Here is a 53,100-nt window from a genome sequence, read left to right as displayed (position 1 = left end):
GACAGAACGCGTGAAAGAACGAACGATAGCACGACATGGTAGCAAACGGGTACAGCCCCCGCGTCCGCCGAACTCACCAGTCGAGCGGTCATGAACGAGGTGCGCCACCGATGGGACTGAGAGAGGACGTCGAACGGTTCCGCGAAATCGGCGAAGACCGGCGCGAGGACCTCAAGGAGTTCATCAGCTACGGTGACCTCGGGGGGTCCGGGCCGAACAGCATCAAGATACCCATCAAAGTCGTCGACCTGCCGAAGTTCGAGTACGACCAACTCGACAAGGGCGGTGTCGGACAGGGACAGGGCGGGACGCCCGACGTGGGCCAACCCGTCGGCCAGCCCCAACCCGCCGACGGCGACGGCGACGAGGACGGCGACCCGGGCGAGGAGGGAGCCGACCACGAGTACTACGAGATGGACCCCGAGGAGTTCGCGCAGGAACTCGACGAGGAACTCGGCCTGGACCTCGAACCGAAGGGGAAGGAGGTGATCGAGGAGATAGAGGGCGACTTCACCGACATCACGCGGACCGGGCCGCACAGCACCCTCGACTTCGAACACCTGTTCAAGGAGGGGTTGAAGCGCAAACTGGCGATGGACTTCGACGACGACTTCGTCCGCGAGGCGATGAAAGTCGCCGGCGAGGACGAGCAGTCCGTCTACCAGTGGTGCCGCGACAAGAACATCCTCGTCTCGCTGGCGTGGATAGAGGACGAGTGGACGGACATCCCCGACGAGGAACGCGGGACGTGGTCCTCCTTCGAGGAGATGGAGGAGAACGTCGAGCGCTCGACGACGCTCCAGCGAATCCAGCGCGACGGCCTGCGCGACATCCCGTTCCGCCGCGACGACGAGCGCTACCGTCACCCCGAGATAATCGAGGAGAAGGAGAAGAACGTCGTCGTGGTGAACATCCGCGACGTGTCGGGGTCGATGCGCGAGAAGAAGCGGGAACTGGTCGAGCGGACGTTCACGCCGCTGGACTGGTACCTCACGGGCAAGTACGACAACGCCGAGTTCGTCTACATCGCCCACGACGCCGACGCCTGGCAGGTCGAACGCGACGAGTTCTTCGGCATCCGTTCGGGCGGTGGCACCCGTATCTCCAGCGCGTACGAACTCGCGAAGGAGGTACTCGAAGAGCAGTACCCCTGGTCCGAGTGGAATCGCTACGTGTTCGCCGCCGGCGACTCGGAGAACTCCTCGAACGACACGACGGAGAACGTCGTCCCCCTGATGCGCGAGATTCCGGCGAACCTCCACGCGTACGTGGAGACGCAACCCGGCGGGACGGCCATCAACGCGACGCACGCAGAGGAAGTCGAACGGTCGCTCGAAGACCAGGGCAACGTCGTCGTCGCGTACGTCTCCTCGCCGGAAGACGTGATAGACGCCATCTACGACATCCTCAGCACGGAGGCAGGAGAATGAGACGCTTCAGACACACCGCACAGAAAGTCGCCGGAGAACTGGAGGAACCCGTCCGCGAGGCGGGCAACCTCGCCCGCAAACTCGGGTTGGAACCGTACCCGGTGAACTACTGGGTGGTCGACTACGACGAGATGAACCAGCTCATCGCCTACGGCGGGTTCCAGCGACGGTACCCGCACTGGCGGTGGGGGATGACGTACGACCGCCAGCAGAAGCAGGACCAGTTCGGCATGGGCAAGGCGTTCGAGATCGTCAACAACGACAACCCCTCGCACGCCTTCCTGCAGGAGTCGAACTCGTTGGCCGACCAGAAGGCGGTCATCACCCACGTCGAGGCGCACGCCGACTTCTTCAGCAACAACGAGTGGTTCGGCATGTTCGCCGGCGACACGGACTTAGACGCCGCGGCGATGCTCGAACGGCACGGCGAGTCCATCCAGAAGTACATGGACGACCCGGACATCGACCGCGAGGAGGTCGAACGCTTCATCGACGCCGTCCTCTGCATCGAGGACAACATCGACCAGCACCGCACCATCACCGACGCGGCGACCGGTCGCGAACGCGTCCAACCCGAGGACCTGCGGAAGCGACTGGACGACATGAACATCTCCGACGACGTCCGCAATCAGGTGTTCGACGAGGAGTGGTTGGACGAACTCGCCGAGGCCGAGGCCGAGGCGGCGAAACTGGACGCCCCCCGCCGCGACGTGCTGGCGTTCGTCCAGGCGCACGGCATGCGCTACGACGAGGAGAAGGGCAAGGCCGTCGAGATGGAGTCCTGGCAACGGGACGTCCTCGACATCCTCCGGACCGAGTCGTACTACTTCGCCGCCCAGAAGATGACGAAGGTGATGAACGAGGGGTGGGCCGCCTACTGGGAGTCGCTCATGATGGGCGAGGAACGGTTCGCGGGCACCGACGAGTTCGTCACCTACGCCGACCACCAGTCGCGCGTCCTCGGGTCGCCCGGCCTGAACCCCTACAAACTCGGCAAGGAACTGTGGGAGTACATCGAGAACACGACCAACCGACGGGAAGTCGCGGACAAACTGCTCCGCGTGAAGGGCGTCTCGTGGCGCAACTTCCACGACGTCGTCGACTTCGAGACGGTGCAGCAACTCCTGAAGCCCGACCCGGCGATAGACCGGATTCGGTCGGACACGGTGGACGAACTCGCGTCCCTGCCGGCGGACGACCCGCGCGTCGACTGGGAGGTACTCGACAGAGTGCTGTCCGGCGACGACGAGGGAGACGCGGACGCGGACGTGGACGTCGACGCCTACCCGTGGAAACTGCTCACCTACGAGGGACTCGCCGAGCGACACTTCTCGCTGGTGAAGCCGCAGAACCGCGGCTTCCTCGGCCGCATCCGCCGGTCGGAACTCGAACGCCTCTCGCGGTACATGTTCGACGACGAGGTGTACGACACCGTCGAACAGGCCGTCGCCGACGTGGACCGGACGGCCGGGTGGGACCGGATGCGCGAGATTCGGGAGAGCCACAACGACGTGACGTTCATCGACGCGTTCCTCACGCAGGAGTTCGTCGAGAGCAACCACTACTTCACGTACGAGTTCACGCAGGCGACGGGCGAGTACCGCGTCGCCTCCGTCGACTACGAGGACGTGAAGAAGAAACTCCTGCTGCAGTTCACGAACTTCGGCAAACCCACCATCGTCGTCTTCGACGGCAACTACGCCAACCGCGGCGAGTTGCTCCTCGGTCACCAGTACAACGGCATCATGCTCGACATCGCGCAGGCGCGCGGCGTCCTCGAACGCCTGTACGACCTGTGGGGCCGGCCGGTGAACCTCGCGACGATCGTCAAGGAGTACGACGAACACGACGTCGAAGTCGCGCGTCGGCGCAACCGCGAACCGACGCCGACGGAGACGGGCAAGCGTATCCGCTACGACGGCGAGGCGTTCGAGACGTACGAGTTGGACGAGGAGATAGCCGACCGCATCCGCGCGACGGACGTGGACTACGACACCAAGCCGGAGGAGTGGTTGTCGTGACACCTCGTTCTCGCTCCGCGTAACTTCACACTTTTCAGATACTATAGAATACAGACACATTGATGTATCTCCGGCGGTAAGCCAGAGGTATGTCCAGGGGAGGGGCCGGGTCGGTGGGAGTGACCCGAAACAGGAGCGAAGACAGACTCGAGGAGTCGGAGATTCACGACGTCCTCAGAAACGACAGACGCCGTCTCGTCCTCGAACGACTGCGGTCGTCCGAGGGGAGCGAAGCCGTCAGCGACCTGGCCGAGTACATCGGGAGCGTCGAGTCCGGCGAGACGCCGCCGCCGCGGAACGTCCGCCAGAGCGTCTACGTCTCCCTTCACCAGACGCACCTGCCGAAACTCGACGAACTCGGCATCGTCACCTACGACAGCGACGAGAAGACCGTCGCCCTCGCGGACGCCGCCCACGAGGTGGCCGTCTACATGGAAGTCGTCCCGAAGTACGGCATCTCGTGGGCCGAGTACTACCTCGGACTCGGACTGTTGGGACTGCTCTCGCTGGTCGGGTCCGGCATCGGCGTGCCCACGCTGTCGGTGGTCGACCCGACGTTCCTCGGCGCCGCGTTCCTGCTTCTCGTCGTCGCCTCCGCGACGTATCAGATAGTCGACCAGCGGAGTTCGCTCCTCCACCGCCTCCGCTCGCGGGGGGGCCGACGGACCGAACGTCGACGCCCCCGGCGACGACTGACCGGTCGGAACGTCCCGTCCGTTCAATAGCGCGCCGTCCGTACTCGGAGCGATGACCGAGACGGCACTCGTCTGGTTCCGCCGTGACCTCCGGGTTCGCGACAACCCGGTGCTCGCGGCGGCGACCGACGCCGACGCCGACGTGCGGCAGTTCGCGGTCGAATCGCTCGCCAAACTCGGCGGGGCGGCGGCCGAGGAGACGGCTCGCGCGTCCGCGGACGACGAGAACCCGTGGGTCCGCGCGGAGGCCGTCGTCGCACTCGACCGACTGGACCGGTGCGCGCACGCCGACCGAATCGCCGACGCACTCGGAGACGACCACCACGCGGTCCGCCGGAACGCGGCCATCTCGACGTTCAAACGCCGCGGCGAGGACGCGCTCTCGGACCTGCTGGAACTGACCGACGACCCCAGCGAACGGGTCCGCGAGTGGGCCGCCCACCTGCTCGGTGGAATCGACGCCGACCGGGCACACGCCGAACTCGAACGACTCGCCGCCGAAGACGAGAGCAGCATCGTCCGCGAGACTGCGGTCCGCGCTCGCGACGTGGACGCCGGGAGCTTCCGCCGACAGTTCAGCGGCGCGCTGGACGAGAGCGACCGGACGCTCCCGGGCGAAGACGACCTGAACCGAACGCCCGACCTCTGACAATGACCGACGACAGCACGAGAGCCGACGACAGCACGACACCCGACAGCACGACACCCGACGGCATCGAGGCGGCGACCGAAGACCGCCGGCCGCCCGAGACGCCGGAGACGGGCGGCGGAGACGACTCGCTCGAAGACCGCGTCGAAGTCGCCCTGCGGACCGTCAGAGACCCCGACGCGGACGTGACCGTGTTCGAGGCCGGACTGGTCGAGTCCATCGCCGTCGAGGACGACGCCGTGACCGTCGGCGCGGCGGTGGCCGAGTTCGACGACGCGAACGCGAAGGGCGTGATGCGCGCCATGATGCGGGCCGTCCGCGACGTGCCGGGCGCGAGAGCGTCCACGTCGAACCCGTCGCCCCGTCCGCTGAGGACCGGACGACAGGCGTCCACGGCTTCGACACCGTCGTCGCCGTCGCGAGTGCGAAGGGGGGCGTCGGCAAGTCGACCGTCGCGACCGGACTCGCCTGCGGACTGGCGGCCGACCGGTCGACGGGCCTGTTCGACGCCGACATCCACGGCCCGAACGTCCCGACGCTGTTGGACGTTGACGGCCCCGTCCGCTCCGCCGACGACGGCAGTCCCCTCCCGGTCGTCGCGTCGGGCGACGACGCCGACCTGGACGTGATGAGCGTCGGCCTGATGGAGTCCGGCGCGCCCCTCGCGTGGCGCGGGGCGATGGCGCACGACGCGCTGACGGAACTGTACGAGGACACCGCGTGGAACGCCGACGACACGCTGGTGGTGGACCTCCCGCCGGGCACCGGCGACGTGGTGCTGACGACGTTGCAGGAGGTGCCGGTGGACGGCGTCGTCGTCGTCACCACGCCGTTCCCGGCGAGTCTGGAGGACACCGCCCGCAGCGTCGAACTGTTCCGCGACAACGACGTCCCCGTCCTCGGCGTGGTCGTCAACATGGGGTCGTTCGCCTGCCCCTCCTGCGGCGACAGCCACGACCTGTTCCCCGACGGGTCGCCGACGGAGACGCTGTCGGCGCCGCTTCTGGCCGACCTCCCGTTCACGCCCGCTCTACAGGAGACGCCGGTTCCGGGCGCACCGCACGAGTCCATGCGCGAACTCGCCGACGCAGTCGGGACGGCGGCGGCGACGGCGTGGGCCGTCGACGCGCCGGACGACGCGCTGGACATCCGGGGCGACCCGCCGGAGCGACGGCGAGAACGCGTCGCCGACCACCTCGCGACGCTCCAGTCCGGTGCGACGTTCTCCCTCGTCAGCGACCGGGACCCCTCGCCCATCAGGGAGTACCTCGCGGCCCTCCTCGACTGCGAACCGGACGCGTTCGAGGACCTCTCGGTCGAACGCCGGACGCCGGACGACTGGGTGCTTTCCGTCACCATCCCGTCGGACCCCGCGCGGGAGTGACCGCTCGCCGCCGAGATACCGGCCGTTCGACCCCGCCACTCGGCGCTATTCGACCGGCACGGAAAAGAGAACAAAACGAGCAAAGACCATTTTGACGACCGGTCAGTCGACCGTCACTGCTCGGGTGACGGCTCCTCCCCCTCGGCGCCGGGGGTTCGGTGCCCGACTGCTCGGCGGCCGCACTCTCCGCCTCCGCGGTGCCCCCGTGGTCGACAGCGAGGTCCACGCCGGACTGCGCCGCGTCCACCTCGAACGACGAGACCACGACCATCAGTCGCTCGGCCTGCGAGGCGAGTTCGTCGGTTCCGTCGGAGACTTCGCTCAGCGAGGCGGTCTGCTCTTCGGCGGCCGCGGCGACGGACTCCGCCCGCCGAGCGGTGTCGTCGCTGATCTCGGTCACGCGGTCCATCATCGAGGCCACCTCCTCGGTCGAGGAGGCCTGATCGTCGGTCGTCCGACTTATCTCGTCGACGCCCTCGCTCGTCGCGCGGGCGTTCTCCACGATGGTGTCGAGGGGCGTCGCGGGGCGTTCTCGACGGCCGCGACGCCGTCGTCGACCGCCTCCTGCGTCTCGCGCATCTCCTCGACGGTCGCCGCGGAGGTGGACTGGACCTCGCCGATGGTCTGTTCTATCTCCTCGGCCGACTCCTTGGTCTCGCCCGCGAGTTGCTTGACCTCGTCGGCGACGACGGCGAAGCCCTCGCCCGCCTCGCCGGCGCGGGCGGCCTCGATGTTGGCGTTCAGCGCGAGGATGTTCGTCTGGTCGGCGATGTCGGTGATGAGTTCGACGATGTCGCCGATCTCCTCCATGCGCGATTCGAGCGCTTCGATCTGTCGCGCCGTCCGTTCGGTCTTCGACTCCACGTCTTCGATGGTGTCGATGGCGTCCGCCGTCGCGGTGTGGCCGACCTCGCTCGCGTCGAGGGTGTGCTCCGCCGTGCGTTCGAGTTCGCTCGCGGAGGACGCCACCTCCTCGATGGTCGCCGAGAGGTTGCTCGTCTCGCCGGTGGTCTGTTCGAGGGTCTCTTGCTGCTCTTGGGCACCTTCGGCCATCACCTGCGTGGAGTCGCTGACCTCTCTGCTCGCGCGCTCTATCTCCTGCGCACTCGCGGTCACCTCCTCGCTGGCGGCGGCGACGGTCTCGGCGAACTCCGACACCTCGGCGACGGTCGCTTCGAGTTCGGCCATCATCTCGTTGAACGACTGCGCCATGGCGGTCATCGCCTCGTTGTCGGCGTCTTCGTCCATGCGGCCCGTGAGGTCGCCCTCGGCGGCCGCGGCCATCGTCTCGCCGAACGCCTCGGCCTTCGTCTCCAGTTCGACGATGAGGGTCTCCAAGTCCTCGTGGGTCTGTCCCATCGCCTCGCCGAACGAACCGGGAACGTCCTCGTCGAGAACCGGGTCGTCGAAGTCCTTCGACGCGACGGCCTCCGCCTGCCCCGCGACGGTCGTCAGGTACGACTGCATCTCCGCGAACGAGTCGTAGAGCCGCCCCATCTCGTCGATTCGGCTCGTGGACGGGACGTCGCCGTCGACCTCTCCGGCCGCGATTTCGTCGGCGTTCTGCGCGACTGCGGCCAGCGAGGTGGCGGTCCCGCGACCGATGGTCAGGCCGACGAGGAACAGCGCACCGATGGCGAAGGCGAGCAACAGCACGATGTTCTCCGTCACCTGCGACTGGAGGGCGAAGGCCCGTTCGGTGGGGACGTGGTAGGTGAGGACCCAGTCGGTCCCCGTGACGGGCGCGTAGGCCATCGCGTACTGGCCGGGTTCCATCCCGGTCCGCGCGCCGACCTGCGTGTATCCGCGCTGGCCAGTCAACGCGGCGTCGATGGCCGTGACCGTCTCGTCGCCGGACGCGACGTACGGTTCGAGAAGCGAGTTCTGGCGATTGTCGAGGAGTATCGTGCCGTCGGCGGAGACGACCTTCGCGTCGCCCGTCGCGATGGGCGAACTGAACTGCTGGGACCGCGCCTCCAGCGACGCGGTCAGGACGACGAAGCCGTCCTTTCCGGTGACGGGGGCGACGAACGCGATGACCGGGCCGGACCCCGCGTCGTACGGGGCCGAGACGGTGGCTCCGCTCGACTGCGCGAGCGACGACGCCCGACCCGTCCACGGCGCGTCCAGTCCGTCGAGGGACGCACCGCTCGCACCGTCGGTCGTGCTGGCGACGACCGACCCGGACTCGGCGTCGACGTAGTGCAACGAGCGAACGTCGTTCGGGAGTTCGATGAGTTTCTGTTCGAGCCAGCGTTCGTGGGCGCTGGCCGAGGTGCTCTCGGGCCTGTCCGCCAGCGACGACGCGAGGAACGCGACGGTGGACTCCTTCGAGGCCGTCCAGTCGGCGACTGCGTCCGCCTCCGACTCGGCGATGCCGCGTATCTCCTCTCGCGTCTGCTGTTCGACGACGCCCTTCGTGTCGAAGTGGATGAACGCGCCCACCCCGCTCATCACGAGGATGATGACGAGGAGGACGACGCCGAACTTCGCCGCGTATCGCCGGCGAATCACGTCCGGCAGGAGGCGTTCCAGACCGCTCGCCACCCACGCCAGCGGGTTCCTCATCGGTCACCCCCCGACTCGAAGAACTGCTTTTGCAGCAGTTCCAACCGTTCGACGTTCCCCTCGGTGACGTGTTCGACGAGGTAGGAACTCAGCGGTTCGAGGGCTTCGGTCAGGTCGACGTCGCCGGACGCGCCCCGGTAGTTCAGACTCCGTCCCGACTCGACCAGCAGTTTGACCGCGTCGAAGTCGCCGACCGAGACGGTGTGCCCCTCGCCCTCCGATACCGAGCGAACCGTGTCGGCTATCGCCGGCGCGGTCGCCTCGCCCGCCATCTCGGCCGCGGCGGCCATCAGGAAGAGCGCGTCGTAGGCGTTGACCGAGAACGGTGCCAACGGCGCGATGTCGGACAACCGCCGCGAGAGGTTGAAGTGGCCGTCGGTCCGCGTCGAGGAGAGCGACGCGCTGTAGAATCCGTCGTAGTACGACGGGGTGTCCGTGCCGAGCAGTCCGGCCGAGAACACCCACGGTGCCTCGTAGTCGGACGCGCCGTACGCGTCGAGCACATCCTTCTCCTGCCCGGGGACGCTGACGAAGGCCACCGCGTCGGGCGAGTCCGTGAAGACCTCCGCTATCTTCGCGTCGAACGAGGACGCGGACGGGTCGTACCGCGCGTCCGCGACTACTTCCGCGTCGACGTTCGACGCGATGGCGTCGGCCAGGTCGGCCCCGAAGTCGTTGTCGAGCGCGAGAATCGAGATGGTGTCCGCGCCGACGTACTGCGACGAGTCGATTATCTTCGCCATCGCGACCGACTGGAGCAGGTCGCTCGGGACGGTCCGGCCGAAGTACTTCCGACCGCCGCTCCGACCGGCGTCCGTCAGTCGCGGGTTCGTGCTGCCGGGACTGACCTCCACGACGCCGTCCTCGGCGGCCTTCGGCGCGAGTGCGAGGGAGATGGTGCTCACGAGGGCCCCGACGAACCCGACGACGCCCTCGTCGACGAGGCTCTCGTACGCTTCGAGCGAGGCGTCCACGTCGGCTTCGCTGTCCTTCGCGACCAGTTCGACCGGCCGGCCGAGAACCCCGCCGGCGTCGTTGATGTCGGCGACCGCCTGCTCGGCGGCCCGTTGCCCGTGGACGCCGACTCCTTCGAGTGCGCCCGACGTCGGCAGGAGCGTCCCGAACCGGACCGGTTCGCTCTCCCGGCCGCCGAACGCCCCCGTACACCCCGGGAGCGCTCCCAGTGCGACGGTTCCCCCGGCGGTCCGGAGTACCCTTCGTCTACTGTATGAATCCTGCATATGCCCTGACCCTCGCTGGGGGATATAACGGTGGCCCGCAAATTATCAACTTCAATATCCAACTGACGTGCGTACAGAGCGAAACACGTTCGACCCGATGAATCGAATTATCGCACGAGATTGAACAAGATATGTAGCAAGTCGATAAATTTTCAAAAATAAGTCAGTATACTTCTCCTAACGTGAAGAAAACACGACACGATACATTGACAGTTTATCGAAGGGCGGACGAAAGTATTGGATAAATATCATCACTCGGCTCGAGCACGTTCCGTCGTCGAGCGGTGACGACGGCCGACGGCGTCGACGCCGAACACATCGCTTATGCGTCGGAGCGAACACCGTGGGTCGATGGCAGCGCTTCGTCTCACGCGGTACACGACGCTCGTCGTGGCCGCGGCACTCTGGTTTCTCGCCAAGTTCGTCCGGTACGCGTTTCCGCCCCTCTTCGAGACGTTTCAGGCGAGCTACGGGCTCTCGACGGCGACGGTCGGCCTCGTCTACACCGGTCTCATGACCGTGTACGCCCTGCTGCAGTTCCCGTCGGGGATGCTCTCGGACCGGTTCGGACCCGTGCGCGTCGTCACCGGCGGGGCTCTCGTCGCCGCAGTCGGGTCGTTCGCACTCGTCGCCGACTCGCCCGCACCGGTGTTCGTCGCTGCCGCGATGCTCGTCGGGGCGGGGACCGGCGCTCACAAGACAGTCGCGGTCCGCGTCCTCTCTCGCGTCTACCCCAGTCGGACCGGTCGCGTCCTCGGCGTGTTCGACACCGTCGGCGCGTACGGCGGCGTCGGCGCCTCCGCCGTGGTCACGCTGTTTCTGGTCGCCCCGCCGGTGCTGACGCCGTTCGTCTCGCGACTGCCGGGGGCGGCGTGGCGCGGCGTGTTCCTCCTCGCGGGTCTCGCCGGCGTGGCACTCGCGGCCGCGTTCGCGTGGTACGTCCCGCGCCAACTGTCGTCGTCCGACGACGCGGACGCCGCCGCGACGGCCGAGAGCGCCGACCCGACGCTGGCCGACTACCTGCGGCAGTTCTCCGACCGCCGGTTCGCGGCGTTCATCCTCGTCACCGTCCTCTTCTCGTTCTCCTACAACGGCGCGGTGGCGTTCCTCCCCTTGTATCTCACCGACGCGGTCGGGTTCGAGACGACGACGGCGAACCTCCTCTACTCGCTGCTGTTCGCGCTGAGCGTCGTGCAGGTGGTGACGGGCGACGTGAGCGACCGAACCGGCCGGCTTCCCATCATCACTGTCACGCTCGGTATCGCGGGGGTTTCCCTCGTCGGCGCCGTCGTTCTCGCGGACGGCGGCTTCCTCGCACTCGGTGCGGCCGTCGTCGGCCTCGCCGTCGGGAGCCACGGCTTCCGGCCGGTCCGCGGCGTCTACCTCGTCGAGATTCTCCCGGACTGGATCGCGGCCGGCGGCCTCGGCATCGTCCGAACCATCCTGATGGGCGCTGGCGCGGTGTCGCCCGCCGTGGTCGGCTTCCTCGCGGAGGCGTACGACTTGCGCGCCGCGTTCGCCCTCCTCGCGGCGTCGATGGTGGGGGCCGCCGTCGTCGCCGGCGGACTGCTGCTCTCCGAGCGCACTGGTGGGGCCGAACCGGCCTGAGACGCCGCAGTCGGTCCCTCGCTCACTCGGTGCGGGTCGCCGGACACGACTCCGTCGCCGCCCCGACCAGACGTTTCTTGTCGCTCGTCCGCGAACCCGCCAGCATCGATGTCACAGAGCGACGACGTGCTGTCGCGCGAGCCGGACGACCGGGTGCGAGTGCTGGACCCTGACGGCGCCGTCGTCGCGCCCGAACTGCTCCCCGACCTGGGGGACGAGACGCTCGTCTCGATGTTCCGCGACATGCGCTTCTGCCGGCGGTTCGACGAGCGGATGATAAGCCTCCAGCGACAGGGTCGCACGGGAACGTACTCCTCGCTCGCGGGGCAGGAAGGCTCCCAAATCGGGTCGATGTACGCTCTCGCGGAGGAGGACATGATCTCGTACCAGTACCGCGAACACGGCGCCGTCGTCGCCCGCGGGTTCCCGTGGGAGTATCTCCTCTACTGGGCGGGCCACGAGGAGGGAAGCAAAGCGCTCGCGGACCGGAACGTCTTCCCGCTGAACATCACCATCGGCGGCCACCTCCCCCACGCCGTCGGGATGGCGATGGCGACGAAACTGCAGGGGGGCGAGCGGGTGACGGTGGCGCACTTCGGCGACGGCGCGACCAGCGAGGGCGACTTCCACGAGGCGATGAACTTCGCCGGCGTGTACGACGTGCCCGCCCTGTTCGTCTGTAACAACAACCAGTGGGCCATCTCGACGCCGCGGGACCGCCAGACGGCGAGTCGGACGTCGCGCAGAAGGCGACGGCCTACGGTTTCGAGGGCGTGCAGGTGGACGGGATGGATCCGCTGGCGACGTACGTCGTGACGAAGGCCGCCCGTGAGAAGGCCCTCGACGCCGAGAGCAACGCTCCTCGTCCGACGCTGGTCGAGGCGGTGCAGTACCGCTTCGGCGCGCACACGACGGCGGACGACCCGAGCGTCTACCGCGACGACGACGAGGTGGAGGCGTGGCGACGGAAGGACCCGCTCGACCGGTTCGAGTCGTTCCTCCGCGAGACGGGACGCCTCGACGACGAACGCGTCGCGGCGATAGACGAGGAGATAACCGAGACGCTCGCGGCGGCCGTCGACGAGGTGGAGTCGTTCGAGGCCGACCCCGACTCGATGTTCGAGTACGCCTACGCGGAGCAGACGCCGCGCATTCGCGACCAGCAGGAGCGGTTCCGCGAACTGCGCGAGGCGCACGGCGACGACTCCTTCGACCGGGGGGAGTAGCGTCGCGGTTCCCGACGGTGGCCCTCGAACTGCCCGCGACGACGCGAATCGACCGCTTCGACGTCGACGGCCGTTCGGGTAGCGTCGGCTAGCGCCGCCGGCAGCGGAACGTGAGGGCCCCCGTCACGCCCACGGCGGCCGTTCGACCCGTGTCTCGCCGATTCGAGAGAACCGGACCGTCCTCGTGACGACCCGCGGACCGGACCGGTAGGCGACCGTCCGGGTGGTCTCGACCTGCCGCACGTACCCTTCGGGGTCGACGAGCAGCGTCATCGACGCGTTCGAGGAGACGTGCGTGTCGTTCAGTTCGGCCCGGACGCGGTAGAGTCGCGTTCCGTTTCGCGTCACGTTCTCGACCGTCGCGTTTCGACTGGCGCTGAGTCCGTAGAGTAACTGCCGGTGGAGCGCCTGATTGAGCCGCACCGAGGAGTTGAGCAACGCGACGGCGTGGACTCGGCTGTCGTTCCCCGACTCCACGCGGACGGTCGTCTCGTTCCCGCGCCGCCACGCCGTCACTTCGTCCGGTCGCTGTTCGTACCGGTCCGGAGCGTCGCCGACGACGGCGTGCGTCCGGGTTGCACTCGCTCGGACCGGCCGGCCGGGGTCGACCCGCCACGTCTGCGTGGTGACGACGCGGAACGTCCCGTTCGCGTCCCGAGCGGTCGTCTTCGACCGGGCGGTGAACGAGTTCGAACGGAGCGTCTCGGTGTGGGCTCGAATCAGCGCGTTCGCGTCAGTCGCGTCCGTCGCGGTCAGGGTGGGGGCCGAGTCACCGGAGCCGCCCGGTGCGGCACAGCCGGCGGCGACAACCGCGACCGACAGACAGAGCGCGGCGACGAGGGCGCGTCGGCTCACTGCGGGAACACCTCCGGGAACCCGTAGAAGTAGTAGTACATCTCCGCGACGCCGGACACCGCGAGCAACACGCCGGCCGCGCGGTAAATCGTCCGCGTGTGGGCGCTAAGCACCGTCGTGAGCGAGGACCCGCCGAGCGCCGTCGCGCTCGTCACCACCATCAGGACCGAACTCATCCCGACCGCGTAGGCGACGGCCAGTCCGACGCCGAGGACCGGCCCCAGCGACATCCCCTGCAGTACGACGGCGATGAACAGCGGCGCGGTACAGCCGGCCGCTGCCCCGGCGTACAGCACGCCGAACAGGAAGAACCCCCCGAGCGACCGTTCCCGTTCCGGGAGGCGGACGACCGACCGAGACGGTTTCCACCCCGCCGCCATCAGACCGCCCGCGAGGACGAACACGGCCCCGACGACGAGTTCGAGTATCGCCACGTCGCGAGGGCCTGCGCCCCGAGGAACGCGGCGGACCCCGCCAGGCCGACGTACACGGCCGTCATCCCGACGCCGGCGAGCAGGCTCATTAGCACCGCCCGCGCCAGCGGACGGCGAACCCGCGTGACGAGCGCACTCGTCCCCGTCGAACCCCCCGTCGAGGCGGCGGCTTCGGCGATCCCTCGACCATCGGCACGTGTCACCGTGTCGCTCAGGAAGTACGAGAGGTAGCCGGGGAGGAGCGGAAACGCGCACGGGGCGAAGAACGTCGCGACGCCGGCCGAAAACGAGAGTGCGAACAGCGCGGGGAGTGCGAGTCCGGCCATCGTCACGCCTCCGCCACCAGGGGGTCGACGACCGACTTGAACTCCTCGAACGACCGCGCTCTGACCTCCGGGTCGTCACCGGACGCGGGGGTTCCATCCGCGTCGAACACGAGGTTCGTCGGGTAACTGTTGGCGTCCCATCGGTCGGTCGCGACGAGGCTCGGGTCCGTGACGACCGGCCAGGTTCCCTCGTACTCGGTCCAGAACTTCCGGATGAGTTTCTCGTCGACTTCCGGCGTGATCGATACCATGTGGAACGTCTCGGTGTCGTACTCCGCGCGCAGTCGACGGAACGCCGGCATCTCCTCCTGGCACGGCCGGCACCACGTCGTGAAGAAGTTCAACAGCACGACCTTCCCGTCCGGTTTGAGAACCACGTCGCCGTCGGGGAGGCCGTTTCGGGAGACTGCGGAGGGGAGCGCCAGTTGGTCGCCTGCGCTGGCGGCCGCGCCCGACGCCGCGTCTGTTCGTGTGCTGCTCGTGAACCGGCCCGTGCAACCCGCGAGGCCGACACCGAGAGCGGTACTGCACGCTCCGAGGAACGAACGGCGATAGCTGGAGGGCATGCGTCGTCCCCCTGATTTTCACCGCTATCCCATTAGGCCGCTGATAGCTACAAGGCAGGCTTAAGTGACACACTCACACGCGGAAGCCGAGCGGTGACCGGGCACCGGACGCGACTGCCGACGCTCTCTCTGACCGCGACGACGTGCCGAAGTGGTTCGGCGCTGTCGTCGCCTCGTCGTCCGTCGGTCGATTCGCCGAACCCCGCTTCCCGTTCCGCACTTGGGCGTGTCCGGCCTCGTATCTCTCGACAAGCCCAATCTATATAGAATTTATTATGGCGCAGGAGTTGTATCGCTGATCCGTCCGAAGCCGGGAAGACGACTGGAAGGCTACTCGATCAAAAACGGGGCTGTCTACGGTATCTGATCTGAAAAATGTGGGCCGAAAAAGACTTGCTAAGGTCAGCGGACTACCGGAACTAGAATATATAGCAGATATACCTTCGTAGATAAGAACCGCGTACGAAGGTTGGTGGGGTGGTATTTCGGACGGGTATATATTTCTGGCACCGACGAGCCGTCGCCGTAACGCGGTGATTCGACCCGTCCGTGGCCGCGTTCTGAACTCCGTTCCGCCCGAAGCCAGTGTCGCTCGTTGACGAGTACCTCTCGGGGATTACTACCGACCGAGAACGGAGACGGGGGTATTTGCACACCGCACGCGAATGGAGAGACGGGGAGGCACGCGTAGCATGACGTACACACTCGAAATCAGCGACGAACTCAGGGAGCGACTGGAGGGCCACCTCGAGGAGGACGAGACGTGCGAGGAGTTCATCGAGGAGTTACTCTCGATGTACGAGACCGGAGGGACGTTCCTCCAGGAGGGCTACTCCGAGTGACCGTCGGTCGAGGTGACGGCGACGCCGACGCACGGTCGCTCGGAACGGAGGTCCGTCCCCTCGTGGAGGTGACTTCAGGCCGGCGCGTGCGAGCGATGCCGACGAGTCGCTACTCTCTGTCGCCCGTCGGCTTCGCTACTTCCTCCACTTCCGCGTCCGACGCGTTCCGTTTGACGCTCTCGATACCCTGCTCGCACTTCTGACGGCTGGCGTATCCCTCGCCGCCGTCGGCGATGATGTTGCCGTTGTCGTGGACGAGTCGCCAGCGCCACTTTCCGCTCCGGTCCTCGTACACCTCGAACGTCGCTTTGGACATGCTCCGGTCTACGATATCGAGGGTGAAAATTGCTCCCGTTCGACTCGCTGCCACGGTGGGAGTGGGATTCGAACCCACGAGGCCTCTCGGCCACCTGCGTTCCAGGCAGGCACGTTCGTCCACTCCGTCATCCCACCAGTCGCGGCGCTCGGTCGGGTCGACGACGGCCGACGGTCGGACCGGTGCGCTTCACGCCTCGTGTTCGCTCCACCCGCCGGCGTCGACGGTCTCGAACAGTTTGCGCCAGTTTTCGTCGTCTTCGCTCTCGGGAAGCTGGTCGCGAAGCTGTTGGAAGTCCGACGGCGGGACCTGCGAGTGAACCAGGTCGACGACGACGCGAGCGTGGTAGGCGGCGTCCGCGGGGTCCGCGTTCTCGATTTCGCTCACCCGCGAGACGAACTCCTGCCAGTCGAACCGCTGGCCGTGTTCGGCGACGGCGCCGGTCAGGTACCACCGTATCTCCATCGGGAGCGAAGCCGCGAGGTCCTCGGCTGCGCCCGCCGGAATTCGCTCGCCCAGCGTCATCAGGGTCGCGCGTATCGCACGCACGGCTTCGCCGGTGCCGGGCAGTTCGAGTCGATGCTGAATCGTGCCGGTGAACTCGTCGAAATTCATGCACAGAAGTATTCTACTTCTGACAGTATCAATCGGAACGTTCGTTCCCAGCGCGTGGGAAGTGATGACCGCCGCTCGCGGCGGCCGCGGGGGCGAACGTCCCGCCGTTCCGGACGCCAGCGTCGCTGCACCCGACAGCAGCCCGCTTCCCGGCCGAATGTGGGGTTTTTACTCGCTCTCGCTCCGTACTCTCCCCCTCCGCTCGCAGAAACGGAGAGTCACGCGACGTGACGATTTATCGTCTTCCGGACGGTACTCGAACTGATGACGATTGAACCGCCGGGCTGGCTCGGGTCGGCGACGAACCCCGCTCCCCGACTCGGAAGGCGCTCTCGCACCGGACGAGCATGACCGGCGGGAGCGACGCCCCCGGTTCCCGACGGTGGGCGCTCGCGTCGTTCGTCGCCCTGACAGTCGTCGTGACCGGCGGCGCAGTGACTCTCACGGAACCGTTCGGCACCGACTCGTCGAACGCCGACGCGGGGTTCCCGCCCGGTACGTCCGCCGACGGCGTCGAGAACGTCTCTCGCCTCGTCGACGCTCACCGCACGGCCTTGGCGACGGCCGGGACGTACCGCGTCGAACAACGAATCAACGCGAGTCGCCCGCGGGGCAGTCCGCGACCGGACCGGTGGAAGTGGAACCAGACCGCGAGACACCGGTTCGACGTCGCGTCCCCCACGCCGCGGTTCGTCCAGCGGCGGACCGTCGCCCGTCCCGACTCGCGAGTCCAGGTGGAGGTGTTCGCGACCCCCTCGGTCTGGTACACGCGGGCGCGACCGAGCGACGGCGAGTGGAACACGGGCGGTAAGACGCGGAACCTGACCGCCGAGACGTTCAGAGCGTGGGCGCTCGACCACACGCTCGACGCGAGTCTCTCGAAGTTCGCGTTCGCCTACGACGGTCGCTCCGAACGCGGGAACGCGACCGTCTATCGTTCGCGAGTAGCGAGTATCTCGGCGAACGACGCCCCGGCGTCCGGAGCTTCCCACGTCGTCGACGACGCGAGCGCGACGATTCTCGTCGACGAACGCGGCCTGATTCTCGGCGTCGACGTCCGCTACGCCGGAACCGCAGTCGCCAGCGTCGACGGCGGCGAACGAACCGTCGACGTCAGCGTCCGGTACCGGCGGTCGTTCCGGACGGCCGATGGGCTCACCGTCGCCGAACCCGAGTGGGTGACCGCGCGACGGGAGTCGGTCGAATCGAGCCGCGAACGGCCGCGGACTCGCGGCCGGGAACTCCATCGCGCGCTCGGCGCTCAGAAGAACGTGTGCGCCGCGTGGCCGTAGTCCTCCGGCGCGGCGTCGACGACGCCCTCGTCGTGGAGCGTGGTGAAGAACGTCGCGTCGCTCCAGTAGTACTCGTCGAACACGGACCGTGCGGTGACGTTCAGCACCGGCGGGAGCGCGGGGTCGTCGCGTTCGAGGAACATGGCGACGTTGAAGCTGTTCAGGCCGAGCGAGGCGTAGTACGAGAGGACGTTCACGAGTCCCGCGGCGAAGTCGTGCGTGACGTCGCCGCGCGGTTGGGGGACGCCCTGAACGATCTGGGTCGCGACCCCGACGAGGTGACGATGGTGTTTCGGGGCGAACGGGGCCAGCCAGTGGACGTTGCCGATTTCGGCCAGATAGCGGTCGCCGCCGCGTTCCTCGATGGCGAGTTCCGACCAGTAGACCTCGTCGTGTTCGTCGTAGAAGTCGCGGGCCGCCTCGGCGACGCGGCGCTGTTCGTTCGTCCCGCGGTCGTCGACGACCGTCTGCATGTGCGGATGGATGAGACTCGACCCCGCCGGCCGGAGGAAGTTCATGTTCACCGAGGCGAACCGGGCGTCCTCGTCGTGGTCGAACACCCGCTGGACGTACTCCAGCGCCGCGCAGAGGCCGTCGGCGAACTGCTCGGTGGTGAACTCGTCGAGGGGGACGAAGTGGTCCTCGGTGAGGGCGACCACGTTCGAGTACGCGCCGTAGGGGTTCAGGTTCGGGAACGACGTCGCCTCGCCGCTCTCCCCGCGGTCGGTCCCGACCCACTCGGGGTAGGTCGGCGTCGCCTCTTCGACCGTACCGGGACAGAAGAAACAGCCCTCGCTGTCGAGTATCGCGTCGTCGATTTCGGGCTGCTCCGGCATCGGGAAGTTCTCCGTGACGACCCGCGCGGTCCGTCCGGTCAGCGGGTCGACTCTGAGTTCGGTGTCGACCGACACCTGCTCGAAGTCTTCGAGCGGACTGTGGAACGTCGCCGTCTGGACCTCGCGTTCGAATTCTATGGGCATGCGAACAGATTCGGCGGGTCGAGTGAAAAGCGTATCTCCGGGCGGCACCCCGATTGTCGGCGGTGTCGTCGCACTGTCGGTGACCGGCGAGGGGACGCTCAGCGAACCTCGGCTGATACCGACGGAGATTCGCGACTACGCGGTCCACGAGGCGCGGGGCGACGCGGCCGCGTGGAGTCGCGAGCGGATGCGCGATCTGTCGGCGCCGTTCGGTACGTCGTTCGAGCGCGACGGGTCGCACTTGGTGCTCGAACTCGACGGCTGAGCGCCTCCGGTCTCACACCGATTCGCTTCGGTTCTCCCCCGCTCACTCGCTTTTCGCCGAAACACCGATGATGACTCGCGAAGAAAGTGCCACCATGGTGGACACGCACTGGGATAGCCTTCGGGGCGAGGAACTGCGCTACCGGGGTAACGCGTGGGAACTGACCGGCGACGTCGGCGTCCGGCAGAACGGCGAACTGCTCGCGGTTGAGGCGACGCAGGCCGACGACGTGCGCCGCCGGACCGTGACGCTCCACTTCGGGCTCGACGGCTCGGCGTCCTCTCTCAACCCGGGAAATTTGGGCGACAACTTCGAGAGCCTCGAACGGGACGACGACGGCCAGCGTATCGTCGTGAAGAAGGGGGGCCGGCGCTATCAGTACGAACTCCGGCGGATGGAGAGCGCGTGAGCGTTCCCACCGCGTCGGTCTGACGTCGAGACGGTCGCGGCGACAGAAGCGGTGTATTCCCCGTCAGTCGATGCGGCGTCGGGTCGTCGAACAGTCTCTGGTGCGCCGTCAGCCGCTCTCGAACGTCTCCTCGCTCCAGGTGTCGCCCGAGTCTCCCTCCTCGCCCCAGTCCACGTAGCCGTCTTCGAGTCGCTCGACCACGATGTGGCCGAGGTCTGTCAACTCCGTGGTGGCCTTCGAGGCGAGGTCCGTCTGCTCGGCCAACGCCGACGGCAACGTCGGCACCTCGAAGCGCAGTCGCGCCTCGAGCGGGTCCCAGTAGAAGTCCAACTCGTGGAAGAGTCCGGCGTCGCGGATGCGTTCGTACTCCGCCTCGTCCAGGTCGGTGTACTCGGCCCACTCGTTGAACGCTTCGCTCCAGGCGCCGTCCCGGAGGATTCCCTCCAACTCCTCCCGCCGCAGGTCGCTCGTCCCTTCGAGCGAGTCCGCCGGTTCGAGCGCGCGCGGCAGGCCGCGATTCGTGATGTCGGGCGACTCCGGGGGTTCGACGGTGAGCGTCATAGGAGACTGTACGGCGACGACGCGGATAAAGACGTATCTCGGTTTCCACCCCGTGCGAAGCCTCAGGCTGTCAGATCGGAAGATGCCTCGTCCCGAAGTCGTCCTCGACGGCCGTCGTCACACTCGGAATTACAGCCGTATCGTTGTAACTATCACTCGGAGAATAACTTCTGCTGTCGAGACTCCTCTCGCCTGTCTGGACCCGAGTGTGACGCTCGGACGGCCCGACCGGCGGTGTCTCGACGGCACCCACGACCACCGACTCCGACGCGAGCAGGCGTCGAACGCCACTCCGTCAGTAGGTCCGCCGCGGAATACCGTGGCCGGTAGCGAGGGTCAGTACCGCGAACTGACGCGCTCGCCGATGGCGTCCGCGGTCCGAATCGCGTCGCGAACCGCTTCTGGCGTGACGTCGAACGGTTCGTTGTGGATGGTCTCGTCGGGGGCGCAGGCCGCCTCCGCGACGGTCGTCAGTTGGTCGTCCGTCGGGTCGTCGAGGCCGATTTCGGCGAGCGTCACGGGCAGGTCGACGTCCAGGGAGAACCGGACGACGTCTTCGACGAACTCGTCGCTCCGACCTTCGAGGACCAGTTGCGAGAGGGTCCCGACGTTGACTTTCTCTCCGTGCGTCGCCTCGTGGGTGGCTTCGAGTTGGGTCAGGCCGTTGTGGATGGCGTGGGCCGCCGCGAGCCCGCCGCTCTCGAAGCCCAGCCCGGACAACAGGGTGTTCGCCTCGGTCACCGACTCGACGCTCGGCGTCACGGCGTCGTTCTCGACGGCGTCGACGGCCGAGACGCCGCTCTCGCGGAGTTGGTCGTAGCAGAACTTCGCGAGTTGATGACCCGCGTCCGTGTCGCGTCCGCCGAGGACGTTGTCGCTGTCGGAGCGCTTCGTCGCGTCGGCCTCGAACCACGTCGCCAGTGCGTCACCGATTCCAGACGTGAAGAAGCGGGTCGGTGCCGACGCGACCAGCGCCGTATCCACGAGGACGAGGTCGGGGTGTCGGTCGAGGAACCGATACTCCTGAAACTCGCCGTGCTCGGAGTAGATCACGGAGAGCGCACTACACGGTGCGTCCGTCGAAGCGATGGTCGGCATGGAGACGACGCCGATACCGAGGTCCTCACCGACCGCTTTGGCCGTATCGAGCGCCTTCCCACCGCCGGCACCGATCACGAAATCGGCGTCGACCTCCGATGCGAGTTCGCCGACTCGTTCGATTTCGGCCGCCGAACACTCCCCCTCGAACAGTTCCGTTTCGACGTCGATGTCGTTCGATTCGAGGCTCTCGGTCGCGTCGGCTTCGACGAGGTCGAGTACGACCCCGTCGGCCAGAAGCAGCGCCGAACCGCCGAGCGACGCCGCGTGATCACCGATCTCTGCGGTCGCGCCGCGACCCTGTACGTACGACTCGGGCGAACCGAAGACTCGTGTCATGAGCGGTCGACTGTTCGGAGCCGCTTGGCATAGGTTTTGCTCAGAACGGTTGCCGGCGAACCGGCGGTCCGCCGGCCAGAACGCTGGCTGAATCGGTGACTACCGGCGTTCGACCGCTCGGTAGCCGAACAGCACGGCCACGCCGACTGCGCCCCCGAACCCCAGAAGCACTCCGTCGGTGAGTTCGCCCCTCTCGACGGCGATGCCGAGAAGTACACCGCAGACGGCGAACGCGAAGACGGCCCACTCTTGGGGTCTGCTGAGGCGTCGTTCGACGTCGTCGCGAAACGCCCAGTAGACGGTGAAGGCCGCGAAGGCGACACCGAAGGGGAGGTTCCAGTTTCCCGGTGCCGCTCCCACGCCGACGAACAGAACCACGAAAACAGCCGAGTAGAGAACCTGAAATCCGAGTCGAAGCTTCGCCAGACCGCTCGTTTCGGACTCGCTCTCCGCGTTCTGACTCATACGGACGTAGTCGTCTGACCGTTCGGGAATATCTCACTGTCGAACGATGGGACGCGTTCCGCGCGTCTCGCACGCCACTCTCGACTGGTGTCGGTGGGCTCGGGTCCCAACATCTCGGTCGAGTCGCAGTCCGTCGAATACGACGTTTCGGGGCGCGAGCGGGTAGCATCAGAACCGCCGTCGACTCGCGCCGTCGCGTTCGGCGTCGCAGTCGCCGGCGGGGTCGCGAGGCGAGAGCCGAGTCGGGACCTGTTCGTCGAGGGGGGTGAGCGACACGCGTTGTCGTCGTTTCACTCGAGGGACGCGCGCTCCGGTCCGGGACGGCCGACTCATCCTCGGAGTCCGTCGCGAATACTCGCCGAATCCGGCTGGTGTACGTCCGCCCTAACTGGGGTACGATCGAGGACCAGTTCACGTCGAGCCAAACCTCGACGACTTTCCCCTCGCGGTGTCTGTGCCGGCCGCTCCCGGAGAACGAGAGCACCGACTCGGCTCCTCGGCCGCTGGCAGCGGGTCCCGCGGGCGTGCCGTAGAACCGCCACGACGCGTAGACGAACTCGCAGTCGGCGTGCATCGCTTCGAGGTCGATCCAACAGTCGGCGAACGCGCGCTGGAACAACTCGACGGTCCGCCGATACTGCGCCCGCGTGAACGTCCGGCCGACCGGGAATCCGTGTCCGCGGAAGTCGGACGCGTAGATGTCGTCGATCGCGTCCACGTCCTGCTGCCCCCACACGCGAGTGAAATCTTGACGGCTGATGGCCATCCGGTCGCGTTTGGGCCTGGTCATACGTCGCCTCGTCGCGCATCGGACATAACACCTCTCGCCGGTCGCAGACGTTACGCGACAGTTTCTGCTACTGCAGGCCCGTCCGTATCGGTCAGTGGTCGAGACCGGTCGTCTCACCGCGTACGGTTGCTGGACCGTTTATCTCGCGGCTTCACCGCCGCGGCCGATTCGCGGCTCTCGTTCACGCGGGGTGACGGCGTAGCGCTTCAGTCACTTCGTCACGCTCACGGTGTACCACAGTCGCGGAGCCGTCGACCGACACGTGTGGCGGTCAAAACCGACACACGCGTGTGGAATCCGCATTACGACTCTATATCTTTACCACCCATGTATGAATGTGCGAGCTATATTAGCAAATAGGCTACATCTCTAACACCGGGTCGAACTCGTGCACGTGTAGTCGAAGAAACGAGTTATCGCTCACAGATAGAATAGTCGAACCACAGATATAGTGGTCGATACGAACACAGTTTTCGACCGCTATCGATAGAATCCTCCACCGGGAGACGAGGATGATGCCCTCACTCTCTCCAATCGCTGGTCAACGAAGCACCGAGCCGCCCGAAATCTTCAGCGATTCCCCCACGATATTCTCGGATGCATCACTTAGCAGGTACACCACAGCGTTCGCGACGTCGTCTGGTGTCGACATTCTCTTCGACGGAATCGCGTCCAGTTCACGTTCGAGTTGCTCGTCGTACGCCCGCCCGTGAGCCTCCGCTTTCGACCGTATGCCCTCTCTCCCCATCTCGGTATCGACCCACCCGGGACAGACTGCGTTGACCCTGATATCGTGTTCGATCGCTTCGAGCGCCAGCGACTGCGTGAATCCGACCAGCGCGAACTTCGAGGAACAGTACGGAATCGACTTGTACGTCCCGCGAAGCCCCGAGAGGGATGCGATATTCACTATCGCACCTCCACTACGGTCTTTCATCGACCTGTAGAGTTCTTGTGTGAACCGTAGTGTGGATACGAAGTTGAGGTCGAGAACCTCCGCCACCTCGTGCTGTGAGAGGTCCTCGAAGTCTGTTCGAGAACCGGTAATCCCGGCTGCATTCACCAGCATCGTCACGCCCATCTGCTCGGCTTTCGAAGCAAGCTCGACCCGCTCGGCCTCGTTCGTGATGTCGGCTTCGTGTGTCGTTGTCCGCCCTGAAGCGTCGACTTCCGCGAGTCTGTCGTCGATCTCTTCTAATCGGTCCGTATCGCGTCCGGTTGCGAGTACACCAGCGCCCGCCTTCGCTGCTCGTTCGGCGACGCTCCACCCGATGCCTCCCGTTGCGCCCGTGACGACGACTGACTCTCCGCCGAGTGCGTCCTCGCTAAACGTTGGCATGGGCGGGCTTTCTGTCGTTCGTGATATAGCTCTTGCTGCTGTCGTCGTACGTACTGCGCCGACTATCCCTCTCCGCAGGAGGTAGCTCCAGCAAATGTTGTATGCTTGCTAACTGTTATCAAACCCTCTGCCGATACACGTTCGATGCCAGACACGTCTTACGACACGATAGTAATCGGTGTCGGAGGTATGGGGAGCGCGGCCGTCTATCAGTTGGCTAAACGCGGACACGACGTCCTCGGGATAGAACGGTACGACATTCCGCATCGGAGGGGTTCGTCTCACGGTGATACGCGGATCTTTCGACTGACGCAACCGGAACATCCCGACTACGTCCCGTTGGCGGAACGTGCACGTACGCTCTGGAGGCGGTTAGAAGCCGAGTCGGGAGCGGACCTGTTGACGACTACCGGCTCGATCCATGCCGGGCCCGAAGGTTCCGAAGTCGTCGCCGGCGCGGTCGACTCGTGTGAGGCGCACGACGTTCCGTACGAGGTGCTGAGCGGGACCGAACTCAACGAGCGGTTTCCCGGATACGAGCTTCCCGATGGTCACCGAGGAGTGTTTCAACCTGATGGAGGGTATCTGGCCTGCGAACGGGCTATCTCGACGCACGTCGAGCAGGCGTTCTCTCACGGCGCCACCGTCCGCGCACGAGAAGCCGTCCGCGAGGTCGATATCGGCGAAAACGACGTGACCGTCCGGACCGATCGCGACGAGTATACTGCCGATTCGCTGGTGGTCGCGGCCGGAGCGTGGGCAGGAAAGCAACTCGAATTTCTGTCGGACTTCCTGACGCCAGAGCGTCGCATCATGGGGTGGTTCCAGCCCAAAGCGCCCGACCGGTTCGCTCCGTCGAATTTCCCCGTCTTCAGCGTCGACGTACCTGCAGGACACTACTACGGCTTCCCCGTCTTCGAGCGGTCGGGATTCAAAATCGGTATGACGCCGGAATCTCCCGCCCCGATCGATCCTGACGAGTGGGACGACGAACCGACTGTGGACGACGAACGCGATCTGCGGCGGCTACTCGACGACAATTTCCCCGACGCAGCCGGAGAGACACTCCGACTGACGACGTGCATCATCACCTCCTCGGAAGACGGACATTTCTACCTCGATACGCACCCTGAGTACGGTCACGTCTCGATCGCTGCCGGCTTTACCGGCCACGGGTACAAGTTCTGTAGCGTCGTCGGGGAGGTACTGGCCGACTTCGCGACCGATGGAGCCACGGACAATCCGATCGACGTCCACCGGTTCGAGGACCGCATCTGACCGACGAGGAGCCTAACAGTTCGGCGGTCGCCGATGTGGTACCCTCGCCTCTAACGATTCTCCGACTGGAACACTCTTGATCCAAGTCAACACTACCCATAGTTATTTATGGTCTTGTTGAAGACTCGTAATTGACATGTCGGGGTTCAAGCGGTACTTCGTGAAGCGGATAGCGTATATCGCTGCCACGTTGCTGGGTATCTCGTTCGTCGTCTTCAGCATCACACAGCTGTTACCGGGCAACGCCGCGACGATGATACTCGGCAAGTACGCCACAGAAGCAAGCGTTCGCGCCGTCGAACAGCGCCTGGGACTGAATCACCCCTGGTACATCCAATACTTCGACTGGTTGTCCGGCTTCGTCGCTGGCGATTGGGGGCACAGTTTCGACAACAATCAGGCCGTGATGGAGGTAATCGCCCCTCGCTTCGTCCGGTCATTGACCCTCGCCATCATCACTCTCGGGTTAGTGACGGTCGTCGGAATCTCGCTGGGGGTACTCGCTGCGGTCAAGCGTGATTCCGCCTCCGACGTTCTCGTCAGTGGATTCTCTTATCTGGGAATCAGTTTCCCCGAGTTCGTGACTGGAATCCTCCTGCTCACTCTGTTCGCAGGGCCGGTCTTTCAGGTGTTCCCGTTCGGGGGGTACGAGAGCTTGAGCGAAGGATTCGTCCCGTGGTTCAAACACCTGATTCTGCCTGCGGTCACCTTGACGTTCGTCCTTATCGCGCACGTCGTCCGACTAACACGGTCGGAGATGGTCGAGGTTCTACAGTCAGAGTACATCCGAACCGCCCGACTGAAAGGCGCCAAGGAGCACGCCGTGCTTCTGAAACACGGACTCAGAAACGGCCTCTTGCCGACTATCACCCTTCTCGCGCTGGATCTCGGCTACTTGATGGGGAGTATCGTCATCGTCGAAGAGGTGTTCTCCTACCCCGGCTTGGGCCGACTCATCGTGAGTTCGATTCACGCACGGGACCTCCCGGTGATACAGGCGTCCGTCATGCTCATCGCGATCATCTACACCTTCGCTAACTTCGGAGCGGACATCATCTACACCTACCTCGACCCGCGGATCAACTACGGTGACACCTAACGATGGCTACCGAAACCAACTCACGAAACCTGCAAGAGTCGTCGATCGAACGCCTCGCGCGAACGGGCCGAAAACTGATTGGAACTCGGAAGGGACAGGTGAGTCTGCTGCTGTTAGTCCCAATCTTGCTCTCCAGTCTGTTCGCTCCGATGATCGCTCCGCACGACCCAACCGCGACGAACGTCGCAGACCGATTCGAGGAACCCAGCGCCGAGTACGTCCTGGGAACCGACAATTTCGGCCGTGACCTCCTCTCTCGTGTTCTGTACGGCGGTCGGGCGAGCATCTTGCTCGGTGTCGCTGCGACGGCACTCGGCCTCTTGCTCGGCGTCCCCGTCGGTATCTTGTCCGGATATATCGGCGGCCGAACCGACGAGGTCGTCATGCGTTTGATGGACATCCTCCTCAGCATTCCTTCTCTTCTGTTGGCGTTGATCGTCGTTGTTGCCCTCGGGTCCGGGATGGTAAATGCGATTTTAGCCATCGGAATCGTGTTCATGCCGCGCCTCGCACGAATCACTCGAAGTAGTACCCTTTCGGTAAAGAACGAGGAGTACATTACCGCCGCAGAAGCCCGGGGCGAATCCAGCCTCTACATCGCATTCGTGGAGTTGCTGCCGAGCGTGACGCCCGCCATTATCGTCGAGACGTCTATCCGTATCGGATTCGGCATCCTCATCGGAACGTCGCTCTCGTTTCTCGGATTGGGGACGCAACCGCCGAACCCGGACTGGGGATACATGGTTTCGCAAGCGCGGACGACGCTGGGCGAGTCGATCTGGTTCATGCTCTGGCCGAGTCTCACGCTTGGGGCGACGATTCTGGGATTCAACCTCTTCGGTGACGCACTCAGAGACACGCTAGACCCCGAAGTGACGGGGGATGACCACTGACGATTCGAGCTCTCTGTCACCCTACCGTCTCCATCTTCTGTAGTCCGCCGTGAGGTCCATTCGCGGCTTCCCGAATCTGCGTCTTCGGGGCGAAGAGCTACCTACTCGGATCTGTATTACGTTGCCGAGTTGAAACGAGGGATATGAATAAATAGCTGTAGCTAATTGTGCCATGCATATGCAAACCACGGAGACTACTGACCGGAACAGCAACTATTCGCCTGTACTCGATGTTGACAGTCTCAACGTGCAGTACGAGACCGAAGAATCTCCAGTAAAAGCGGTTCGAGACGTCTCTCTCCGTATCGGGGAGGGAGAGACTGTCGGCGTGGCCGGGGAGAGCGGGAGCGGAAAGAGCACTCTCGCTCTCGCCGTCATGCAGTACCTCGGGAAGAATGGGACGATCACGAGCGGCGAAGTCGTCTTCGCCGGTCAATCCCTGATGGACCGATCGCCCGAAGAGCTTCGGCGTCTACGGGGGAATCGGATCGCGCACGTCCCACAGGACCCGAAAACCTCGCTCAACCCGAGCATCACAGTCGGAGAGCAGATCTCCGAAACCGTCCGCATCCACCGTGACGTCTCGAAACGTGAAGCGAGAGAACAGACGTACGAGGTACTCCGTCGAGTCAATCTCCCTGACCCCGAGTTCAACGCCCAGAAGTACCCTCACGAGCTTTCCGGAGGAATGCAACAGCGAGCCTTGCTCGCGATCGCACTCGTGTGTGAGCCCGAACTGTTGATCTTAGACGAACCGACGACCGGTCTCGACGTCACGACGCAAGCGAAGATTCTGGACCTGATCGAAGACCTCAAACGGTCTCTGGATACGAGCGTACTGCTGATAACCCACAACCTCGGCGTCATCGCAGAGATTGCAGACCGCGTCTGTATCATGTACGCTGGAGAGATCATGGAACGCGGCCCCATCGCATCCGTCTTCAGAGAGCCCTCCAACCCGTACACACAGGGTCTCTTGGCAGCGCTCCCGGACGAACACGCAGACCGTAAGCTGAAGCCAGTCGACGGACAGATTCCCTCGCTCACGGAGATTCCGGACGGCTGTATCTTCGCTGATCGGTGCGAATTCGCGGAGGAGGACTGTCGAACCGGTAGCATCTCTGAACGACCGGTTGACGACGACGCCGACCACCTCACACGGTGTCGTCGCTGGGAGCACGCTCGATCCAATCCACTACAGGCCGACGACGAAGCCGACCATCGTTCGGCCCGCTCTCGGGAGGCGTCGGCTGGCGAGACGCTCCTGAGCGCAGAGAACGTTCGGAAATATTTCGGCGAGGAGTCGTTCCTCGACAGTATCTTCGGTAGTGAACCCCCGGTCAAAGCGGTCGACGGTGTCGACATCGACATTCGAGAAGGTGAATCGGTCGGCATCGTTGGCGAAAGTGGCTGTGGGAAGAGCACGCTCGGGTCCACGCTCTTGAAGTTGCTCGATACCACGGACGGAAAGATCAGTTACCGAGGGACGGACCTCGGACAGATGAGCGACAGGGAGATGAGGGAATTCCGTTCCGAGTGCCAGATAGTCTTCCAGAACCCTCACTCTAGCCTGAACCCGAAAAAGACGGTCGGGAGAACGCTCGAACGGCCGTTGAAGAAATTCACCGATCGCTCGAAGAACGAGCGAGAAGCGCGGATCGTCGAACTGCTGGAGCAGGTCGGTCTGAGCGAACAGTACATCAGCAGGTATCCCAAGGAACTCTCCGGCGGTGAGAAACAACGCGTCGCGATTGCCCGTGCCTTCGCGGCAGATCCCTCGTTCGTCGTCCTCGACGAACCAGTTTCGGCCTTAGACGTCAGCGTCCAAGCGAGCATCCTGAACCTCTTGGCGGAACTGCAGGAAGAGTACGGTTCATCGTATCTGTTCATCAGCCACGACCTCAGCGTGGTGAACTACATCAGCGACCGCGTCGCAGTCATGTATCTCGGAAAGATAGTCGAAGTGGGACCCACCGCTTCGATATTTGACCCCCCTCACCACCCGTACACGCGCGCGTTACTCTCCAGCATTCCATCTCCGGACCCGAACGACGATGGCGAACGGATCCGACTGGAGGGGGACGTCCCCAGTCCGCGAGACCCTCCGAGCGGGTGTCCGTTCCACACCAGATGTCCGCAAAAGATCGGAGCCGTCTGCGAAGACAAGGTCCCGTGTCTCGAATCGACCGGCGGGGAGGAGACGCATCGAATATCCTGCCACTTGGACGAAAGCAGCATGGTTGGCGGTGTAGACCACCGGGGGGATTAGCCGCGGGAGTCCGGAGCGGACTGGTTCACTTCGTTCTCGTCTCTGGTGGGTCTCTTGCGTTTTCACTTCCACAGTTCGTTCGAATCCGGCGAATCCGTGGCCCGAACGAGACTGGTGTGGGGTAGATCATAGCCCACCAGAAGAAGGCGACCGGCTCACGATACCGAAAAGAGATGCGGTCTATCGAGTCGGCGCTCCACTGCCGAGCGCGATTTCGTCCGCGTAGAAGAGATACGATAGTGGCGAGACGTTGTATCTCTGGACGTACTCCCGCATCGCGCCTATCTGGTCGTCGTAGTACGGGATCGCGTATGGGCCCTGTTTGGCGACCACCTCTTGTGCGGTCGCCATCGCCTGTGAGGTCTCTTCGCTCGAGGTGCTCTGGACGGCGGTCGTGATAGCCTCGTCGAACTCTTCGTTGGAGAAGTGAGACTCTCCATTCCAACCGCCCTCCGAGTGGAGGAGCAGTTTCATGAAGTTCGCCCCACTGATCCGCATCCCGTACATTCCCATGTAACAGGGGGCTTTGGTCCAGACGTCGTTGATGTAGCGGTCGTAGCTGATCTGCTCGATCTCGAACGTGATTCCGATTTCACTGAGTTGGTCTTTTATCAACACCGCCGAACGAAGTCGTTCGGGCGGGTCCGCAGCACTGAAGAACGTGATGTCGAAGTCGTCTTCCAGATCGAACCCGTCCGGATATCCTGCATCCGCCAGAAGTTGCCGTGCTTTCTCCAGATCCCGCTCGGGGGGCCGGCCTTCGACCTCGGCGAAGTACTCGTACGAGGGCGAGAGGGGGGCGTCCTGAGCTTCTTCTCCGAGGCCACTCAGGACGCCCTCGATGATCGCTTGGCGGTCGATTGCGAGCTTGACAGCTTCTCGGACGCGCTCGTCACTCCACGGTTCGACGGAGACGTCCATGATGAAATTGACGATGTTGCCAGCGGGGACGCGCCCAGTTGTGACACCGCTCGCCTCCTGCAAGGGACCCCACTGGTCCACTGGAGGCTCCCAGATGATGTCTATGTCTCCGTTTTTCAGGGCGTTCACGAGCGAGCTTCCCTCTGGAATCGTCCGTGCAGTGACGCGGTCGACGTAGGGACGACTGGTCCCCTCGTCGTCGGTACCGTAGTAATCGTCGTACGCGACGCCAGTTACCTGATTCCCCGCCTCGAAGCTCTCGAGTTCGAACGGCCCACTTCCGAACTCCTTCGACCCCAGTTCCTGACGGCGTGACGAGTCAGTCGCAATCTCTTCTGGGACGACCGCTCCCCACCCTTTTGCGACCAGTTTGGGGAAGTCCGAGTTTGCACCGTCGAGTTGGAATTCGACCGTCGTCTCGTCTTTGGCCTCCACAGTTCCGATATCGCCCATCGTCCCGGAGCCGGGACTCCCGACTTCGCTGTCGTACACCGTGTTGAACGTCGCAGCAACGTCGGACGCAGTCACGGTCTCCCCGTTGTGGTGGAAGGTTGCATCGTCTCTGATCGTGAACGTCCAGACGTCTGCACTTTCGTTCGCGGACCAGTCCGTCGCGAGATCTCCGTACAGTTGGAGTTGATGGTCGAGTCTCGTCAGCGTCGAGTAGAACAGCTTCACCGCCCACCGTTCGGTGAACTTCGAACCCATCATTATCGGGCTGATGGTGGATACCGTTCTGTTTTGCCCAACGCGGAGGTGGCCACCCATACTCCCAGCTCCCGACCCGCCCTCTCCCTCCGTATCGCTGGTCGTACTGCCACCTTCGCCACCAGTAGCTCCCGAATCTCCACTCGTCCCTCCCGGGTCACTCCCGCCCGAGCATCCTGCTAAGCCGACTACCGAACCCGAGCCGACGAGCTGAAGATATCGACGGCGCCGTATGTCTTTAGTTGACATGGCTCACTCTTAGATTGTGACAGCAACATATGTATTTTGCTATTCATATACCGGACGTGATATGAACGCTCGAAGAGCACAGAGTGCGAGAGCAGCCACCTCGGCATCTCCACACGCCTCTCTCGCCAGGCAGAGGAAAACATCCGGGTAGTCCGCCGGCCTTGCTGCGTTTCGAATCGAGCGACGTGCCGAATCTATAAGGTGCTCTCTATCGACTCGCAAACTGAGATGTCGAGTGAATATCTCGTCGTCGGTGGTGGAGTGTACGGGGCTGGCACCGCCTGGGAGTTAGCGACTCGAGGCGAAGACGTCACGCTCCTCGAAGCGACCGAGGTCGCTGCGGGTGCCTCTGGTGGTCTTGGAAAGCGTGGTGTGAGAGCGAACGGTCGCGACCCTCGAGCTTCCGCTGATGGAGGTTGCGTACGACCTCTGGCCACAGGTTTCCCGCGAGATCGATGCAGAGGATGCCTACGAACGGACTGGACATCTGCTGCTGTACGAGAACGAAACCGGCGGGCTCCAAGGTGGTTTCGAGAGTGCTCGGGCGCGAGCCAACGTCCAGAACGAGTTCGGAGTCGAGACGGAGGTACTGGACGGAGACGAAGTCCGTGAGATGGAGCCCGGCGTCAGTGAGGACGTCATCGGCGCACTACACTGTCCAAACGACGGCATCGCCGATCATACGACGATCACTCGTTCGCTCGCACGTGCGGCGGAGGCGCATGGCGCAACTGTTCGAGAAAACGCGCCGGTTCGGGGACTAGAGCGCGACGGGTCACGAGTGACTGCTGTCCGCACCGCAGACGAACGCTTCGCCGTCGACCAGACGGTGTTTCTGCTCTCGAATACACACGTCCCGCAGTTGGTCGAAGACGAGCTTGATATCTCACTCCCCGTGTGGAACATGTACCCGCAGGTGAGTGCGACCGAGCCGATGGACGAGGTACCGGTGAACCACCTCATCGGACACGATAGCCGACGGTTGGCACTCAAAGAGATCTCTGAGGGTCGAGTGATGATCTCCGGCGGTTGGCGTGGAGAATGGGACGAAGACGCCCAACAGGGAATCGCGCTCGACGAACGCGTCGACGGAAACGCGGCCGATGCACGTGCCGTGTTTCCGGACCTAACCGGCATCGAAGTCGAGCGTTCGGACGCGAGTCGTCGAGAGAGCGTGACGGTCGACCACGTTCCGATCATCGATACGTTACCGGGTGCCGACAACATGATCGTCGGAACTGGCTGGAGCGGACACGGGTTCGCGATTTCACTCGCTGTCAACCGTCTGCTTTCGAGGTGGGCGATTGACGGCACTCGTCCCAGTCGGCTCTCGCCGTTCTCTCTCGAACGACTGCAGCGCCCCGAGTGACTTCGACGAACGGGAACGGTCTTCGGGACCTCTCGGAAGAGACTCCGTTTTGACGACGACTGGACGAACTGAGCCGGACTCTCTCATGACGCGGTCCGTACCGTCGGCGGAACAGTTAATCCGAGGCGTGGTGTCGTCGACAACATGCGAATCGCTATCGTAGGGGGCGGTATCTACGGAACCGCCGTTGCGTACTTTCTCGACAGACTGGGTGCCGACGACGTCGTACTGTTCGAGAAGGACTCCATCGGCGGCGTGTCGACGAGTCGGTCTGCGGGCATCGTGCGTCATCATTACGGCCGAAGTGACCACATCAGATTAGCCAAACGCGGACGTGAGATCATCCAACAGTTGGAGCGCTTCACGGGACACCCGGGTGGCTTCCATCGGAACGGATATCTGGCGCTTACCGGGACCGACGACGAGTCGACGTTCCGACAGACCGTTCGAAAACAGCAGGAGATCGGACTCGACGTGGAGTTCGTCGCTCCTGCCGACCTCGAGCGATATTTCGACACGATCGATACCTCGGGTGTCGCAGTGGCAGCGCTCGAGCGAGACGCAGGCTTTGCAGACCCGTACCTCGTCGCGCAAGCGTTCGCCAGGGCCGCCGAAGAGAACGGAGTCGAGATGAAACCGAACACCGAGATTATCGGGATTCAGCGAGAGGGCGAAACCGTGACTGCTATCGAGACAGACTCGGGAAGAGAACCCGTCGACTACGTGGTGAACGCAGCGGGCCCCTGGGGTGCGGAGATCGGGGAGATGGTCGACGTCGAGATTCCGCTCACGTGGTACGAATCGAAGGTTGTCGTCCTCAGCGCGGATTCGGAATACGATCTCGAAACTCCGACGCTCTCAGACGCGACCCAACGTCTGTACGCCAAACCCGAACCTGGTGGTGATTTCCTCGTCGGGGGCATCGACCGACCGAGAGTCGACCGCACGCTTGGACTGGAGGGTGTGACGATAGAGTACCTGCAGACGGTTCAGAACGCGCTCGAAAAGCGACTTCCGCAGTACGCCGACGCCGACGTCGTCGAAACCTGGTCCGGGATCATAACCGCATCACCCGACTGGTACCAGATTGTCGGCGTCCCAGAGGGGCTAAAGAACTTCTACAACGTCGTCGGCGGAAGCGGCCACGGCTTCAAGGAAGCGCCGGGGTTCGCCGAATCGATCGCTCACGACATCCTCGATAGCACGGCTGCGGTCGACTTGACCCCGTATCGACTCGAACGGTTCAGAGACGGTGATCAGCTCGGAGACACGGAGATGCGCCGGAAGAAGAATGATTGAGCTCTGCTCGACAGTGCGGTGGGCCGTGTGTCGACCTCCCACACTTGCGAATAGCCGGAGGTAACCACGGTGGACAGTACGCAGTATCGAACGACCGTGTTCGAAGGGTATTCCGGGAGACTACTGATCGCGCTCTCCCTCGGATGGCTCGCGATTCAAATCGGTCGGAACGCACTCCCACCGTTACTCCCGGCCATGCTCGCCGAGCTTTCCATCTCACCGTTCGCTGGCGGCGTCGGGCTCACACTCATGTGGGCGTTCTACGCGCTCTGTCATTACCCGGGAGGACGGTTGTCCGACACCAATTCCAGAAAGCCCATTCTGATCCTCGGACTCGTAATCCTCGTCGGCGGATTTCTGCTGTTGTCGGTCGCTCGGGGATACCTGTCGTTCCTCACTGCGCTCTCCCTGGTCGGCATCGGCTCCGGGTTGTACTTCATCGCCATGCGTGCAAACCTCGCAGACCTCTTTGCAGACCACCGGGGACAGGCGTTCGGTGTCCAGTCCGCGGCGGGAAACTTCGGAAGCGTCTCGGCGGGTGGGCTCGCCGCCGTGATACTCTCCCTCGCTGTCTGGGAACTGACTCTCGTCCCCGTCGTTCTCTTGAGTTGCGTCGCACTCTTCGCGCTGCATCGCTGGAGTATCGAGTCGTATTCGCTCTTGGAGACCGAACTGGCGCTGACCTCGACGTTCAGACGCGTATTCGAGGCTGAGGAAACCCGGGTCCTGCTCCTCGTTTACTCGCTATTCGTCTTCGCGTGGCAGGGAATGGCGGGCTTTCTGCCGACGTATCTACAGGTCTCGAAGTCGCTGACCCCTGCAAAGGCGAGTCTGGCTTACGCCGGCGTCTTTGCGGTTGGCGTCGTTGTCATGCCGTTGTCTGGCGCAGTGAGTGATCGACTAAATCGGCTGTGGGTCGCCGCAGGGGCGCTCTTCGTCTGCTGTCTCGGGTTCACTTCTCTCCTGTTGGTGCACTCCGAGACGCTCATCTACTCGGCGCTCGGCCTCTTCGCCGCTGGAATGATGTCGTATCCTCCGGTCATGCAGGCGTATCTAACGGACTCGTTCGAGTCGAAATCGGTCGGCGGCGACTTTGGAGCGTTCAAAACCGTGTATAGTGGTGTGGGGAGCCTCGGCCCCGCCTACGTCGGCTTGGTGGCCAGCTATTTCACCTACACGGCCGCATACGTCGGGCTCGCCTGTTGCCTCCTCGGTGGCGTCTTCCTCTTGACGTGGCTTGCGGCTCACGGATAGTTCTCCGCTGTGGGTAACTATTATACTACCTCCATCCTTGGAACAACCATGCGAATTGCTATCATAGGGGGCGGTATCTACGGTACCGCAATCGCCTACTTCCTCGAACAGATGGACAGTTCACACGAGGTCCTCCTCTTCGAGAAAGACTCGATCTCCGGAGTATCGACCGGCAAATCGGCCGGAATCGTTCGTCATCACTACTCAGATGAAATTCAGATTCGATTCGCCAAGCGAGGCAGAGAACTCCTCGAACGGCTTCCCGAGTTAGTGGGCTCCGACGGCGGGTTCTACCAGAACGGCTACCTCATCTTAGCAGGTGAATCGAACGAGGATCAGTTCCGGAAGAACGTTCGGATGCAGAAAGACGTCGGACTCGACGTCGAGTTCGTAGACCCGGACGAATTGGATTCGATCGTCCCGGGCCTCGACTCCGATGGTGTGGCTGTGGCCGCCTTAGAGCACGAAGCAGGATTTGCCGACCCGTACTTAGTCGCAACCGGATTCGCAAATCAGGCTCGCACGCTCGGTGCCGAGATCCGAACCAACGAACCGGTTACCGATCTCGAACTCGCTGACGGGAGCGTCGAGACGGTCGAAACGGCTTCGGATCGGTACGACGTCGACGTCGTAGTGAACGCTGCAGGTCCGTGGGCTGACGACGTAGCCGAGATGGCGGGCGTCGACCTTCCGTTGACGATGTACGAGGCGAAGGTCGTCTGTCTATCGTCCGGCAACGACCTCACCGACTACCCCACGGTCTCCGATGTCGACTCGGGTCTGTATGCAAAGCCCGAGTTGAACGGTGACTTTCTCTCCGGCGGCATGGAACGAGAGGGCGGTCACAGGAGCGTCGACGATCGCAGATCGTTGGGTGGGGTCACTAACGACGACCTCGAGATGGTCGGCCAGATGCTGGACGATCGTCTCCCCCGATACGCCGACGCGGACGTCGTCGACTCCTGGAGTGAAGTGATTACTGCGCCGCCGGATTGGCATCAGATAATCGGGACTCCGCCAACCCTCGATAACTTCTACATCGTTGCGGGCGGCAGCGGTCACGGGTTCAAAGAAGCGCCCGGATTTGCCGAGTCTATCGCCGAGACGATACTCGGACGCAAACCGACGATCAGTCTCGATCGGTATCGACCGACCCGGTTCGAGACGGGTGACGCGTTCTCCGGTGGCTACGGCGACGGCAGTCGATCGTAGTCGATGGGCCATCCGCCGCGACGGGCGAATAGAGCGTTCGACTCGGAGGCGTCGTACGGTATTCGGGTTCCGCTTTGGTTCGACTTCCTTCCTCGTCATGTTTTACCACACCACGTTTGTAAGTGACAAACGCAGTGTCGTCTCCAGACGTAGCAATCGCACGAAATCGTGTCTGATTCGACACGAAAATCTCCGAAGCCTAACCTTTCCGCCGTCGGTGATTTGAATAAAGACGAACGCCGGCAGACAATATTTCGGCTGCGCTCTCACAGTCGTTTTACACCCCTGACGACTCGTTCTCACACCGGGTATGTTTGTCACATGCAAACAAATATGGGTCCGTAGATTGAGACGAAGTGTATGAACGAATCCGAGAGCCGCACGCTGAAAACGGTGGAAACCACGTTCGAGGTGATTGATGCACTCAAGGACCTCGAGAGAGCGGGGGTGACAGAACTCGCCAACCACCTCGAGATGTCCAAGGGAGCGACCTACAACCACCTCGCCACACTTCGTAACGGCGGATACGTGGTGAAATCTGGCGACGAGTACATGCTCGGCTACCGATTCATGAACATCGGGAAGTTCGTCCAGAACCGATCGCTCCTCTACGCGGTCGGTAAGCGACATCTCGATGCGTTGGCAGCAGAAACCGGTGAGTACGCCCACTTGATGGTCGAACAGGGAGGACTGGGATACTACCTGTATCGGTCGAAAGGCGAAAACGCGATCGCCGAAGAGTACCACGAGAAGAAGAGCGAAGATCCGGACTATCTCCACTACGGCTCTCCCGGCAAAGCGATATTGGCGGAGCTACCCAGAGAGCGAGTCGACGAGATTATCGACGAACACGGCCTCCCGAAGGCAACCGAGAATACGATTACCTCGCGAGAAGCGTTGTACGAAGAACTCCAGCGGACGCGAGAGCGGGGATACGCGATCTACGACGAGGAGGAGGTGATGGGAATCCGCGCGGTGGGGACGGCGATTACCGACCGTCAGTCACACGTGTACGGCGCGATCAGCGTCTGTGGGCCGCTCACTCGAATTCGGGGAGCGACGATGGAAGACGAACTGCCGGAGCGTGTGCAACGAACGGCTAACCTCATCGAGATCGACCTCCAGACGACACTCAACGGCGATGCTGCTGGCGATTTTCACACGAATCTCACTCCCTGAAATACGCGGGCTGTACGCCGATATTCCGCTCGCACGACTTTCCCTTCGGATGGGGCTTTGACCGACGATGGTGTCTCGGTTCGCTCGACCCGCGTTTGCGAGAGACAAACAGGAAACTAACTGAATATCGCACACTAGCACCGTCTCACCCTCGACTGGCGGCACGGGAATCGAGTAGTCGGAGAGCGGTCAGGCCACCGTCGCCCGTCTACGAGCAACTCCCGAATACTCCGGAAGCATTACAGAACTAACACTGTTCGATTAACCTGGCCCCTATCCGATGGTTGGCGCTCGGTTGCCGGTGGTCCGACGCAATTCTCTGCGTTCGGATGGACGTTCCGGTGCTAATCACACCTGAGAGCGAATATTCTTATTTAAGTATCAATTCCACCAGCTAAAAATATAAATACACTGTATAGCTTCAAAAAATAGTATTTAATTATCTTATATCCCAAATATAGTATATAAATGCGAATACGATTATAGAATGGTAGTATTTGCAAATAAATTTGCAAAAGATACGAACACTCTACGATATCCATACCCGCAGTCTGCACCGGGCACACTCTCTCGCTGGGACGCTGTTCGTTTGTCCTCACAAAAGTACGATTGTAATTGTGATATTACTTATATAATGATTATGACAGCCGAGATTAATCGTGGAGAACGTGAAGGAGTTCCCTCGGGCGTGCCAATCCAACCCTCGGGGCTCGAGCGACATCCGTGTCCGTCGCAGAAAAGGTTTTCAGGACCCCGAGCGCAGTATCACGTGACATGTCAGCACAGAGAGTTCGAGTCGGACGGCGGCGCTGCTGCCCCGGCGAGTCGGAAGTAAGCGTCCCGACACTCCGGTCGTCTGAGCGCCGACGACCTAGTGGGAGGGGATGAGTTGTGGCCGGACGGTCGGCAATCGCCGACGTGGGGCAGACGTTGGTCGAGTTGCTCCGAACCGAGATGAGCGACCTCGTCGGACGGGACGAGATAGCTCTCGCTGCGCCCTCGACAGTCGAGAACGGGACCGACGCCAGATTGACGCTGTACCTGTATCGACTCACCGAGACGGCAGACCTCAAGAACGTCCGTCCGCGCGTGGTAGACGAGACGACGATACGGCCCCCGCCGTTGGCACTGGACCTCTACTACCTCCTCACGGCCCACCCGTCTGCCGGCGGTGCCGACGAGACGGAACGCTCCGAAGAACAGCACACCGTCCTCGGACGGGCGATGCAAGTGCTCCACGAGAACCGAGTCGTTCGGGGGACGGACTTGGCGGGGACGCTGGCGGACCACGACGAAGAGGTCCGACTCACCGTGGAGGCAACCGACCCGCCGTCGCTGGAGACGATGGTGAGCCTGTGGGGGACGTTCCCGGACCAACCGTTTCAACCGTCCGTCTCTTACCTCGTCAGCCCCGTCCGAATCGAGACTCCGGACCGGTCCGTGAGCCGCGTGGTCGAGAAAGAGGACCGCTACCACGGCGGAGTCGGCGAGGCACCACGGAGGAACTCGTGAGCACAGACGGCGGCCGAGACCCGATAGCGACGCACAGCAGACGACTCTCGCTCGCGGTCCACCTCCGCGACGCCTTCACCGGGAACCCGCTCCCTGCGCGCACCCTCCAGACGGACGCGGCCGAACCACTCGCCGCGGACTCGTTCCGACGACGCGTCTCGCGGTCCAACCGAGGTCGGTGGACCGAGGACGACTCGAACGGTCACCGTTCGAGCGGTGGGCCCGTCGTTCGGATTCGAGGACGCGACGCCGAACCCGTCGTCAACCCGAGCGGCTACCTGCTCTACTTCGAGGAGGACCTGCCCCGCGAGGTGAGGCGGTACTCGTCGTCCACGGTGGAGAGCGGTACGCCGACGACGAGGTGTCGGTCGATATGGAGACGCTCGACCCCCCGAGCACCCGTCGTGAGACCGTCGACCTGCGGCCGCGTCCGGCCTATCGGTTCCCGCCGGGTGCGACCCTGCTCCGCGGTCACGTCTTCGTCCACACCGACGGTGGCCTCCCGGAGGAACTCTCGCCGGCGACGGACGGCGAGAGCGGAGTCGCCGTCCGCGTCGACGGCCTCGAACCGTCGGCGCAGACGACGCGCGGCGGTGAGTTCGTCGTCCCGGTGGTCGACCTCGCCGCCGCCGATATCGCGGCGGACGGGTCGGTCACCCCGGGCGGCGAGGCACCCGAACTCGTCGTCACGCACGGCGACTGGGGGGTCCGGTACGGTCCCCCGTCGCTCTCTCCGCCGGCGAGACGACGTGCTACCACCTCGTGTTCGTCGGCGAGAACGAGGTTCGGTTCCGCCAGTGCGGAGACTCGGTGTGGCAGGAACCGCCGCCCTGAGGCGTCACCGGCGAGGCGTCGTTCGGACGTGAGCGGCCGATCCGACCGCAAACCGGAACGTCCGGGTGGCGATAGCTATCAGTTTCCGATAGGTAGCTATATATTTTTGTCAGGTGACGTACACCCAGAACATAGGTGAGTGACAGAGATGCCAGAATATCTTTCGCCAGGCGTGTACATCGAGGAGATAGAGACAGGGGCGATGCCGATAGAAGGCGTCGGAACCAGCACAGCAGGGTTCGTCGGCCCGACGGAACGAGGGCCGGTCGAACCCCAACTCGTCACGAGTTTCGCTGACTACCAGCGACGTTCGGCGGCGTAACGACGGCCTCGTTTCAAGGGAGTGACACCCCGCGGAAGTCGTACCTCGCGTACGCCGTGGACGGCTTCTTCCGCAACGGCGGGTCGCGGGTCTTCGTCGGCCGCGTGACCGCGGGCGAGGCGGAGACTGCGATAGCGACCATCGGCGACGTGACGGTCCGCGCGAACGGCCCGGGCACGTGGGGTACCAACGTCCAAGTTGAGGTCGCCGAATCCGACATCGAAGGCCGATTCACGGTGTTCGTCAGGTACTGGCGCGACGGGATTCCCGACGACGATTCGGTAGAGCCGACCGTCGAGGAACGGTACGACGACCTGGACGCGACGGAAGGAACGCCCGACTACTACGCGAAGAGCGTCAACAACGCCTCGTCGCTGGTCGAAATCGACGAGAACGCCTCGGGGGCGCTTCCCGTCGGGACCACGGCTCTCGAAGCGGGCGCGGACGGCGAGCTCGGCGTCGACGACTTCGAGGGCGTCGAGGACGACGTGGTTCCCACACCCTCCGGCGGCGAGCGAATACGCCGAACGGGGCTGAAGGGGTTCACTCAGGTCGACGAGATAGCCATCGTCTGCATCCCCGACGAGGCGAAACTTTCGGGACTCCGCGGACTCCTCCGCGGCCACTGCCGAGAGACGGAGGACCGCTTCGCCATCCTGCAGACCGACCAGGGGGTGAATCCGGACACGCTCAGCACCGACGGCCTGCCGAACGACGCCGTCTCCGAACGTGGTCTCGCGGCCCTGTACTACCCGTGGGTGAAGGTGCTGGATCCGTTCACGAACGTGGAGACGCTGGTACCGCCGGGGGGTCACGTCGCCGGGGTTTACGCCCGGACGGACACCAACCGAGGCGTCCACAAGGCGCCGGCGAACGAACAGTTACAGGGCGTACAGGGGTTAGAACACGAGATTCGGAGGGTCGACCAGAACGGACTGAATCCGAAGGGAATCAACTGTATCCGCGCGTTCCGCGGCCGCGGCATCCGTATCTGGGGGGCGCGAACCACCTCGCCGAAGACGATTTGGCGATACGTCAACGTCCGCCGACTGTTCTTGTTCCTCGAAGAGTCGTTGGACGAGGGGACGCAGTGGGCGGTGTTCGAACCGAACGACGAACCGCTGTGGGCGCGGGTTCGACAGTCCGTTACGGACTTCCTGACCGGCGTCTGGCGGGACGGCGCGCTTCAAGGGACGACGCCCGAGGAGGCGTTCTACGTCAAGTGCGACCGAACGACGATGACGCAGGACGACATCGACAAGGGACGACTCATCATCGAAGTCGGCGTCGCCCCGGTCAAGCCGGCGGAGTTCGTCATCTTCAGAATCACCCAGTGGACAGCCGGTGCGGAAGGAGCCTGAGGAGAGAGACAGATGCCAGACAGATACGGTCCATACCGAAATTCGCGATACCTGCTCGAAATCGACGACACCATCCAAGCGGGGTTCAGTGAAGCGACGATTCCGAGCAACACGACCGAAGCGACGGAGTACAGAGAGGGCAACGAAGCGCCCACGGTTCGAAAGCTGTGGAGTCTGAACCAGTTCGAGAACCTCACGCTCCAGTGGGGGACGACCGACGACTCCATCGCCATCTTCGAGTGGCGACAGATGGTCGAACAGGGCAAGGTGGACGAGGCGCGCCGCGACATCGCGGTCATCGTCTTGGACGAGGAGGGCGAACAGGGGCCGCGCTGGGAGTTCGTCAAGGCGTGGCCCATCAACTACGACGCGCCTGACCTGAACGCCACCGACTCGCAGGTGGCCATCGAGTCCATCGAAATCGTCCACGAAGGGATGGTCCGCCGGTCATGAGCGGAGGTGCCTTACAGACCGAGTTCGAGTTCACGCTCCCGAACGGCTACGTGGACGACGAGGGGACGCTCCACCGCGACGGCGTGATGCGGTTGGCGACGGCGGCCGACGAGATTCTGCCGCTGAAAGACCCGCGCGTCCGGTCGAACGAAGCGTACCTGTCCATCATCCTCCTCGCACGGGTGACGACGAAACTCGGCTCGCTCGACAACGTGAACCCCCACGTCGTGGAGAATCTGTTCGTCTCTGACCTCGCGTACCTGCAGGACCTGTACGAACGGGTAAACCTGCACGGTGCGGACGCCGTCGAGACGGTGTGCCCGGACTGCGGCGAGGAGTTCGACGTCGAAGTGTCGTCGGGCGCGAGTCTCACGCCGATAACCGGCGACGCGGAGGTGACGAACGGTCTCGGGATGGGAAATCCGTGAGGCTCCTGCCGGACGGCGGTGGCTATCCGCTCGACCGACTGTACGAGGAAGTCGCCTTCGTGGCCTACCACTTCAACTGGTGCCACGACGAGGTACTGAACATGCCGCACTGGGAACGACGGCGGTGGTGCGAAGAGATTAGCGCCATCAACGAGCGGATGAACGAGGAGCGGAGTTAGGTCCGCGGTCCCGTCGGAGAGACCGGTTCGTGGAGGTCGGTTGACACGGACCGCTCGTCGAACTCCGGCGTCGAGACGAGATATGAGTTCGAAGACCACCGAGAACGACTCTAAGTCGGCCGAATCAGCGAAACCGACCCCCTCTACCGGACGGTCGGAACGCGGCGAGGGGTCCTCGACAGCCTCACACCCACTCGTCGATGCACAGCGCCGCTACGGTAATCGCGCCGTACGGAGGGTAGTGGGCGGCGGTGAGCAACGGCGTTCGGACGGCTCTCCGTCGGAAGCGCGCGACGAACGGGCCGCAGAGCGGACGGCACGACGCGTGGTTACGACGCCGGAGCGATCCCCTGACGGTGTCGGAACCGACGCCGGCCACGGCTCAACCGAGACTACAGACCCCGGAGAGACGGACGCCCGCGAGTCTGATTCCGGGCTTTCGACAGAAGGCGAGTCTGGAGCCGCGGTCGTTCGGCGGGCGAGCGATGCGCCGGCGACTGGGTCGGGCGAAGGGCTATCACCGCTGGGTACCACCTCGGGCGGCGGTGAGCTGATACCGCCATCGGTGCGAGCGTTCTTCGAACCACGGTTTGGTCGGGATTTCGGTCACGTCAGATTACACACCGGCGGCCGCGCGGCCGCGGCGAGCGAGGCGCTCGACGCCCGTGCGTTCACGTACGGTTCGGACATCTACTTCGGTGCAAACCAGTACGATTCGGAGACGTCGAGCGGTCGGGAGCTCATCGCTCACGAGTTAGCGCACGTCGAGCAGCAGTCGAACGGGGGTGTCCCCGAAGTCCGGCGACAGTCGGAGAGTGACGCCGGCCCGGAGGACGAAGACGCGGGCCAGACCCTCGGCGACGTCGAGCAGAGTCAGCTGACGAGTCGCGGCATCCAGTTGGACGCAGCACAGGAATCGACCCTCGCCGCGACGTTCCCGAACGGGTTCATGCTCGGCGAGGAGCGACCGGTGTACGTCCTCGGGATAGGGAACACCGGCACGCAGAGCCTGCGGCTCCCGGCGATTCGCATCCAGCAACCGCCCCCGCTGCGCGCTGGAGTCGAGGTGATCCTGTTCAAGGTCGACAAGGGCCGCTCGATTCTGTTGCGCTCGGTCGGCGGAACGGGTCCCGACGTCGTGTTGGACGCAGGAACGGGAACCGACATCACTGGCCGCTCGGACGACGTGCGGCGGCTCACCGAAACGTTCCGCCGCGCGTCAGCGAGAGGAATGATCGGGAACTTCGTGAACTTCAGGGTGTCACACATCGACACCGACCACTTCAACGCGATAGAGTCGTTTCTGCGCGCGTCGCAGCTACAGCGGGCGACGATAGAGATAACGACACAACAGTTGCGTCAGGTGAGTCACGCCGGGTGGAGCTCGTTGGAGATGAGTCTCAGGACCGGACAGGAGATAGTCGAAATCGACGTGCTCGGGGCAGGGCGGCGCCTCGGCCCGTCCGGCGGTCAGGTCCACGAACGGCGAGCCGTCGTCGGTAACATGGAGATAACCGAATACAGGTCGGTCGAAGCGCATCGACAACTCACCGAAACCGACCGGAGGACGTTCGACAAGAACCGAACGAGTCCAGTGACGATTGTGAAAGACCTCGTGACCGGCGACCGATGGCTCTTCGGTGCAGACGCTCGACAGCGACAGTTCTCCGAGTCGGTCGATGCGGTGGGACAGGCCGCGTTGAGTCGACTGCTCGGCGCCGGCGGATTCCACCTTCGGGGGGTCGAGCAGGAACACCACGGGGGAGCAATCACGAGCGGTCCCGACGTGAAAGGGATGATTCGGAAGCTCCGACTGACGTTCGAGGCAAGCGACGGGACGACGAGGTTCTTCACGCAGACGAGCGAGTCGTTTGCGTCGGGGGCGTCCGCCTCCATCCGGTTCTTGGACCTCGCCGGCGTAAACGTCGAACGGGTGACGACCGACCCGTCACCGGAAGGTCGGTCGGAGGTCATCCGCGGCCGGGGGAGGACGATGGAGACGGTACAGTTCGACGCGCGGTCGTTCACCCGGGTGACCGAGTTCGTGAGAACGCACGAGGGCGAACTCATGCGCGCCGCTGCTACCCGTCACGAGACGGTGATGCTGCGACAACGCGCCGAAGCGCTCCACGAAGCGTACTCGCAGGGCGGTGCACCCGCCCGACTCCGTAGCTCGGCCGAACAGATAAAACAGGGCCTAGAGGTAGTAGAACGGCAGACGTGGGCGCGAGTGAACGCGCTGTTCAGCGCGATGGAGTCGGCTGCCGAAGGCAGACAGGGTATGCGTGCCGGTCGTGATATGTCGATAGTTACCAGCGCACTCGCGGCAATACGGCGCCACGTCGAATCGGCGAGGTTGGAGACGTTCCGACGTGATATCGAGATTCACGAGAACAGCCTGAACGCGTACGGTCGAGCGTTCCAGACGATGTTCTCGATGTTCCGTGCGGTGCAGACCGAACAGTGGCGCGAGGTGAACCGACTGCGCGGTGTCTACGAGTCACGCCTCGCGGAAGCGCGTGCAGTACTCGGGCAAGCGGAGGTTCACGAACACGTTCGGTCGGCGTGGAAGGCGACCCGGTCACATTGGACCGGAGAGCAGATTCAGCGCGTCGCCGCCCAACTCGGGCGAGCGACGTTCGCACACCGGCTCATGATGTCTGAGTTCCGAGTCGAACTGCTCCAATCGCTCGGGCGGCAGATGCGTCTGAACGAGATGATGAGCCAAGCGATGCACGGCGGCATCACCGGGGGGCGAGTCTCGGCACCGATGCGAAGCCGCGTCGGCGCCGGCGCCCTCGCGGCGCTGGAAGTCATTCGAATCGGAGTGGAACTCGCAGAGACGGCACACCAGGCCAGTATCGCGAAGGAAGCCGCAGAAGAGCGCGCACGTGCCACCGGCGCACGGACGGCGATGTGGTGGATTCGACAGGGCGTTCGACCGACGCTGGCGCTCGTCGAACGCGGTTTCTGGGGCGGCTACGACGTCGTCTCGGGCGCTCTGACACAGGAACAGATTCTCCGCGTCGCCTCCGGGGAGTCGATAGAGGCGACAGTACCCGAATACGAGAAAGTCGTCGTCACGGGCGTCGACTCGGCGGACCTCGAACGCGTCGTCTACTCGCAGTACCTGCAGTCACAGACGCTCGAAGACTGGACGCGGTTCAACGCCGGATACCCGTCCGACGAAGCGTTCAAGAAGTTCGGCGACGACTGGGGCGTCCGCCTCTGGGACCGCGAAGAGGGCGAGTATCGGTACGTGTACGACTCGGCGATTCAGCGGCCGTTGAACGAACTGCACGCACATCTCGAACGGGCGCAGCAGGCGCGGTTCGAACGAGACGTAGAGACGAGTGAGGAGGGTTCAGTTCGGACAGTCGAAGATACCGGCATCGTCCAGGACCTCCGGCGAGTGTACGTGTTCTCTAGCGGCGGCAGCCTGCGAAAGCTCGATTTCGACGATGTCGAACCGCGGTTCCTCCGCGTAGGGACCCAGACGGTCCGCGGGAAACAGTACGCCCTGGTCAGAGCCGTCGATATGCGGACGTTCCGGCGCCTGAGCCGCTACTACTGGCGTGAGTACTCACATTCGGTAATCGGGCAGCACTACTCGGGCCCGGTATACGACGTCTACCGGAACGCCGAGGGGTACGCACTCGTTCACGAAGACGAACTGACATCGACGGCGGGGTCGAGACGATTCGAGAGCGAAATACGGAGCCGAGCGGGTCAGTCAGAGTGACAGGTGTGTGATGATGAGCAAGTCGGCCCGAGACGAAACCAGTGGAAACACCGCCACTGTGGGCAGTAAACCCACGAGTAGGTATTTATACGGTTCGAGTGTATACTACCGATGAACAGACATGTGGAGCGTGTATCGTCGGCGAGACGTGCGAACCCGGAATTGGGGGAGCAGCCGGACCCCACCGGGAGACAGGCGGCGGACCGGGTGTGAGTGATGGCCACCACAGAACGGACCGACCCCTACCTCGACTTCCGGTTTCACGTCGAGATGGACGCTCTCACCGTCGGAGGGTTCTCTTCGGTGTCGGGGCTGGAACACCAGATGGAACCCGAGGAGTACGAGGAGGGCGGGAACAACCGCTTCACCCACAAACTGCCCGCGCGATTCACCCAGCCCAACGTCGAACTCCAGCGCGGAATCACCGACTCGACGGATCTCTGGGAGTGGGTGTCGGACGCTCGGGAAGGAGTCGTTCGACGGGACACCGTCTGGCTCCACCTCATGAACACGGTGGGCGAGCAGAAACTCACGTGGCGGTTCATCAGGGCGTACCCGGTTCGGTGGGCCGGTCCGGAGTTCAGCGCCGACCAGGGCTCGGTGGCCATCGAGACGCTCGAACTCGCCCACGAAGGGTTCACGCTCGTGGAGTGAGCGGACATGACCCGGGATAACCAACACGACCGAAACGACCGACACGACCGACCGACTGAGAGACGATGATAACGTGGCCGTGGGAACGCGACGACGAACGCCGACGACGGGAGCGACGGCAACGCCGGGCGGACGAGCGGAGTGTCCAGACCGACCAGCCGACCCCGTACCGAGACGACCGCGAACACCTCGTGGACGAACTCGTCCGCCTCGACTACGTGTTGTGGCTCCGCGTCCAGCAGTGGCGTGAATCCAACGGGGGCGGAACCGACGAGTTCGCGGGTTACTACATCTCCGACGAGACGGTCGACAGACTGCTGGAACTCTCCTCGCACGGGTGGGGGACCGACCCGGTGACGGAGGGCGTGCTGACCGAGGCGCACTTCCAGTATCTCCAGGACATCACCGAAACGATAGCGGAACGAAAGGACCTGACACGGCGCGAAGGGACGGAACTCCGACTCGTGAGAGTCGCCGACCGGTTCGGCTTGGAACGCGCTGATCTCGACGTGTTACTGGTCGGCGTCGCCCCCGAAATCGACCCGAAGTACGAGACGATTTTCGCGTACCTGCACGACGACGTGACGCGAAAACGGCCGACAGTCGACCTCGTCCTCCGGACGTTCGCACCGTCCACGGACGAACGGCTGAGGCGCAGAACCGTCTTCGCCCGCACGTCCCCGCTCCGAGAGCACCGCCTCGTCAGGCTGTCGGGCGACGACTCGTCGCCGCTGCCGACGCGGGCGATACAGGTGGACGAACGGGTCGTGGACTATCTGCTCGGAATCGACCTGCTCGGCGGGACGCTCGCCGACGTCGCCACCGTGCGAGAGCCGACGGACGACCTCCACTCGTTGTTGCTCCGGCGACCGGACTCGGACGACGCGAGCGAGAAATCGGCGGACGACACGGTGTCCCGGGGAAAGGGCGTCTCACAGGAGACGCCGAGTGCCGCCAGACGAGCGGAGACGGTCGAAGACGGGACGAACTACCTCGAACGGCTGACGTTGGACGACGAGGTGAGTGCCCAACTCGACCGCATCGCGGGCTGGACGCAACCGCCCGACGACGGGGAGCGGAGCCACCTGCTGACTCACCTCTACGGACCCTATGGCTCCGGTCGGTCGGTGACGGTTGCCGCACTCTGTGCAGATTGGGAGCAGACGCTCCTGACCGCCGACGCGCAGGAGATACGTCGGCACGGCATCCGTGAGACGGTCGAGATGTTACTGAGAGAGGCGCGACTCCGAGACGCCGTACTCGCGGTCTCGAATCTCGAAGCTCTCGGCGGCGACGATGCGGACGTGACACACCTGCTCCGTTCGCTGGACGACTACGACGGTCGCGTCTTCGTCGTCGGGACGGACACGATAGGGGCGAGCCACCGCCTCGGCGTCACCGACCACGTGTTCGTCTCCGTCGAGTTCCCCGTTCCCTCCTACGACCGCCGACGCGAACTGTGGAAACGGGTCGCCCACCTTCCCGCGGACGTGAACGTCACCGAACTGGCGGGGAAGTTCCGGCTGACCGCCGGACAGATCGTCGATGCCGTGGACGCCGCGCGGTCCCGAACGTACGGCGGCGAACTCACGGCCGACGACATCTACGCCGGCTGTCGGTTACAGTCCAGAGAGAAACTCGGGTCGCTCGGCCGCATCGTCACGCCCGGGTACGGCTGGGACGACATCGTCCTCCCGCCGGACAAGGAGGCGCACCTCAAGGAAGTCGCCGCTCACGTCGAACATCAGGGGCGCGTCTACAGCGACTGGGGCTTCAAAGAGAAGTTCAGCCTCGGAAACGGCGTCGTCGCCCTGTTCACCGGACCCTCGGGGACGGGAAAGACGATGGCCGCCGAGATTATCGCACACGAGGTCGGACTGGACCTCTACAAGATAGACCTCTCCAGCGTCGTCAGCAAGTACATCGGCGAGACGGAGAAGAACCTCGGGCAGGTGTTCGACGAGGCGGCGAACAGCGACGCCATCCTCCTGTTCGACGAGGCCGACGCCCTGTTCGGCAAGCGCTCGGAGGTGTCGGACGCTCACGACCGGTACGCGAACATCGAGGTGAACTACCTACTCCAACGCGTGGAGGAACACGACGGCGCGGTCATCCTGACGACGAACTTCAAACAGAACATCGACGACGCCTTCCTGCGGCGCATCCACCTGAGCGTGGACTTCCCGCGACCGCAACGGGACGCGAGAAAGCGCATCTGGGAGGGTATCTTCCCCGTCGATACGACGCCCTGCCGGAATCTCGACTACGACTTCCTCTCGAAGTTCGAGGTGACGGGCGGCCACATCAAGAACGTCGCCCTGACGGCGGCGTTTCTCGCCGCCTCGGGGAAGCGAACCGTCGAGACGGAGAAACTCTACAGCATCGAACGCGAGACGATAGAAGGGCTGATTCCCGAGGCGGACGAGATTTCCGGCCCCCTCGACTTCTGGTTCCTCGACCGAGTGGAGATGGAACATCTCGTCTGGGGCATCCGCCGCGAGTACCAGAGTCGGGGAAACTCATCGAACCCGAGGAGTTCGGGGAGTACCAGAGACTGCTCGAATCATGACGACCAGACACGCCATCACGTGCGGCGCGACGCGCCGCCGTCGACCCACGAAGACGCGCAGTCGAACGAACCGAGACGACGCCCGCCGCAACCGCGACGGGCCACTCGTCCGCGTCCAGCGCACGCTCGGTAACCGAGGCGTCCAGCGACTCCTGAGCGAGCCCACTCGACCGAAGCTGACGGTGGGACCGCCGAACGACCGCTTCGAACGTGAGGCCGACCGTGTCGCACGGGACGTGACGCGGGGGGGAGCCGAGACGGGTCAGCGCCCGACGGTAGCGCGAGCCACTGCCGTCGACAGCACCGTCCAGCGCATGTGCCCGCGGTGTCAGAAGCGGCACGCCGAGGGGAAACCGCTCGACTGTCCGGACTGCGAACGCGAGATTCGGCGGACACCCGCCTCACCGGGACGACCGGATTCCGGAGCCCGAACGGCAAGCCCGGTTCGGGGAGCCGAAACCGGCGGTCGTCCGTTGCCGGACTCCGTCCGGTCGTTCTTCGAACCGCGATTCGGGCGGGGATTCGGTGACGTCCGCGTTCACACCGGGGCGCGAGCGGACGCGGCCGCGAGAGCGGTGAACGCGAGGGCGTTCACGCTGGGACGGGACGTCGTGTTCCGGTCCGGCGAGTACCGACCGGAGACGAGCGACGGCCGGCGATTGCTCGCACACGAACTGACGCACACGATTCAGCAGGACGGCGCGACGGCGGCCGTCGTCCAGCGCGAGTGCGTCGATGGCCGGTGGGAGTTCGAGTACGACGGCTGTAGCGTCCCCGACTGGGTGTCTTCGGTCGCCGGAATCGACCCCGATAATCCGGCGGGCGGGAGCGACACGCAGTTCGCCATCGAAGCTCCGACCGCTCGAGGCGGGCGTGCGTGCGACCGGCACGACGAGTGCTACCAGACGTGCGGGTCCGACAGGGCGGCCTGCGACGAGCGGATGCACCGTGATATGCTGGCCATCTGTAACGCCTCCTCGGAGAGCCAGTCGGTCGTCGAACGGTGTCGGACGTGGGCGGACCGCTACTTCACGGCGCTCACACACTTCGGCGGAAGCGCCCACGAAGAACGACAGCGGCAGGTGTGCGACTGCCAGCCCGAAGAGCCACCGGCCCCGTCCGAACCGGTCGAGACGCCGGTCGAGCCCGAACCCGTTCCGGGACCCGCAGACGACGCGTTCGTCGGCCCACCAGCGCCGAAGACGACGACGTACACGGTGAAGCCGGGCGACACACTCTGGGATATCGCCCGCGAGTTCGCCGTCCCCGGTGGGTGGCCGGCGCTCTACGAACGTAACCGGGACGTGGTGGGTGACGACCCCGACCTCGTCTTCCCCGGGCAGACGTTGGAGATACCGTTACCGTACGAAGAACAACCGGGTGTGTCCTCTCGATGACTGGGGGGACAGGCCACGCACTGATGCAGCACGGCCCCGGACGCGTTCGCGGAAGCGACCAGCGGGGTGGGTCGGCGACCCGTAGCCAGATCTGGTTGTCTGTGAAGTGCACCGCACCGAACGATGCCGGACGGCGGCCCGCCGGTCACCGAACGCGTCGTGGAGGAAGCCTCTACTCACCGTAGCGATGACAGACAATCTTCGAGCCGGAGCGGATTCGACGCGGACTAGTGAAACCGAGACGGCCGACAGGCGACGAGGACGCGCGGAGGGGTCGAGTGACCATCGGTTCGAGGAATCACCGGTTTCTGACGAGCGAGCGCATCCGTTCGAGCTGCTGCAACGTGACTGGGGGAACCGAGCGGTCCAGGGACTCGTCGAGCGACAGCTTCAACGGAAACCGCTGGTCGGACGCGAGCGAGGACGGCACGAACTGGAGGCCGAACGGTGGGCCGAAGCGGCGAGACGGGGAGACCGAGTCCAACGAAACGGAGAGCCGTCCCGGACGACCGGGAGCGTTCCCGGTGAGGCACCCGTCGGTTCGGACGTCGCGTCGTACGTCGAGCAGAGCCGGGACGGGGGGACGCCGATACCGCACTCGATACGAACCACGCTCGAACGGCAGTTCGGTACCGGTCTCGGCGACGTTCGGATTCACGCGGGAACCGACGCCGCCGACGCGTCGCGTCGAGCGGACGCTCGCGCCTTCACCGTGGGGCGAGACGTCCACTTCGGTGCGGGAGAGTATCGACCGTCTTCGACCGGGGGCCGAGAGCTGCTGGCACACGAACTCGCACACGTCGTCCAACAGCGCTCGTCCTCTGACATCGTCCAACGCGTCCCCGAAGGCGAGTCCCCCGTCTCGGGAACCGGGCACAGCGTCGGAACCGGCCGATGAACGGCGGATAGTGTCTTCCGAGAGTCCACCGCGTGCCGGGATGTCCGTGAGCATGACCGGACTGCTGTTCCTGCCGCCGGAGGGCACGCAGTTTCGGCCCGGTTCCCGCGCGAGACAGGGTTCGGAGATAGCGCTCTACACGCTGGTGGGCGACGAAGGGTACACCGCCGCGTTGGCCGCCGAGTTCTATCAGTGGGGGACCGCGAAGCAGTGGCACGGGGAGGGGACGTTAGCGGGCGACGCGACTGGCGGCGAGACGGTGACACAGTTCTGGATCCCCAGTCACCTCGCCCTGCAGTCGGTGCTCTGGTTAGAACGGACGAAGGGGGTCACCGTGCTGCTCTCGGACAGTCAGCGGGAACTCCTCTACCTCGGCACTGCGAGTTCCGACGCGTGGCGACTACTGAACGTCCCGAAAGTTGCACAGGAGATGGACATCTCGCTGCCCGCGTGGTACAGCGAGCAACTCTTCCGGTCACAACTGGCGCAGAATATCGGCCTCCTTCGCTCGTACATCGACGCCGCTCTGCTCTACCACTCTGAGCGCTCCGAAGCGAACCGTCAGGGCATCGTTCGCGTGTTGACGGACATCGTCTTCGAACTGGAGTTCCACGCGGCGGTTTGGAGGGAATCAGAGCCGACACCGTCGCTGGTCGGCCCACTGGGTGTATCAGTTGCTCGTGGCCGACGCCGCGACCGGAGGGGTT

General features: G+C 64.1%; 42 protein-coding genes, 1 tRNA gene and 7 pseudogenes. 33 read left to right on the top strand and 17 right to left on the bottom strand.

Features of this window, described 5'->3' with window-relative positions; all coding sequences use genetic code 11:
• The first annotated feature begins 110 nt into the window (after positions 1 to 110).
• From GJ632_RS02415 to GJ632_RS25100, 5 genes and pseudogenes are all read left to right on the top strand, one after another.
• A complete protein-coding gene (locus tag GJ632_RS02415; protein ID WP_191451969.1) occupies positions 111 to 1,430 on the top strand; it encodes a YeaH/YhbH family protein in 1,320 nt (439 codons plus the stop codon).
• On the top strand, positions 1,427 to 3,451 hold the full coding sequence (locus tag GJ632_RS02410; protein ID WP_191451968.1) for a SpoVR family protein: 2,025 nt from the start codon (positions 1,427 to 1,429) through the stop codon (positions 3,449 to 3,451). Before GJ632_RS02415 ends, GJ632_RS02410 begins: the two co-directional genes overlap by 4 nt.
• 89 nt (positions 3,452 to 3,540) lie before the next feature.
• Positions 3,541 to 4,176: a hypothetical protein gene (locus GJ632_RS02405; protein WP_231751257.1), complete on the top strand. Its 636-nt coding sequence runs from the start codon at positions 3,541 to 3,543 to the stop codon at positions 4,174 to 4,176.
• A gap of 22 nt (positions 4,177 to 4,198) precedes the next feature.
• Positions 4,199 to 4,795, top strand: a complete 597-nt coding sequence (locus tag GJ632_RS02400) for a HEAT repeat domain-containing protein (RefSeq protein ID WP_191451967.1) — start codon at positions 4,199 to 4,201, stop codon at positions 4,793 to 4,795.
• 2 nt (positions 4,796 to 4,797) lie between these two features.
• Positions 4,798 to 6,179: pseudogene (locus GJ632_RS25100) on the top strand (P-loop NTPase).
• 241 nt (positions 6,180 to 6,420) lie between these two features.
• Here GJ632_RS25100 and GJ632_RS02390 read toward each other — a convergent pair.
• Positions 6,421 to 8,747 (bottom strand): annotated as a pseudogene (locus GJ632_RS02390) (methyl-accepting chemotaxis protein); the annotation flags it as partial.
• Positions 8,744 to 9,988, bottom strand: a complete 1,245-nt coding sequence (locus GJ632_RS02385; protein ID WP_191451966.1) for an ABC transporter substrate-binding protein — start codon at positions 9,986 to 9,988, stop codon at positions 8,744 to 8,746. The pseudogene GJ632_RS02390 and the gene GJ632_RS02385, both read right to left, overlap by 4 nt.
• Positions 9,989 to 10,339: 351 nt before the next feature.
• Between GJ632_RS02385 and GJ632_RS02380 the strand changes: the two genes are divergently transcribed.
• Positions 10,340 to 11,596 carry an MFS transporter gene (locus GJ632_RS02380; protein ID WP_197427829.1) on the top strand — a complete coding sequence of 419 codons (1,257 nt, stop codon included), beginning with the start codon at positions 10,340 to 10,342 and terminating at the stop codon, positions 11,594 to 11,596.
• Positions 11,597 to 11,704: 108 nt separating this feature from the next.
• Positions 11,705 to 12,822: pseudogene (pdhA, locus tag GJ632_RS02375) on the top strand (pyruvate dehydrogenase (acetyl-transferring) E1 component subunit alpha).
• Positions 12,823 to 12,945: 123 nt separating this feature from the next.
• Here the strand turns inward: pdhA and GJ632_RS02370 are convergent.
• From GJ632_RS02370 to GJ632_RS02355, 4 genes are read right to left on the bottom strand one after another with little or no spacing between them, the layout of a single operon-like run.
• Positions 12,946 to 13,677 carry a hypothetical protein gene (locus GJ632_RS02370; protein WP_191451964.1) on the bottom strand — a complete coding sequence of 244 codons (732 nt, stop codon included), beginning with the start codon at positions 13,675 to 13,677 and terminating at the stop codon, positions 12,946 to 12,948.
• Positions 13,674 to 14,111 carry a hypothetical protein gene (locus GJ632_RS02365; RefSeq protein ID WP_191451963.1) on the bottom strand — a complete coding sequence of 146 codons (438 nt, stop codon included), beginning with the start codon at positions 14,109 to 14,111 and terminating at the stop codon, positions 13,674 to 13,676. The genes GJ632_RS02370 and GJ632_RS02365 overlap by 4 nt, the downstream gene beginning before the upstream one ends.
• Entirely contained in the window at positions 14,057 to 14,437 is a 381-nt protein-coding gene (locus tag GJ632_RS22825) for a hypothetical protein (RefSeq protein ID WP_191451962.1), read from the bottom strand. The genes GJ632_RS02365 and GJ632_RS22825 overlap by 55 nt, the downstream gene beginning before the upstream one ends.
• Before the next feature lie 2 nt (positions 14,438 to 14,439).
• Positions 14,440 to 15,003 carry a TlpA disulfide reductase family protein gene (locus GJ632_RS02355; RefSeq protein ID WP_191451961.1) on the bottom strand — a complete coding sequence of 188 codons (564 nt, stop codon included), beginning with the start codon at positions 15,001 to 15,003 and terminating at the stop codon, positions 14,440 to 14,442.
• Between the two features lie 665 nt (positions 15,004 to 15,668).
• Here GJ632_RS02355 and GJ632_RS02350 point away from each other — a divergent pair.
• On the top strand, positions 15,669 to 15,845 hold the full coding sequence (locus GJ632_RS02350; RefSeq protein WP_191451960.1) for a hypothetical protein: 177 nt from the start codon (positions 15,669 to 15,671) through the stop codon (positions 15,843 to 15,845).
• A gap of 109 nt (positions 15,846 to 15,954) precedes the next feature.
• Here GJ632_RS02350 and GJ632_RS02345 read toward each other — a convergent pair whose 3' ends face one another.
• The 3 genes from GJ632_RS02345 to GJ632_RS02335 all read right to left on the bottom strand — a co-directional run bounded on the left by GJ632_RS02345 (position 15,955) and on the right by GJ632_RS02335 (position 16,776).
• Complete coding sequence (locus GJ632_RS02345) at positions 15,955 to 16,161, bottom strand: HVO_2922 family protein (protein WP_089810155.1); 207 nt, start codon at positions 16,159 to 16,161, stop codon at positions 15,955 to 15,957.
• Between the two features lie 53 nt (positions 16,162 to 16,214).
• Positions 16,215 to 16,298, bottom strand: a tRNA-Ser gene (locus tag GJ632_RS02340).
• A 52-nt stretch (positions 16,299 to 16,350) separates the two neighbouring features.
• The gene (locus GJ632_RS02335) at positions 16,351 to 16,776 is read right to left on the bottom strand and encodes a DUF2267 domain-containing protein (RefSeq protein ID WP_089810153.1); all 426 of its coding nucleotides are present in this window, start codon (positions 16,774 to 16,776) and stop codon (positions 16,351 to 16,353) included.
• A 347-nt stretch (positions 16,777 to 17,123) separates the two neighbouring features.
• Between GJ632_RS02335 and GJ632_RS02330 the strand changes: the two genes are divergently transcribed.
• On the top strand, positions 17,124 to 18,068 hold the full coding sequence (locus GJ632_RS02330; RefSeq protein WP_191451959.1) for a hypothetical protein: 945 nt from the start codon (positions 17,124 to 17,126) through the stop codon (positions 18,066 to 18,068).
• Here GJ632_RS02330 and GJ632_RS02325 read toward each other — a convergent pair.
• The gene (locus tag GJ632_RS02325; protein WP_089810149.1) at positions 18,038 to 19,048 is read right to left on the bottom strand and encodes a hypothetical protein; all 1,011 of its coding nucleotides are present in this window, start codon (positions 19,046 to 19,048) and stop codon (positions 18,038 to 18,040) included. The two genes, GJ632_RS02330 and GJ632_RS02325, sit on opposite strands and share 31 nt — an antisense overlap.
• A 79-nt stretch (positions 19,049 to 19,127) precedes the next feature.
• Between GJ632_RS02325 and GJ632_RS02320 the strand changes: the two genes are divergently transcribed.
• Both GJ632_RS02320 and GJ632_RS02315 read left to right on the top strand, forming a co-directional pair.
• Positions 19,128 to 19,313: a hypothetical protein gene (locus GJ632_RS02320; RefSeq protein WP_197427827.1), complete on the top strand. Its 186-nt coding sequence runs from the start codon at positions 19,128 to 19,130 to the stop codon at positions 19,311 to 19,313.
• Between the two features lie 94 nt (positions 19,314 to 19,407).
• The gene (locus tag GJ632_RS02315; protein ID WP_089810146.1) at positions 19,408 to 19,722 is read left to right on the top strand and encodes a hypothetical protein; all 315 of its coding nucleotides are present in this window, start codon (positions 19,408 to 19,410) and stop codon (positions 19,720 to 19,722) included.
• A 108-nt stretch (positions 19,723 to 19,830) separates the two neighbouring features.
• On the opposite strand, the gene GJ632_RS02310 is transcribed toward GJ632_RS02315, so the two are convergent.
• The 5 genes and pseudogenes from GJ632_RS02310 to GJ632_RS02290 all read right to left on the bottom strand — a co-directional run bounded on the left by GJ632_RS02310 (position 19,831) and on the right by GJ632_RS02290 (position 24,314).
• Entirely contained in the window at positions 19,831 to 20,283 is a 453-nt protein-coding gene (locus GJ632_RS02310) for a hypothetical protein (RefSeq protein ID WP_191451957.1), read from the bottom strand.
• A 336-nt stretch (positions 20,284 to 20,619) separates the two neighbouring features.
• Positions 20,620 to 21,720 carry a glycerol dehydrogenase gene (locus GJ632_RS02305; protein WP_089810144.1) on the bottom strand — a complete coding sequence of 367 codons (1,101 nt, stop codon included), beginning with the start codon at positions 21,718 to 21,720 and terminating at the stop codon, positions 20,620 to 20,622.
• A gap of 99 nt (positions 21,721 to 21,819) precedes the next feature.
• Positions 21,820 to 22,185, bottom strand: coding sequence for an aminoglycoside phosphotransferase (locus GJ632_RS02300; RefSeq protein ID WP_191451956.1), 366 nt, complete (start codon positions 22,183 to 22,185; stop codon positions 21,820 to 21,822).
• Between the two features lie 397 nt (positions 22,186 to 22,582).
• A pseudogene (locus GJ632_RS25725) lies at positions 22,583 to 22,951 on the bottom strand (ester cyclase); the annotation flags it as partial.
• 565 nt (positions 22,952 to 23,516) lie between these two features.
• Positions 23,517 to 24,314: an SDR family NAD(P)-dependent oxidoreductase gene (locus GJ632_RS02290; RefSeq protein WP_191451955.1), complete on the bottom strand. Its 798-nt coding sequence runs from the start codon at positions 24,312 to 24,314 to the stop codon at positions 23,517 to 23,519.
• A 144-nt stretch (positions 24,315 to 24,458) separates the two neighbouring features.
• Here GJ632_RS02290 and solA point away from each other — a divergent pair, with 144 nt between their 5' ends.
• From solA to GJ632_RS02270, 4 genes are all read left to right on the top strand, one after another.
• A complete protein-coding gene (gene solA, locus GJ632_RS02285; protein WP_191451954.1) occupies positions 24,459 to 25,592 on the top strand; it encodes an N-methyl-L-tryptophan oxidase in 1,134 nt (377 codons plus the stop codon).
• A 136-nt stretch (positions 25,593 to 25,728) separates the two neighbouring features.
• Positions 25,729 to 26,691 (top strand): ABC transporter permease, encoded by a 963-nt coding sequence (locus tag GJ632_RS02280; protein WP_089810133.1) that lies wholly within the window; start codon positions 25,729 to 25,731, stop codon positions 26,689 to 26,691.
• A gap of 98 nt (positions 26,692 to 26,789) precedes the next feature.
• A complete protein-coding gene (locus GJ632_RS02275) occupies positions 26,790 to 27,584 on the top strand; it encodes an ABC transporter permease (RefSeq protein ID WP_245778538.1) in 795 nt (264 codons plus the stop codon).
• A gap of 178 nt (positions 27,585 to 27,762) precedes the next feature.
• On the top strand, positions 27,763 to 29,853 hold the full coding sequence (locus tag GJ632_RS02270) for an ABC transporter ATP-binding protein (protein WP_191451971.1): 2,091 nt from the start codon (positions 27,763 to 27,765) through the stop codon (positions 29,851 to 29,853).
• Between the two features lie 180 nt (positions 29,854 to 30,033).
• Here the strand turns inward: GJ632_RS02270 and GJ632_RS02265 are convergent, their stop codons facing one another.
• Positions 30,034 to 31,542 carry an ABC transporter substrate-binding protein gene (locus GJ632_RS02265; RefSeq protein ID WP_231751255.1) on the bottom strand — a complete coding sequence of 503 codons (1,509 nt, stop codon included), beginning with the start codon at positions 31,540 to 31,542 and terminating at the stop codon, positions 30,034 to 30,036.
• A 417-nt stretch (positions 31,543 to 31,959) separates the two neighbouring features.
• On the opposite strand from GJ632_RS02265, the pseudogene GJ632_RS24545 reads away from it, so the two are divergent.
• From GJ632_RS24545 to GJ632_RS02235, 7 genes and pseudogenes are all read left to right on the top strand, one after another.
• A pseudogene (locus tag GJ632_RS24545) lies at positions 31,960 to 32,082 on the top strand (FAD-dependent oxidoreductase); the annotation flags it as partial.
• A 58-nt stretch (positions 32,083 to 32,140) separates the two neighbouring features.
• Positions 32,141 to 33,100: an FAD-binding oxidoreductase gene (locus GJ632_RS02260; RefSeq protein ID WP_197427826.1), complete on the top strand. Its 960-nt coding sequence runs from the start codon at positions 32,141 to 32,143 to the stop codon at positions 33,098 to 33,100.
• Positions 33,101 to 33,244: 144 nt separating this feature from the next.
• Positions 33,245 to 34,399, top strand: a complete 1,155-nt coding sequence (locus tag GJ632_RS02255) for an FAD-binding oxidoreductase (protein ID WP_191451953.1) — start codon at positions 33,245 to 33,247, stop codon at positions 34,397 to 34,399.
• Positions 34,400 to 34,468: 69 nt separating this feature from the next.
• Positions 34,469 to 35,653 carry an MFS transporter gene (locus GJ632_RS02250; protein ID WP_191451952.1) on the top strand — a complete coding sequence of 395 codons (1,185 nt, stop codon included), beginning with the start codon at positions 34,469 to 34,471 and terminating at the stop codon, positions 35,651 to 35,653.
• A gap of 48 nt (positions 35,654 to 35,701) precedes the next feature.
• Positions 35,702 to 36,865 (top strand): FAD-binding oxidoreductase, encoded by a 1,164-nt coding sequence (locus GJ632_RS02245; protein ID WP_191451951.1) that lies wholly within the window; start codon positions 35,702 to 35,704, stop codon positions 36,863 to 36,865.
• A 360-nt stretch (positions 36,866 to 37,225) separates the two neighbouring features.
• Positions 37,226 to 38,044 carry an IclR family transcriptional regulator gene (locus GJ632_RS02240; RefSeq protein WP_191451950.1) on the top strand — a complete coding sequence of 273 codons (819 nt, stop codon included), beginning with the start codon at positions 37,226 to 37,228 and terminating at the stop codon, positions 38,042 to 38,044.
• A gap of 918 nt (positions 38,045 to 38,962) precedes the next feature.
• Positions 38,963 to 39,556 carry a DUF4255 domain-containing protein gene (locus GJ632_RS02235; protein WP_191451949.1) on the top strand — a complete coding sequence of 198 codons (594 nt, stop codon included), beginning with the start codon at positions 38,963 to 38,965 and terminating at the stop codon, positions 39,554 to 39,556.
• A gap of 283 nt (positions 39,557 to 39,839) precedes the next feature.
• Here GJ632_RS02235 and GJ632_RS02230 read toward each other — a convergent pair whose 3' ends face one another.
• The gene (locus tag GJ632_RS02230) at positions 39,840 to 40,250 is read right to left on the bottom strand and encodes a hypothetical protein (protein ID WP_191451948.1); all 411 of its coding nucleotides are present in this window, start codon (positions 40,248 to 40,250) and stop codon (positions 39,840 to 39,842) included.
• Positions 40,251 to 40,538: 288 nt separating this feature from the next.
• On the opposite strand from GJ632_RS02230, the gene GJ632_RS22820 reads away from it, so the two are divergent.
• From GJ632_RS22820 to GJ632_RS02180, 11 genes and pseudogenes are all read left to right on the top strand, one after another.
• On the top strand, positions 40,539 to 40,712 hold the full coding sequence (locus GJ632_RS22820; protein ID WP_231751254.1) for a hypothetical protein: 174 nt from the start codon (positions 40,539 to 40,541) through the stop codon (positions 40,710 to 40,712).
• Between the two features lie 56 nt (positions 40,713 to 40,768).
• Complete coding sequence (locus GJ632_RS25095) at positions 40,769 to 42,073, top strand: phage tail sheath subtilisin-like domain-containing protein (protein WP_343160968.1); 1,305 nt, start codon at positions 40,769 to 40,771, stop codon at positions 42,071 to 42,073.
• A 12-nt stretch (positions 42,074 to 42,085) separates the two neighbouring features.
• The gene (locus GJ632_RS02220) at positions 42,086 to 42,526 is read left to right on the top strand and encodes a phage tail protein (protein ID WP_191451947.1); all 441 of its coding nucleotides are present in this window, start codon (positions 42,086 to 42,088) and stop codon (positions 42,524 to 42,526) included.
• Positions 42,523 to 42,900, top strand: a pseudogene (locus GJ632_RS02215) (hypothetical protein); the annotation flags it as partial. The gene GJ632_RS02220 and the pseudogene GJ632_RS02215, both read left to right, overlap by 4 nt.
• Before the next feature lie 59 nt (positions 42,901 to 42,959).
• Positions 42,960 to 43,121 (top strand): annotated as a pseudogene (locus tag GJ632_RS02210) (DUF6760 family protein); the annotation flags it as partial.
• Positions 43,122 to 43,698: 577 nt separating this feature from the next.
• The gene (locus GJ632_RS02205) at positions 43,699 to 46,875 is read left to right on the top strand and encodes a DUF4157 domain-containing protein (RefSeq protein WP_197427823.1); all 3,177 of its coding nucleotides are present in this window, start codon (positions 43,699 to 43,701) and stop codon (positions 46,873 to 46,875) included.
• Positions 46,876 to 47,091: 216 nt separating this feature from the next.
• Entirely contained in the window at positions 47,092 to 47,529 is a 438-nt protein-coding gene (locus GJ632_RS02200; RefSeq protein WP_089810103.1) for a phage tail protein, read from the top strand.
• 65 nt (positions 47,530 to 47,594) lie between these two features.
• Positions 47,595 to 50,231, top strand: a complete 2,637-nt coding sequence (locus GJ632_RS02195) for an ATP-binding protein (protein WP_191451944.1) — start codon at positions 47,595 to 47,597, stop codon at positions 50,229 to 50,231.
• A 340-nt stretch (positions 50,232 to 50,571) separates the two neighbouring features.
• Positions 50,572 to 51,495, top strand: coding sequence for a DUF4157 domain-containing protein (locus GJ632_RS02190; RefSeq protein WP_197427821.1), 924 nt, complete (start codon positions 50,572 to 50,574; stop codon positions 51,493 to 51,495).
• A gap of 187 nt (positions 51,496 to 51,682) precedes the next feature.
• Positions 51,683 to 52,393: a DUF4157 domain-containing protein gene (locus GJ632_RS02185; protein ID WP_191451942.1), complete on the top strand. Its 711-nt coding sequence runs from the start codon at positions 51,683 to 51,685 to the stop codon at positions 52,391 to 52,393.
• A gap of 40 nt (positions 52,394 to 52,433) precedes the next feature.
• Positions 52,434 to 53,100, top strand: a 667-nt coding sequence (locus GJ632_RS02180) for a hypothetical protein (protein ID WP_191451941.1), incomplete at its 3' end; no start/stop codon positions are given.

Origin of the sequence: Halogeometricum sp. CBA1124, assembly GCF_009741955.1 — an archaeon.
Lineage (GTDB): Archaea > Halobacteriota > Halobacteria > Halobacteriales > Haloferacaceae > Halogeometricum > Halogeometricum rufum.
This window is presented reverse-complemented; position numbering and strand designations above follow the sequence as displayed.

Bases quoted from the DNA above. Each gene is read 5' to 3' on its own strand.
- GJ632_RS02415 (WP_191451969.1), top strand. From the start codon at position 111: ATGGGACTGAGAGAGGACGTCGAACGGTTCCGCGAAATCGGCGAAGAC.
- GJ632_RS02410 (WP_191451968.1), top strand. From the start codon at position 1,427: ATGAGACGCTTCAGACACACCGCACAGAAAGTCGCCGGAGAACTGGAG.
- GJ632_RS02405 (WP_231751257.1), top strand. From the start codon at position 3,541: ATGTCCAGGGGAGGGGCCGGGTCGGTGGGAGTGACCCGAAACAGGAGC.
- GJ632_RS02400 (WP_191451967.1), top strand. From the start codon at position 4,199: ATGACCGAGACGGCACTCGTCTGGTTCCGCCGTGACCTCCGGGTTCGC.
- GJ632_RS02385 (WP_191451966.1), bottom strand. From the start codon at position 9,988: ATGCAGGATTCATACAGTAGACGAAGGGTACTCCGGACCGCCGGGGGA.
- GJ632_RS02380 (WP_197427829.1), top strand. From the start codon at position 10,340: ATGGCAGCGCTTCGTCTCACGCGGTACACGACGCTCGTCGTGGCCGCG.
- GJ632_RS22825 (WP_191451962.1), bottom strand. From the start codon at position 14,437: ATGGCCGGACTCGCACTCCCCGCGCTGTTCGCACTCTCGTTTTCGGCC.
- GJ632_RS02355 (WP_191451961.1), bottom strand. From the start codon at position 15,003: ATGCCCTCCAGCTATCGCCGTTCGTTCCTCGGAGCGTGCAGTACCGCT.
- GJ632_RS02350 (WP_191451960.1), top strand. From the start codon at position 15,669: ATGGAGAGACGGGGAGGCACGCGTAGCATGACGTACACACTCGAAATC.
- GJ632_RS02345 (WP_089810155.1), bottom strand. From the start codon at position 16,161: ATGTCCAAAGCGACGTTCGAGGTGTACGAGGACCGGAGCGGAAAGTGG.
- GJ632_RS02335 (WP_089810153.1), bottom strand. From the start codon at position 16,776: ATGAATTTCGACGAGTTCACCGGCACGATTCAGCATCGACTCGAACTG.
- GJ632_RS02330 (WP_191451959.1), top strand. From the start codon at position 17,124: ATGACCGGCGGGAGCGACGCCCCCGGTTCCCGACGGTGGGCGCTCGCG.
- GJ632_RS02325 (WP_089810149.1), bottom strand. From the start codon at position 19,048: ATGCCCATAGAATTCGAACGCGAGGTCCAGACGGCGACGTTCCACAGT.
- GJ632_RS02315 (WP_089810146.1), top strand. From the start codon at position 19,408: ATGGTGGACACGCACTGGGATAGCCTTCGGGGCGAGGAACTGCGCTAC.
- GJ632_RS02310 (WP_191451957.1), bottom strand. From the start codon at position 20,283: ATGACGCTCACCGTCGAACCCCCGGAGTCGCCCGACATCACGAATCGC.
- GJ632_RS02305 (WP_089810144.1), bottom strand. From the start codon at position 21,720: ATGACACGAGTCTTCGGTTCGCCCGAGTCGTACGTACAGGGTCGCGGC.
- GJ632_RS02300 (WP_191451956.1), bottom strand. From the start codon at position 22,185: ATGAGTCAGAACGCGGAGAGCGAGTCCGAAACGAGCGGTCTGGCGAAG.
- GJ632_RS02290 (WP_191451955.1), bottom strand. From the start codon at position 24,314: ATGCCAACGTTTAGCGAGGACGCACTCGGCGGAGAGTCAGTCGTCGTC.
- solA (WP_191451954.1), top strand. From the start codon at position 24,459: ATGCCAGACACGTCTTACGACACGATAGTAATCGGTGTCGGAGGTATG.
- GJ632_RS02280 (WP_089810133.1), top strand. From the start codon at position 25,729: ATGTCGGGGTTCAAGCGGTACTTCGTGAAGCGGATAGCGTATATCGCT.
- GJ632_RS02270 (WP_191451971.1), top strand. From the start codon at position 27,763: ATGCAAACCACGGAGACTACTGACCGGAACAGCAACTATTCGCCTGTA.
- GJ632_RS02265 (WP_231751255.1), bottom strand. From the start codon at position 31,542: ATGGGTGGCCACCTCCGCGTTGGGCAAAACAGAACGGTATCCACCATC.
- GJ632_RS02260 (WP_197427826.1), top strand. From the start codon at position 32,141: ATGGAGGTTGCGTACGACCTCTGGCCACAGGTTTCCCGCGAGATCGAT.
- GJ632_RS02255 (WP_191451953.1), top strand. From the start codon at position 33,245: ATGCGAATCGCTATCGTAGGGGGCGGTATCTACGGAACCGCCGTTGCG.
- GJ632_RS02245 (WP_191451951.1), top strand. From the start codon at position 35,702: ATGCGAATTGCTATCATAGGGGGCGGTATCTACGGTACCGCAATCGCC.
- GJ632_RS02240 (WP_191451950.1), top strand. From the start codon at position 37,226: ATGAACGAATCCGAGAGCCGCACGCTGAAAACGGTGGAAACCACGTTC.
- GJ632_RS22820 (WP_231751254.1), top strand. From the start codon at position 40,539: ATGCCAGAATATCTTTCGCCAGGCGTGTACATCGAGGAGATAGAGACA.
- GJ632_RS02220 (WP_191451947.1), top strand. From the start codon at position 42,086: ATGCCAGACAGATACGGTCCATACCGAAATTCGCGATACCTGCTCGAA.
- GJ632_RS02200 (WP_089810103.1), top strand. From the start codon at position 47,092: ATGGCCACCACAGAACGGACCGACCCCTACCTCGACTTCCGGTTTCAC.
- GJ632_RS02195 (WP_191451944.1), top strand. From the start codon at position 47,595: ATGATAACGTGGCCGTGGGAACGCGACGACGAACGCCGACGACGGGAG.
- GJ632_RS02185 (WP_191451942.1), top strand. From the start codon at position 51,683: ATGACAGACAATCTTCGAGCCGGAGCGGATTCGACGCGGACTAGTGAA.